Here is a 55,703-nt window from a genome sequence, read left to right on the forward strand (position 1 = left end):
GGAGGGCAGGATCAACGCCGTGATCGCGGCGCTCGGCACGTTCCTCGTGCTCCTCGCCCCGCTCATCTCGACCTCGGTGCCCAGCACGGTCGGCGACCTGGTGCGCGCGTTCTTCTCCCCGCTGATCTACATGATCGTCGCCGTCGTGATCAACGAGATCGCGCACAGGGTGAGGGTGCAACTCGCCGCAGCGAACGAGGCGGCGAAGCTCCGCAAGGAACTGCTCGAGCAGGCGGTGCGCGCCCAGGACGAGCTGGTGCTCAACGAGGCTCGCCTCAAGACGGCCAACCGGCTCATTCAGAGCATCTGGAACGCCGTCACGGAGCAGTCCGTGATCGGCACGGACCTCGACGGGCTGATCGACGTCTGGAACCCCGGCGCGGAGAAGATGCTCGGACTGACCGAGAAGCAGGCGCTCGACGGCCGGCGCCACATCATCGACTTCCACCTGGCCTCCGAGCTGGAGGAGCGCCTGCGCGCGATGGACGCGCGCGTGCAGACCGTGTCCAGCGCAGAGGACTTCTCCGCCCTGGTGGATGCTGTCCGCTCCGGCTACGCGGACGTGCGCGACTGGACCTACGTGCGCCCGGACGGCAAGCAGGTGCCCGTGCAGGTGGCCGCGACCCCGCGCCTGGACGAGAACGGCCACAGGGTCGGCTTCATCTTCGTGGCGACGGACATGACCCAGGCACGCGAGTTCGCGCGCCTCAAGGACGAGTTCGTCGGCCTCATCTCGCACGAGCTGCGCACGCCGCTCAGCTCGATCCTCGGCTATCTGGAACTGATGCGCGACGACGAGGACGACCCGCTCTCGCAGGAGCAGCTGCAGTACCTCGGCGTCGCGGAGCGCAACGCGCACCGCCTGCTGCGGCTGGTCGGCGACCTGCTGTTCACGGCGCAGGTGGAGTCCGGCCGGTTCCCGCTGGAGCACAAGGACGTCGACCTCGGCCCGCTGATCGCGGCCTCCGTCGAGTCGGCCGGCCCCGTGGCGGCCAACGCCGGGATCACCCTGGCCGCCGAGTTCCCGGATGAGCCGGTGACGATGTTCGGCGACCCTGTGCGCATCGGCCAGTCCGTCGACAACCTCGTCTCCAACGCCATCAAGTTCACCCCGTCCGGCGGCACGGTCACCGTGACGCTGTCCAGGGACGGAGGGGATGCGGTGATCGCGGTCAGCGACACCGGCATCGGGATCCCGGCCGTCGAGCTCGGGCAGCTGTCCAACCGGTTCTTCCGCGCATCCACCGCCACCCGCAACGCGGTGCCGGGCGTCGGACTGGGATTGACGATCACGAAGGCCATCGTCACCGCCCACGGCGGGAGCATCGACATCGCCAGCGAGGAGGGCGTCGGCACCACCATCAGCCTGCGCCTGCCGCTCGAGGTCACGACGGATGCGGTGGTCGAGGGAGGCCGATGATGGACGAGGCTCAGACGGTCACCGTCGCCGTGGTGCAGTTCACGCCCACCGACGACAGGGTGCACAACCGGGACGCGGTCGCCGCGTTCGTCGCGGTCGCGGCGGGCCGTGGGGCGCGGCTGGTGGTGTTCCCGGAGTACTCGTCGTACTTCGAGCATCCACTGGGCTCCGGCTTCGCACGCAACGCCGAGCCGCTCGACGGCGCGTTCGTCGGGGCGCTGGTCGAGGCCGCGCGCGAGCACCAGGTGTTCGTGATCGCCGGGCTGGTGGAGAGCACGGAGGACAAGCACCGGTTCTCCAACACGCTCGTCGCCGTCTCCCCGGACGGCGACGTGGTCGCCACCTACCGCAAGCAGCACCTCTACGACGCGTTCGGCGCGAGCGAGTCGGAGTGGGTGGTCCCCGGAGCGCTCGACGCACCACAGACGTTCGACGCCGACGGGATCACGGTCGGGATGCAGACCTGTTACGACCTGCGCTTCCCCGAAGTCACCAGGCGCCTGGCCGACGCGGGGGCCCAGCTGGTGCTCGTGCCGGCCGAGTGGGTGCGGGGGCCGCTGAAGGAGCAGCACTGGCGCACGCTGATCGCCGCGCGCGCCATCGAGAACACGCTGTACGTCGCAGCGGCCGACCACGCGCCGCCGATCGGCGTCGGGTCGAGCACCGTCGTGGACCCGATGGGCGTCGCGCTCGCGACGATCGGGGAGACCACCGGAGTGGCCGTCGCCGAGGTCGACGCCGAACGCGTGCGCTCCGTCCGGGAGCTCAATCCGGCCCTCGCGCTCCGTCGCTACCGGGTGGAGCCGATCGACTGACGCGCGCCGCGGCGCACGCCCCGTTCGGTCAGCGTCGCGGCCCGGTCAGCGTCGCAGCCCGGCGAGCTGGGCGGCCGCCCGCTCGAGCACCTCGGTGCGCTTGCAGAACGCGAACCGGACGAGGGATGCGGTCCGCGCCCGGTACTCGTCCGTGCAGAAGGCGGAGAGCGGCACGGCCACCACCCCGGCGAGGTGCGGCAGTTCGCGGCAGAACCGCACGGCGTCGTCGAAGCCGAGCGGGGCGGCGTCCGCCACCACGAAGTACGTTCCGTCGGAGTTCGCGACACCGAAGCCGGCCTCGCGCAGGCCGGCCGACAGCAGGTCCTTCTTGCTCCGGAGGGTCTCTGCGATGCCGGTGAAGTAGTCGTCGCTCAGCCGGAGCCCGGCCGCGATGGCCGGCTGGAAGGGTGCGCCGTTCACGTAGGTGAGGAACTGCTTCACGGCGAGGATCGCGGTGACGAGCTCGGCCGGGGCGGTGAGCCAGCCGATCTTCCAGCCCGTGGTGTTGAACGTCTTCCCTCCCGACGAGATCGTCACCGTGCGCTCCCGTGCCCCGGGCAGCGTGGCGATGGGGACGTGGGGGAGACCGAAGGTGAGGTGCTCGTACACCTCGTCAGTGACGATGACGGCGTCGTGCTCGTGCGCCAGCTCGACGATCGTGCGCAGCACCTCGGCGCCGAGCACCGTGCCCGTCGGGTTGTGCGGCGTGTTCACGAGGATGATCCTGGTGCGGTCGGTGACCGCATCGCGCAGCTCGTCGAGGTCGGGCTGGAAGTCGGGCAGCCGCAGCGGCACCGTCCGGTGCCTGCCGTCCGCCAGGCCGATGAGGCCGCCGTACGCGTCGTAGTACGGCTCGAAGGTGACGACCTCGTCTCCCGGCTGCAGCAGGGCGAGCAGGGTGGCGGCGATGGCCTCCGTCGCCCCAGCTGTCACCAGCACCTCGCGGTCCGGGTCGACGGTGAGGCCGTAGAAGCGCTGCTGGTGCTCGGCGATGGCGAGCCGCAGCTCGGGGATGCCGATGCCCGGCGGGTACTGGTTCCTGCCGTCCCGGATGGCGGAGACGGCGACGTCGAGGACCTCGGCGGGCCCGTCCTCATCCGGGAAGCCCTGGCCGAGGTTGATCGCGCCGGTGCGCACGGCGAGCGCGCTCATCTCGGCGAACACCGTCGAGGCGATCGTCCCGTCCGCCCCGAGCAGCCCGGCGCCGCTCGCCGCCCGTCTCCACGCGCCTGGCACCGTCATGGTCACGTCCTCTCGCCGTCCTGCCTCCCAACCTACGGGGTGTCGGTCACCGGATGCATTCGGTACGTTGTGCAGAGTCATTGACAGGCAGTAGCTCGTCCACAGGGGCCGCAAATAGAACACCCAGGTTCGCATCCCAAGCTGTCAGTGCTTGGAAGGAGCAACACCATGACTGACACCCCGATCACTCCGGAGCCCGCGAAGGCCCAGCACGACGCCGACACCGAGTCGGTCGTGGGCGCTGCAGCCGAGACTCCCGCCGCAGCAGAGAACCAGGCGCCGGCCGCGCCCGCCGAGTCGGCGGAGACCGCAGCACCGGCGGCCCCCGCGGCGCCCGCCGCCCCCGCCGCTGGCACGCCCGCTTGGGAGGCGCCCGCCGCCGCCGAGACGGCACCCGCAGCACCGGCCGCGGCCGCCGCAGAGCAGCCGACGGGCGCTCAGCCCACCGCGCAGCAGCCGACGGCTCCCGTCGCACCGGCCGCGCACACCACGCAGCCGACGCAGCCCGTCCCGCCGCAGCCGTACGGCCAGCAGCCGACCGCGCAGCAGCCGACGGCGCAGCAGCCCAACTACGGCAACGGCGCATTCGGCCAGCCCGCATACCAGGGCGTGCCGCAGCAGCCGTACGCCCCGCACACCCAGCAGGGCCCGTACGCCACGGCCCCCGGCGTCGCGGCCGCAGACAAGCCGGCCAAGAAGCGCAACACCGGCATGATCATCGCCACCCTCGCGATCGGCGCCCTCATCGGCGGCGTCGCCGGAGCGGGAGCCGGTGTCGGCATCTACGCGGCCACCAGCTCCAACAACGCCACGATCAAGACCGTCTCCGGCCCGCAGAACATCACGGTCAACGACGCGAACAACGCCACGACGGTCACCGCCGTCGCCGCGAAGGCGTCCCCGAGCGTGGTCACCATCTCGGTGACCGGGTCGAGCGAGGGAGGCACGGGCTCCGGCATCGTCCTCACCTCCGACGGCTACGTCCTCACCAACACGCACGTCGTGACCCTCGACGGCCAGGCATCCAACGTGACCGTCAGCGTCCAGGACAACGACGGCAAGATCTACACGGCCAAGATCGTCGGCACGGACCCGACGACTGACCTCGCCGTGATCAAGCTGGACGGCGCATCCGGGATGACCCCGATGAAGTTCGCCGACTCCAGCAAGCTGAACGTCGGGGACACCGCCGTGGCCATCGGCGCGCCGCTCGGCCTGTCCGGCACCGTCACCGACGGCATCGTCAGCGCACTCAACCGCAGCATCAGCATCGCGTCGTCCGCCGCCCCCAAGTCGGGAGACGACTCGTCCGGCGGCAGCGGGGGAGACAACAACGGCAACCCGTGGAACTTCGACTTCCCCGGCCAGGGCGGCTCCGGTCAGCAGCAACAGCAGCAGCAGCAGGCGACCGCGACCATCTCGCTGCCGGTCATCCAGACCGACGCCGCGATCAACCCAGGCAACTCGGGCGGCGCCCTGCTGAACAGCAAGGGCGAGCTGATCGGCGTCAACGTCGCCATTGCCAGCGCGAGCGGTTCGTCGTCCAGCGGCAGCCAGTCGGGCAGCATCGGCGTCGGCTTCGCCATCCCGGCGAACCTCGCAGAGCGCGTCTCGCAGGAGATCATCAAGAACGGTTCGGCGACGCACGGCCTGCTGGGCGCATCCGTCACCGACTCGTCCTCCGACGCCAAGTCGAAGAACGTCGGCGCCATCATCAAGGAGGTCACCTCCGGAGGAGCGGCAGCCGCTGCCGGGCTGAAGGCGGGAGACGAGGTCGTGAACTTCAACGGCCTGCCGATCACGAGCGCGACCGACCTCACGGCTCAGGTCCGCGCCCTCGCGGCCGGTGCCAAGGCGGACGTGACGTACATCCGCGACGGCCAGACCAAGACGACCACGGTCACGCTGGGTTCCCTCCCGGCGAGCTGATCGCCACCAGCGCCACCACGAGGCCGTCCCGCAGCAGCGGGGCGGCCTCGTGCCGTGCGAGGGTGCGGTTCCCAGGCGCGGCGATCCACGGCTGATAAGCTCGATTGACCCGAAAACGACGAATGGAACCGATGCCGGACAACACTGTGCACACCCTTCCCGGTGTCTCGTACGTGATGCCCGTTCTGAACGAAGTCACTCACGTGCGGGCGGCCGTCGACAGCCTCCTCGCGCAGGACTACGCAGGACCGTTCGAGGTGACCGTCGCCCTCGGCCCGAGCATGGACGGCACCACGGAGCTCGTCGAAGAGCTCGCGGCGATCGACAACCGCATCCACATCGTCGAGAACGTCGTCGGCTCCACGCCGGCCGGGCTCAACCTGGCCATCCGGCAGTCGCACTACCCGGTGGTCATCCGGGTGGATGCGCACTCGGTGCTTCCCCCCGACTACGCCCGCATCGCGGTCGAGACCATCCTGGAGACGGGCGCAGACAACGTCGGCGGCCTGATGGATGCGCAGGGCACCACCCCGTTCGAGCGCGCCGTCGCGCGCGCATACGGCAGCCGCATCGGCCTGGGCGGCACCAAGCTGCACGTCGGAGGCGAGGCAGGACCGGCCGAGACCGTCTACCTCGGCGTGTTCCAGCGCGACCGGCTTCTCGAAGTCGGCATGTTCGACGAGGACATCAAGCGCGGGCAGGACTGGGAGCTCAACCGCCGCCTGCGCTCCACCGGGGGGACGGTGTGGTTCACCCCGCGCCTCAAGGTCACGTACCGTCCGCGGCCCAACCTGTACCGGCTGGCCAGGCAGTTCGTCTCCACCGGCGTGTGGCGCGGGGAGCTGGCGCGCCGCTTCCCGGCCGCGAACGGGCTGCGCTACTTCGCGCCACCGCTGATGGTGGTCGCCGTGGCCGTCGGGCTGCTCCTCGGCATCGCCGGCATCGTGCAGGCCATCGTGGGGGCTGCACCGTGGCTGCTCATCGGTTTCGCGATCCCCGCGTTCTACGTGCTCATCGTGCTCGTCTCCGCGCTGGTCTGGGGGCGCTCTCTGCTGGCAGGGCCGGACGGCGGCTTTCGTTCGTTCTTGTGGTTTCTCGTAGTCTTGCCGTGCATCCATTTCTGCTGGGGGAGCGGGTTCATCCTCGGATACCTGTCGCTCACCCGGAACATCACTGCCCACACGGGAAGGTAGCCATGTCAGCCCCAGGAGCCGGCGCGCACGGAGCGCGCCCGACCTCGATCGCCGAACTGCGCGCCGTCGCGCAGCCGCCCGAGGTGCGCGGCCGACGCAACGCCGAGCACTGGACGGCGTCCCTCTACCTGCGCAACCTGTCTCCGTACCTCACCTGGTTCCTGCTCAAGACCTCGATCTCGGCCAACGGCGTCACCGGGCTGATGATCCTCACCGGATGGGCGACGGCCGCAAGCCTGCTCATCCCGGGCATCGGCGGTGCGGCGCTCGCGCTCATCCTCGGTCAGTTGCAGATGCTCGTCGACTGCTGCGACGGCGAGGTGGCGCGCTGGCGCAACACGTCGTCTCCCGCGGGGATCTTCCTCGACAACGTCGGGCACTACTCCACGGAGACGCTGATCGCCATCGCGCTCGGCATCCGCGCCGCCGGATACCCGTTCGAAGCTCCGGCCGATTACCTCTGGACCAACCTGGGCACGCTCCTCGCCCTCATCATCGTGCTCAATAAGGCGCTCAACGACATGGTGCGCGTCGCCAGGGCGAACGCCGGGCTCGGCAAGCTGGCCGACACGCAGGCGGCGTATGCGCCCACCCACGGCGTGATCGCCCGTCTGCGCCGTGCCGCCCGCTTCGTCCCGTTCCACCGCCTGTACCACTCGGTGGAGCTGACGATCATGATCTTCGTGTTCTCGGTCGTCGGGCTGTTCATCGGCGACCAGCTGGCGAACCGCATCCTGCTGTCGGTGCTGGTGCCGCTCGCGCTGCTGGCGCTGATCGGGCACTTCGTGGCCATCATGTCGTCGAAGCGCGTCCGTGGCTGACCGGCAGGTCGCCGTCGTCGTGCTCACCCAGGGCACGCGACCGGAGGAGCTGCGCCGCGGCGTCGACTCGGTGCTGGCGCAGACGGGGGTGACCACCGACATCGTCGTGGTCGGCAACGGCTGGGATCCTGCGACCTCCGACCCCGCGCTGCCGGAGGGCGTCCGCACCCTGCACCTCCCGGAGAACCTGGGCATCCCGGCCGGACGCAACGCCGGCGTGCCGCTCGTAACCGGCGACATCCTGCTCTTCCTGGACGACGACGCGTGCATCCCGTCGCCCCAGTTCCTCAGCGACGCGATCGCCAAACTGGAGGCGGACCCGGGCATCGGGATGATCCAGCCGCGCATCGTCGACCCGTCCGGAACGATGTCGCCCCGGCGGTGGATCCCGCGCATCCGCAAGGGCGACCCGGCGCGCCCGAGCAACGTCTTCTCGGTGTGCGAGGCGGTCATCGTGCTGCCGCGTCGCGTGTTCGACGCCGCGGGCGGCTGGGCGGCCCCGTTCTTCTACGCGCACGAGGGCATCGACCTGGCCTGGAAGGTCTGGGACCAGGGCCTGCGCACCTGGTACGCGGGCGACCTGATCGCCAACCACCCGGCGGTGTCGCCCACCAGGCACGCGTACTACTACCGGCTCAACGCCCGCAACCGGGTGTGGCTGGCGCGCCGCAACCTCCCCGCCGTGCTGGCGCCGCTCTACGTGGGTTCGTGGACGGGCATCCAGCTGCTCCGCTGGTTCAGGAAGCCGGCGGTGCTGAAAGCGTGGTTCGGCGGCTGGCGCGAAGGCTGGCGCACCGACCCCGGTGAGCGCCGCCCGCTCCGCTGGCGCACGGTCTGGCGGATGACGCTGGCCGGCCGCCCGCCGATCGTCTGAGCGCTGCCCCAGCGCTGCGCGCGCTCAGTCGCCTGCGCGCTCGACTGGTGGCCCTTGCCCCGGCTCAGTCGTCGGCGCGCTCGTCGAGGGCGAGCGGGTCGGTGTCCTGTCCCTGTCCGTGCTCCAGCTCGGCCGGGGCGTCGGTCGCTGTCCGGCGGCGGGGGACAGCGCCTCGCAGCACCTTCCCGGCGCGGACGGCCGCACCACCGGCGCTTGCGCCCATCCTGCGCACGCCGTCGGTCGTCGCGGCGAGGGAGCGCCCGGCGATGCCCGGCTTCTTCTCGCCGATCGCGACCGGCCGGATGACCGGGTCGGTCGCCGCCGGGAAGACTTCGGGCGCGCGGCCGAAGGCCAGGCGGGAGTTCTGCACGACGCGCCTGCCCAGGATGTTGTTCCCCGCGCCACCGATGACGGCACCGACGCCGAACGGGATGGCGCGGCCGATGATGCCCGCCCCTCCGCGGATCGCGAATTGCCGGATGAACGCGCTCTTCAGCCTGTCCACCAGCGGCCCGACCATCATCGTCGGCAGGCTGGACGTGACCATCTCGCCCCAGTACGCGCTGCGCCCGGCACCGGATCCTGCGACCTGCCCGGCGAGCTGGCGCACGAGGTCCGAGCCCTCCTTGCCGAGCATCATCGTGAGCACGAGGGCGCGGGCGCGTTCCGGGTCGTCCACGGCGATGCCGTGCAGCTCGCTGAGCGACTGCGCGTAGAGGGCGGTCGCTTCCAGGAAGGCGGCCGTCTCGAGACCGGAGAGTGCGATGGTGACGCCGGTGCCGATCGCCGGGATGACGGCGGTGACACCGACCGCGGCTCCGCCGGTGGTCACGGCGGCCAGGTAGCGGCGTTCGAGGATGGCGGCGAGCTGCGCGGGGGTCGCATCCGGGTTCCTGCGCCGGATGCTCCGCAGGTGGGCCAGGACGGCCGGCCGGTGGATCGCGAGGAAACGGTCGAGCGTCGAGTTGAGCACGCGGGGCGTCTCGGCGCCGGACGGCGCGCCCCCGGTGACCGATACGAGCGGTTTCTGCTGTCTAGCCATCGCCTCCGAGTGTATGCGTACATTCTGCGAGGAACACGGGGGTTGACTCTCCCGTGTTCCTCGCGTGGGCGTCCCGGACTCAGAGCGGCCGGCGCGTGCGCCCGTGCCGTGACCGGAGATAGTCGGACGCGGGGAGCACGCTGTAGACCTCCGGCAGATGCTCACCGGTCAGATCGGTCGTGAGGGCGCCGACGTCGACTCCGAGCACGCTCGCGATGCGCAGGATGGTCACGAGACTCGGGTTGGCGACGCCGCGCTCGATCTTGCCGTAGTTGGTGACGTGCATCTGCGCGAGGTCGGCCACGTTCTCCTGGCTGAGACCGAGCTCGATGCGGACGCCGCGCACCCGACGGCCGAAGATCAGGGCGGCTGGGGACAGGGGTTCTGGGGACATAAACAATAAATACGGCGAGCGTGCGTCCGTGGCCAGAGCCGAAAGACCTCGGACTCTTTCGCCGTGTGCGTAAAAGATGTGAAATACATGCGATGCCCGGCGAGCCTAGAAGCTGACGTTCCAGAGGTATTCCGTGCCGTCCGGATGGAACCACCGGACGACGAGGATCGTGTCTCTGGCGACGTCGCGCCCGATCACCGTGGCGACCACCGACGCATCCGGGGCGATCGTGCTGGGCGAGCTCACGTGGAGCCGGGAGCGGCCGGAGATGCTGACGGTGACCCCGCTGAGCACATCCCGGCTGGTGTTCACCAGCCGGTAGAGCGGGGGAGCGCTGCGGTCGACCACCCACGGAACGGGGCGTGCGACGGCGTGCCCCGCTCCGGATGCCGGTGGCCGGCGCACCACGGGGACGCGGAGCGCGGACGGGCGCCGGAGGGCGGAGGGACGACGGGTCTCGGAGGGACGGTGGGCTTCATGGGGGCGGCGGATCATGGCTACAAACTAATGATGGCGTCTGACGCGGGAGCCGTCTGGTCGGGTGTTCGTGCCCTTTATGTGGACAACGTGCCGTAATTTAAATTGTGGAGGGATTGGCGGGGCTGTGGAAACCGCCGTTGACCGGGAGTTTCGGTCAGCTCCCGTAGTCGCGGTTGTAGAGCTCGAGCACGTCGTCGATGGAGCCGTCGAGCACCAGGGAGCCCTTGTCGAGGTAGAGGCCGCGTTCGCAGAAGCGGCGCAGGTCCTTCTCGTTGTGCGAGACGAAGAAGAGCGTCCTGCCGCCCGCGAGCAGCTCCTCGATGCGCCGGTAGCACTTCTCTCGGAAGCCCCTGTCTCCGACGGCGAGCACCTCGTCCACCAGGATGATCGGCTCTTCGAGCTGCGAGATCACGGAGAAGGCGATGCGCACCTTCATGCCGCTCGACAGGTGCTTGTACGGGGTGTCCACGAAGTCGCGGATCTCCGCGAAGTCGATGATGCTGTCGAACCGCTCGTCGATCTGCGAGCGCGACATCCCGTGCAGCCCGGCGGTCAGGTAGACGTTGTCGCGCACCGTGAGATCGTCGACGAACCCGCCGGTGATCTCGATCAGCGGCGCGACGCCGTCCTCGACCCGCACGAAGCCCTCGTCGGGCAGCATGACGCCGGCCACCAGCTTCAGCAGCGTGGACTTGCCCTGGCCGTTGCGGCCGACGACGCCGATGGCCTCGCCCTCGCCCACGCTGAAGCTGACGTTGCGGAGCGCCCAGAAGTCGTCGGGGCGGGTGCGCCGCTGCCGCGAGCTGAACAGGTCTTTGAACGAGCGCCGTCCTCCGCGGTTCCTGCGGAACCGCACGCCGAGGTCGGCCACGTCGATGATGGGTGCCGTCATCAGATCTCCTTCAGGACGGCGCGCTCGCTCCGCCGGAACACCAGGACGCCGACCACCAGCAGGATGAGCGACACCAGGGCGCTCATCAGCACGAGATACCAGTCCAGCTCCTTCGCGAAGAAGGTGGCCCTGTACAGGCTGAACAGACCGGTGAGCGGGTTGAACGCCGCCAGGTCTTTCAGGATGTGGATGTGTTCGAGATCGCGTGCGCTGTAGATGATCGGGGACGCGTAGAAGAGGAAGCGCAGGAACAGCTTGATCGCGCGCTCCAGGTCGCGGAAGAACACCACGAGCGGCGCGACGATCAGCCCGACGCCCACGGTCAGGATGACCTGGATCAGCACGGCGAGCGGGAACAGCAGGATGTCGACGCTGATCGTCGCCCCACCGATGATCGCGAAGAACGCGAGCACGGGGAGGGACAGCAGGAACTCGATGCCCTTGGATGCGACGATCCTGTTCACCCAGATCGAGCGCGGGATCATGGTCGACCGGATCAGCTTCGACTCGCGCAGGAAGGCCCTGGTGCTGTCCGAGACCGCGCCGTTGAACCACATCCAGGGCAGGAGGGCGGCGAGCAGGAAGACGATGTACGGGTCTTCCCCGACGTTGCGGTGGAAGATCTGGGTGAAGACGAGCCAGTAGATGCCGCTCATCACCAGGGGGTCGAGGATCGACCACAGGTAGCCGAGCACGCTGGTCGAGTACCGGACCCGCAGGTCGCGCTTGGTCAGCAACCAGAGGGAGTGCCGATAGCGGGCGAACTTCGTTCGCTGCGCAGGGCGCACGGCAGTGAATGTACTGGTCACGGAACCCATCGTATTGATCGAAGCTGCGTGCTCGTCACGCAGCCCACATGACTGTACGAAAATACAGCGACGACGCGTGAATTTCGTTTGCGCGGCGGACTACACGAAGAGGTTCGCGCGCTCCAGGTCTTCCTGGAAGTCGACCTCGACGGCGTACAGGTCGGAGATGTCGACAGGCTCGACGAGCATCCCGTCCTGCTCGATCGCGAGCTCGATGCCGCGCTCGAAGTAGTCCTGGTCGCCGACGCGCTGCAGTTGGCGCAGCAGGCCCGCCTTGTCTGCGCTGGAGATGTAGTTGATGCCGACGGCCTCGCCCAGACCGTTCTTGACGGTCTTCGACAGCTCCTGGATGTAGCCCTCTGCTCCGGTGGTGTACTTGACCTCCTCGTCGGCGACCGACGAGGTGTTGACGGTCACGAACGACTGGTCGCGGTTGACGGTGGCTGCTGCACGCACGAGGACGGCCGGGTCGAAGACCACGTCGCCGTTCATCCAGAGCACGCCGCCGTTGCCGGACGCCTGCAGGGCGCGCATGAGGCTCTTGGAGGTGTTGGTCTGGTCGTACTGCTCGTTGTAGACGAAGGAGGCGTCGGGGAACGCCTCGATGATGTGCTCGAGCTTGTAGCCGACGACGATCGTGACCTTGGCGTCCTTGCCGAAGGCAGCGTGGATGTTGTCGAACTGCTGCTGCATGATGGTGCGGCCGTCGCTGAGCTCGGTGAGAGGCTTCGGAAGGCTTCGTCCGAGACGGCTGCCCATGCCGGCTGCCAGAATCACTACCTGGGTCGTCACAATTGTCTCCTTGGGTTCCGTGCGGACGGGTGATGGTGACCGTCTGGCCGCCACGTCACCGAAGTCTGGTTGAGGGTTCGCCCAGGGTTCAGCCGCACTTACGCGTATCGACACCCCTTCATGCCTCCGCCAGAATACCGGCGCACCCATTCGAGGGGCAGGGGTTGACGGATGTCGTTGTTGGGTCGTTATGTACCTCACAGGACTTTCCTAGGCTGCGGGACCGCTCCAGATGGCTGGGTGGGGCTCCGAAGACCCGGGCGTCTTGGTACGTTAGCTGCGTGAGTTCCGAGCAAGCGCCATCCGACAGCACCGAGCCGATCACGGCGCGTACGCCGGGGACGCCGAGACGGAAGACCGCACAGAAGACATCGAGCGCTGGGGAGCGGACGGGGGACGAGATGGCCGCGAATGCAGGTGAGGGAGACGGTGTCTCCTCGCCGCCGACGAAGGCTGCGAAGCCCGCGGCGGTGAAACGCGCTCCGAGCGCGAAGACGGCGGCGGCAGCCGCTGGTTCGAGCACGCGCAGCGCATCGCCGCGCGCACCGCGCACCACGAAGCCGCGTGCGACGAAGGCGACCCTGCCGGTCGAGACGACCGCGACGATCGAGGTCGCCGCGCCCGCCGAAGTGGCTGCGCCTGGTGCGGTGGATGCGCCTGCTGCGGTGGATGCGCCCGCCGAGGTTGCCGTGCCCGCCGCGCCCGCCGCATCCAATGCTGCCAGCACGCAGACGAAGGCGGCGCCCACCTCCACCGAGAGCGTGCTCAGCGTCACAGGGCTCTACAAGCGCTTCGGCGACACGGTCGCCGTCGACGGCGTGTCGCTCGACGTGAAGGAGGGCTCCTTCTACGGCATCGTCGGGCCGAACGGCGCGGGAAAGACCACGACGCTCTCCATGATCACCGGGCTGCTCCGGCCGGACGCCGGACGGGTGCTCGTGCACGGCATCGACGCCTGGACGGACCCCGTCCGCGCCAAGCGCGCGATCGGCGTCCTCCCCGACAAGCTGCGGCTGTTCGACCGGCTCACCGGCGCCCAGCTGCTCCACTACTCCGGCACGCTGCGCGGACTGAGCGCCAAGACCGTGCGGTCGCGCTCCGCCGATCTCGCGACGGCGTTCGGCATCGAGGACGCCCTCGACCGCCTCGTCGCCGACTACTCGGCGGGCATGACCAAGAAGATCGCGCTGGCCGCTGCGATGATCCACTCGCCGCGCCTCCTCGTGCTCGACGAGCCGTTCGAGTCCGTCGACCCCGTGTCCGCGGCGAACGTCATCGAGATCCTGCAGCGCTATGCGGCGGCGGGCGGCACGGTGGTGCTGTCCAGTCACGGCATGGACCTCATCCAGCGGGTGTGCGACAGCGTCGCGATCATCGTGCAGGGCAAGGTGCTCGCGGCCGGGACCATCGACGAGGTGCGCGGTGAGCAGACCCTCGAGGAGCGGTTCGTCGAGCTGGCAGGCGGACGCAAGGCAGCGGAGGGCATGGAGTGGTTGCACAGTTTCTCGGACTGAAGCTGCGCCTCATGGGCAACGCCTTCCGGCGGAGCCCGTGGCAAGTCGTCGGCCTCTCGGTGGGGCTGGTCTACGGTTTCTTCGTCACCTTCGTGGTCGTCGGCAGCCTCATCGCCGCCCGCTTCGTCCCGGACGTCGCCCAGGTGCACCACGTGCTCGTGGTCGTCGGCTCGATCGTCGTGGCCGGGTTCTTCCTCCTTCCGCTGGTGTTCGGGGTCGACGACACGCTCGACCCGCGCGCGTTCTCGCTGTTCGGCATCCCGAACCGGCAGTTGTCGACCGGGCTGCTGCTCGCCGCGCTGATCGGCATCCCGTCCATCGTGCTGACCATCTGCGCCGTCGGGACGGTCGTCACCTGGTCGCGCGATCCCGGCACCACGCTGATCGCGATCGTGTCCGCCGCGCTGCTGGTGCTGACCTGCGTCCTGGCGAGCCGCGTCTCGACGTCGGTGGCGTCGTTCCTGCTCGCCACCCGCCGGTCGCGCGAGTTCGGCGGGGTCATCGGCATCCTGATCATCGTGCTGATCGCACCGGTGATCATCCTGCTGATGACCATCGACTGGGGACGCGACGGCCTCGGCGTGCTGTCCGGGTTCGCGGCCTGGCTCGGCTGGACGCCGCTCGGCGCCGTGTGGTCCGTGCCGGGAGAGGCCGCGGAGGGCGCGTGGGGCATCGCCGTGCTCAAGCTTCTGATCGCCGCGGCGACGGTCGGCCTGCTCTGGCTCGCCTGGACCTCGCTGGTCGCGAAGATGCTCGTCACCCCGCAGCGCGAGGCGCACGCCAAGGCGTATCACGGGCTCGGCTGGTTCGGCCGGCTGAAGGGCGGTCCGACGGCGGCCATCGCTGCCCGGTCGATGACCTACTGGGCACGCGACCCCCGCTACTGGATCTCGCTGGTGATGATCCCCGTCGTGCCCATCTTCGTGATCGTCGCTCTCACCCTCGCCGGCATCCCGGGCCACTACGTGTCTCTCGTGCCGCTGCCGCTGGTGTGCCTGTTCCTCGGCTGGACCATCCACAACGATGTCGCGTACGACAGCACCGCCATCTGGCTGCACGTCGTCTCCGGCACCCGCGGCATCGCCGACAGGGTGGGCAGGATGTTCCCGCCGATCCTGTTCGGCATCCCCGTCGTCATCATCGGGTCGATCATCACGGCCGCGGTGTACGGCGACTGGGCCGTGCTGCCCGCCGTCGGCGCGCTGAGCGGCGCCATCCTGCTGATCGGGCTCGGGCTGTCCAGCCTGTTCTCCGCGCTCTTCCCGTATCCGGCCACCAAGCCGGGCGACAGTGCGTTCGCGCAACCGCAGACCTCTGGCGCCTCTGCGGCGCTGGTGCAGGCCCTGAGCTTCTTCGCGATCCTGATCCTCGCGTCACCGATCATCGTGTTCCTCGTGCTGGGCCTGACGCTCAGCCCGTTCTGGCTGGGCATCGCCCCTGTGGCGGCCATCGTGCTCGGCTTCGGCGCCCTCTTCGGCGGCCTCTACCTCGGTGCGAAGGCCTTCGACCACCGCGGCCCGGAGCTCATGGCGTTCGCCAACCGCAACGACTGAGCCGATTGTGGCGCGACGCGTGGAACGTAGACTGGTGGGCATGTACGACGACAGCATTTCGGAACCCGGCGGCCTGCCGGACGGCGGAGGAACGGCGACGCTCGACCGCGAGCTCGAAGAGCTCCTGCAGAACGAGGCCATCGAACCCGGTGACCACGAGCGCTTCTCGCACTACGTCAAGAAGGAGCAGATCCTCGAGTCCGCCATGACGGGCAAGCCGGTCAAGGCGCTCTGCGGCAAGATGTGGACCCCGGGCCGCGACCCGCAGAAATTCCCGGTGTGCCCCAGCTGCAAAGAGATCTACGAGAAGCTGCGCGACGAGTAGCCGGCGCGCAGCCCGGGTGGATGCGGCGCAGCCGCTTTACACGTAGAGCGTCGGAAGCACGGGGTCGCCCCGCCCGACGCGGAACGCCTGGTCGGGAAGCTCCGCCATCGCGAGCGCCCTGTGCTCCCTGGCCGCGGCCGTCCCCGCTGCGCCCAGGTGCTCGCGGTGCACGACACCGTCGGTGATCAGCGGCACGAGCAGGTCGCGTCCCCGGTCGTCGACCGTCGCGCCCTTCTCGATCACGTGGATGGCCTCTGCCACCGCCACGCCCGTGTCGTCCAGCCGCCGCACCGGATGCTTGCGGCCGCCGACCGTGGCCTTGCCGTCGGACTTCTTGGCCACCGGGATCCACTCGCCTGTGCCGTCGTGCTCGCGGTGCGCGACCAGCTTGTAGACCATGCCGGACGCCGGATGTCCGGAGCCGGTGACCACGGAAGTGCCGACGCCGTACGAGTCGACGGGGGAGGCGGCGAGGGCCGCGATGGTGAACTCGTCGAGGTCGTTGGTGACCGTGATCTTCGTGTTCACGGCTCCGAGCCCGTCGAGCTGGTCGCGCACCCGGCGGACGAGGTTCGGCAGGTCGCCGGAGTCCAGGCGGACGGCGCCGAGCCCGGTGCCGGCGACGCGGACGGCGGTGTCGATCGCCTTCTCGACGTCGAACGTGTCGACCAGGAGCGTGGTGCCGGGGCCGAGCGCATCCACCTGGGCGCGGAAGGCGTCCTCCTCGCTGTCGTGCAGGAGGGTGAAGGCGTGCGCGGCCGTTCCCATCGTCGGCACGCCCCAGGCGCGGCCGGCCTCCAGGTTGGAGGTGGCGCTGAACCCGGCGATGAACGCGGCGCGCGCAGCGGCGACGGCGGCCCGCTCGTTGGCGCGCCGGGAGCCCATCTCGGCGACGGGGCGGCCGCCGGCTGCGGTGACCATCCTGGCCGCGGCGCTCGCGACGGCCGAGTCGTAGTTGAAGACGCTGAGGAGCAGGGTCTCCAGGATCACCCCCTCGGCGAACGGTGCGTCGACGACGAGGAACGGCGACCCGGGGAAGAACACCTCGCCCTCGCGGTAGCCGGAGATGGTGCCGCTGAACCGGTAGTCCGCGAGCCAGTCGATGGTCGCATCCCGCACCACGTTGTTGCTGCGCAGGTAGTCGAGCTCTTCGTCTCCGAACCGGAACTGCTCGATCAGTTCGAGCAGCCGTCCGGTTCCGGCCAGGATGCCGTAGCGGCGCCCGGCGGGCAGGCGGCGGGTGAACGCCTCGAACACGCACTCCCTGTCGTGCGTGCCGCTGAGCAGCGCGGCGTCGAGCATGGTGAGTTCGTAGCGGTCTGTCAGCAACGCGGAGGAGGCCATCACCCGTTCAGCCTAGCGAAGGCCGGGTGCGGCCGGGCCGCGGCAGCGCTCTCGTTGTAGGCTGGCTTCTTGTGACCGATGCACCGATTGGGATTTTCGACTCGGGCGTCGGCGGGCTCACCGTCGCACGCGCCGTCCGCGATCAGCTCCCGAACGAGTCCATCCTCTACGTGGGCGACACGCTGCACTCCCCGTACGGGCCGAAGCCGATCGCCGACGTGCGCCGCTTCTCGCTGGACGTGCTCGACTTCCTGGTCGACCAGGGCGTGAAGATGCTCGTGATCGCCTGCAACACGGCCTCGTCCGCCATGCTCCGGGATGCGCGGGAGCGCTACTCCGTGCCGGTCATCGAGGTCATCCAGCCGGCCGTGCGCCGCGCGGTCGCCGCCACCCGCAGCAACAGGGTGGGTGTGATCGGCACCGTCGGCACCATCAACTCCCGCGCGTACGAGGACGCCTTCGCCGCCGCCCCGTCTCTCGAACTGTTCACCCAGGCCTGCCCGCGCTTCGTGGAGTTCGTCGAGGCCGGTGTCACCAGCGGAGACGAGGTGCTGCAGGTGACCGCCGAATACCTGCAGCCGCTGCGCGACGCCGACGTGGACACGCTCGTGCTCGGTTGCACGCACTACCCGTTCCTCAAGGGCGCGATCTCCTACGTGATGGGGGAGGGCGTCTCGCTCGTATCGAGCGACACCGAGACGGCCAAGGACGTGTACCGCACCATCGTGGGCGGCGGGCTCGAACGCACCTCGCCGCTGCCTCCGACCATCCACTACGAGGCGACGGGGGCGGACACCGAGACGTTCCTGCGCCTCGCGCACCGGTTCATCGGTCCGCAGGTCGCCTCCGTCGACCTCGTGCAGACCGGCGTGATCGAGCTGCCGCGCCCGTGATCGACGCGCCGGCCGCAGCATCCAGAAACGCAGCACCCAGAAACGCTTCATCCAGCATCCCCGCATCCAGCATCACCGAGGAGAAACCGTGACTGACATCATCCGCGCCGACGGGCGCACCACCCACCAGCTGAGGCCGGTCACCATCGAGCGCGGCTGGAGCACGCAGGCCGAGGGCTCTGCGCTCATCTCGTTCGGCAACACCAAGGTGCTCTGCACCGCGTCGTTCACGAACGGCGTGCCGCGCTGGATGGCCGGCAAGGGCAAGGGCTGGGTGACCGCGGAGTACTCGATGCTGCCGCGCTCGACCAACAGCCGGATGGACCGCGAGTCCGTCAAGGGCAAGATCGGCGGCCGCACGCACGAGATCAGCAGGCTGATCGGCCGCAGTCTGCGCGCGGTGGTCGACATGAAGGCGCTCGGCGAGAACACCATCGTGCTCGACTGCGACGTGCTGCAGGCGGACGGCGGCACCCGCACCGCCGCGATCACCGGAGCGTACGTCGCCCTGGCCGACGCGCTGGAGTGGGGTCGGGAGCACCGCTTCATCGGCCAGAAGGCCACCCCGCTGATCGACTCGGTCTCTGCGGTCTCGGTCGGCATCATCGACGGGGAGCCGATGCTCGACCTGGCATACGTCGAGGACGTGCGCGCCGAGACGGACATGAACGTGGTCGTCACCGGCCGGGGCCTCTTCGTCGAGGTGCAGGGCACGGCGGAGGGCGCACCCTTCGACCGCCGCGAACTGGATGCGCTGCTCGACCTCGCCGTCGGCGGAGCGGCCGACCTCGCGCAGATCCAGACCGCAGCGCTGGCCGCGACGCCGGGCGGAGCGCAGGACTGATGGTCCGCGTCGTCCTCGCCACGCACAACCAGCACAAAGCTGCCGAGTTCCAGCAGATCCTCGGGGATGCGGTCCCCGGCCTCGAGATCGTGGCGTACGACGGCCCGGAGCCGGTCGAGGACGGCGTCACCTTCGAGCAGAACGCGCTGATCAAGGCGCGTGCGGCGACGGCGCACACCGGGCTGCCCGCGCTCGCGGACGACTCGGGCATCTGCGTGGATGCGATGGGCGGGGCACCGGGGATCTTCTCCGCCCGCTGGGCAGGCTCGCACGGCGACGCTGAGGCGAACCTGCGGCTGCTGCTCGACCAGCTCGCCGACTTGCCGATCGGCACGCGCGGCGCGCACTTCACGGCGACGCTCGCGCTCGTCACCCCGGACGGAGACGAGACGGTGGTGGAGGGCCAGTGGCCCGGCCGCATCGCGCGGACGGCACGCGGCACGAACGGCCACGGCTACGACCCGATCTTCGTGCCGGCCGGGCACGAGAGCACGGCCGCCGAGCTCGGGCCGGCGGTGAAGAACGCCGAGAGCCACCGCGCGCGGGCGTTCGCGGCGATGGTCCCCGCGCTGACCGCGCTGGTGGAGCGCTCGCGCTGAGCGCTTCGCAGGGAGCGCTCGGCAGTGAGAATGAGAACGGCACTCATTCCTATCTAGGCCGCTGATCTGGCGGGTCGCGCATCCACTGCATACCGTTGATGGTGATGAGACACAACCACGGGCATTCCGCCAATCGCAACCGGCTCCTGATCGCCATCGGGATCGTCGCGACCGTTCTGGTCGTCGAGGTGGTCGGCGCGTGGCTGAGCGGCTCGCTGGCGCTGCTCGCGGACGCCGGGCACATGCTCAGCGACCTGACCGGGCTGATCGTGGCTCTGCTGGCGACCATCGTCGCCGCGCGCCCGGCCAGCGACCGGCAGACGTTCGGCTACCGCAGGGCTGAGGTGTTCGGTGCGCTCATCAACGGGCTGATCCTCCTGGTGGTCGCCGTCGGTGTCACCATCGGAGCGATCGGCAGGCTGGTGGCGGGCGAGTCGGAGGTGCAGAGCATCCCGATGCTGATCGTCGCGGCCATCGGCCTGGTGGCGAACCTCGGCGCCCTGCTGCTGCTGCGCCCGGCCGCCGGACACTCGATCAACATGCGCGGCGCGTACCTGGAGGTGCTCGGCGACCTGATCGGGTCGGTGACGGTGATCGTCGCGGCCGTGGTCATCCTGGCCACCGGGTTCGTGCAGGCGGACGCCATCGCGTCGCTGCTGATCGCGGTGTTCATCGTGCCGCGCGCGTACCTGCTGCTGCGGGATGTGATGCGCGTGCTCAGCGAGGCGGCTCCCGCGGACACCGACGTGGCGGAGATCAGGGACCACATCCGGAAGACGCCCGGGGTGGTCGCGGTGCACGACGTGCACGTCTGGGCGATCACGTCGGGCGCTCCGGTGTTCACGGCGCACGTGGTGGTCGAGCCGTCGGTGTTCAGCTCCGGCAAGACGGGCGACCTGCTGGACGAACTCTCCGGATGCCTGTCGAAGCACTTCGACGTCGAGCACTCCACGTTCCAGCTGGAACCGGCGGAGCACGCCGCCCACGAGGACGAGTTCCACGCCTGACGGCTGCAGCCGTGACGCTGCTCGGTCAGGCGGTCAGGCGTCCGGGTATCAGGCGTCCGGCGTCGTCCGGGGCTCAGGCGCGCTGGTGGGCTCGCCGGCCTCGGCCGCCGCTGCCGCCTTCTTCTTCGCCTTGTGCAGCGACTGGAAGTAGTGGATGAGCGTGGGCACCAGCGTGATCAGCACGGCGCCGATCAGGATGATGTCGATGTAGCTGGAGACGAAGTCGGCGACGGGCGGGATGTAGCCGATGAGGAATCCGAAGTAGGTGAGCCCTGCACCCCAGATGAGCGCGCCGATGGCGTTGTAGAGCGAGTACTTCTTGTAGTTCATGTGCCCGACGCCGGCCGCGACGGGCGCGAAGGTGCGCACGATCGGCACGAAGCGGGCGACGATCACGGCGAGAGCGCCGAAGCGGTCGAAGAACGCGTTGGTGCGGCGCACGTTCTCCATGCTGAACAGACCGCTCTCCTTGCGCTCGAAGACCCGTGGCCCGAACTTGTGGCCGATCAGATAGCCGACCTCGCCTCCGAGGAATGCGCCGAACGCGATCACCAGGCAGACCCACCAGATGTCGACGCCGAACACCAGCGAGGTGTGCGTGAGCAGTCCGGAGATGACGAGGAGCGTGTCACCCGGCAGGAGGAACCCGACGAGCAGGCCCGTCTCCGCGAACACGATCGCGCCGACGACGACGAGCGCCCACGGACCGGCGGCGTCGATGATGGTGTGCGGGTCGAGCCACGGGATGAGTCCGGCGTGATGGATCAAGATTCTCCAGAGGGCGTTCGGTGCGGGATGCTGCCGAGTTTAGTGGCCGCCACCTGCGGAGACCATGCGAATGTGCACGCCGTGAGAAAAGATCATCCTGTGGTCTGACCCTGCGCCGTCCCCCGCTGGGAGACGTCCAGCGTCCGGTGTCTGCAACGGTCTCCGTCGTTCGAGTTCAAGCATCGCTACCTTGATGACAGTGTCTGGGCCGCCGGACACGGCTGAGGCCCATGGCTACCCTTGCAGGCATGAACCAGTCCAACACATTGTTGCAGGGTGAGCCACGACTCGGATGGCTTCATATTGATGGGCAACCACGTACGGCGTATATAGCCGCAGTGCTCCTTGACACAGGGGCATCGATTGAATTGACCCTCCTGCTCGATGACATCGAGGGTGACGACTACTACGAGCGGTGGTGGTCCGGCAATGTTCTTTACCTCGACGACCCTGACCGCACCAGACACAGTTATGAGCCGCCCCGGGTAATGGTCTTCCGAGATACGGCAGGCCAAGTGGTTTTGGTGGGCTGCCGGGCAACGAGTTATCAGAGCAACTCGTCGACCGGCCACGGGAAGATTGTGTGCAACTTCGCGGTGCTCGGTGGCAATCATTTCGGCTACGAAAAGGTCAACGGTTTGCGTACCGAATCGGACGCAATCACTGAGTGGACGGGTCTCAGTGCGATGGCGATCGAACGCCAATCGGACGAAAAGGGACGGACCCGGGCCGTGACGCTCTCCCTGTCGAGTCCACCGGATGTCTCGGTCTCGAAGCGCCTCAACGTTATTCTGCGTGTGACCTGGCGATCAGAGCGACCCAGAAACGGATTTGTGGCTCATCAGGCGGTTCAGCTGCAAACACACACGAGCGACGTAAGGCGATGGAACGAGCATCTCGACGTGCATGATGCTTTGCTCGAGCTCGTTTCGATCTCCGGGTGGAGGCCATTCGGATTCTCGCGTGTCGAAGTGCGGCTCGACGTCGACCAAGTGCGAGTCTCGCCGGACAAGCCTGCGGAGGCCCCGTGGCTACAGGTAGCCCATCATCGGCTCCAGAAGCAGTCGGTTCCGCTTGAACGTTCGAGATTTCTTTTCCCATACAGCGAGATTGGAGCTCGCGGAATCAGACGCTGGTTGAAGCTTCGATCGGAATACGATCGTGTCGTCGGTGCGCTGATGAGTATTCTTCGCTCCGAAGAACCGTGGAGCGTCTCAAGCGTGGTGCAAAGCGGCATTGCGCTTGAAGCTCTCGGGTATGCGATTGACGTCAACAAGAACGACGGCTCTCATCTCGATAGAAGAGGGCAAATGACCTTCAACACGTCGCTTCAAGTGGTATTGGACGACATGAAGGTGAAGCCATTTACCAACACCGACGAGTGGATTGCGCGGTCAAACGCCGCATACATGGGCGCTAAGCACGCGAACCGCGGCGAGTTTCCCGATTCGCTCGACATGGCGAATTCGCTTCGCGAGAATCTGCAAATCCTGCGCTTTTGGGTCGGCCTGGAGATTGGTGTGAAACCGTCGACCTTGGTCAGGGAATTGCAGTTAGATCCCTATCGCGGACCCTTCCGCCTCATGGATTGACTCGCGAATGACCCGTATCTCGCCGCTGCCAGGAAGAGTGGGTCGCTGATACCTGGGCTGGCTGGGAGACGTCCGCTGTCCGGTGCGGGAGAAGGGACTTGAACCCTCACGCTCGAAAGCACAGGAACCTAAATCCTGCGTGTCTGCCAATTTCACCACTCCCGCGGTGCGCTAGGCGCGGCTACGACAATAGCTCATGCACGCGCGGGGCGACCTCGGTGCCGTAGAGCTCGATGGCCTTCATCAGGTGGTCGTGGCCGAGGGTGCCGTTGCTGATCTTGAGGTCGAAGCGCTCGATGCCGAGGCCGTTGGCGATGTACGCGATCTTCTTCGCGACCGTCTCCGGCGAGCCGACGAACAGGGCGCCGTCCTCTCCTGCCTCGTGCTCGAACCGTGCACGCGTCGCGGGCGGCCAGCCGCGCTCGCGGCCGATCCTGTTGGTCATCGCCTCGTAGTGCGGCCAGAGCGTCTCCTTGGCCTCCTCGTCGGTGGCGGCGATGAAGCCGGGGGAGTGCACGCCGATCGGGAGGGTGGTGTCCCCGCCGAACTGTTCGAGCGCGTTGCGGTACAGCTCGGCCAGCGGCTTGAACCGCATCGGGCCTCCGCCGATGATCGCGAGCATCAGCGGCAGGCCGTAGTGGGCGGCGCGGACGACCGACTCGGGGCTTCCTCCCACGCCGATCCAGGTCTTCAGCAGGCCGTTCTCCAGGTGCGGGTACACCGACTGGCCGTCGAGGGATGCGCGGAGAGCGCCCGTCCAGGTCACCGGCTCCTGCTTGCGCACCTCGGTGAACAGATTCAGCTTCTCCTCGAACAGCTCCTCGTACTGGCCGAGGTCGTAGCCGAAGAGCGGGAACGACTCGATGAACGACCCTCTGCCGAGGATGACCTCCGCGCGGCCGCCGGAGACGCCGTCGAGCGTTGCGAAGCGCTGGAACACCCGCACGGGGTCGTCCGAGCTGAGCACGGTGACCGCCGAACCCAGGTGGATGCGCTCGGTCTGCCCGGCGATGGCGGCCAGCACCACCTCGGGCGCCGACACGGCGAAGTCTTTGCGGTGGTGCTCCCCGACGCCGATGAAGTCGAGGCCGACCTGGTCGGCGAGCACGCCCTCCGCCACCACGTTGCGCAGCACCTGCGCCTGGGGGAGCGGCTGGCCGTCCGCGTCGTTGGTGACGTCGCCGAACGTGTCGATCCCGAGTTCGAGCTTCGTGCTCATACTGTCCTCATCCCGTGTCGCAGGTGTATGCGTTTGCATACACCCCAACGCTGTTGCACCGAGACTATTCCGTCGAGTGTGCGAAGGGGGAGGAAGCTATTCGCTCGGCCGGGCGCGGCGCGGGACGTAGCGGGGGATGTACCGGGCGAGCATCGCGGCGCCGACGAAGCCGAGCACCCCGATCGCGCCGCTGGCGAAGGCGAGGGAGACCACGGCCGTCAGCAGGGACACCAGCAGCGGGGCCGCCGCCTGGCCGGCGTCTCCCGCGAACCGCCACGCGCCGAGGAACGGGGCAGGCTGATCCTTCGGGGCGAGGTCGGCACCGAGCGTCATGATGATGCCGGAGCCGATGCCGTTGGCGACAGAGAGGAAGAGCGAGACGCCGATGTACCAGGCGACGCGCGCATCCAGGTCGTGGGTGAAGGCGAGCGTGAGGAAGCCGAGCGCCAGGCCGAGCATCGACGGCAGGGCGCTCCACATCCGGCCGAAGCGGTCCATGATCTGCCCGCTCGCGTAGAACAGGGCGAAGTCGACCGCACCGGCGATGCCGATGATGAGCGCCGTGTTCGCCTCGCTCAGACCGATGCTGATGGCCCACAGCGGCATCAGCACGGTGCGGGCCGACCGGATGGCGCCGATTAGCGCGACGCCGGTGCCCATCCTGGCCAGCACGGCCCTGAACGACCAGATGGTGCGGAACAGGCCGTGCGTGCGCTCCTCCGCCTCCTCTTCCCCGGCGGTCAGCACCTCGCCGCCCTCGACCGCCGCGGCCGGGCTCGGCCCGAACATCTTCTCCGGGTCCGGCAGAACGATCAGCACGACCACCGAGCCGAGGCAGCTGACGATGAAGATCCAGAACACCGACTGCGTCGAGCCGGTGATGCTGATCACGAGCGAGGCGATCAGCGGTCCGACGAACCAGCCGCAGCGGAAGATGCCGCCGAGCGTCGACAGCGCCCTGGCGCGGTAGCGCTGCGGGACGTACGAGGTCATGAACGCGTGGCGCGCGAGGGCGAACACCGCCGTCGCCAGGCCGACCACGAAGATCCCGACCATGAGCACCCAGTAGTTGGGAGCGACCAGGCAGACGCCGACGCCGAGGATCGCGACGACGGCGGCGTAGATCATCGAGGCGCGCTCGCCGATCCGCGACACCACCCAGCCGCTCGGGATGTCCCCGGCCAGCTCGCCGAGCATCACCATCGAGGAGATGAAGCCCGCGATGGCCAGGCTCGCACCGAGATTGCCCGCCGCGATGGGGATGATCGGGATGATCGCGCCCTCGCCGATGGAGAACAGCAGCGTGGGGAGGAAGGCGGCGAGCGCCACGGACCGGAAAGAGAAGGGTCGCTCGTCGGAAGTCATTTCTTTAACACACTACAACTGGATGCGCGGGGCCCCGGCGGCCGGACCTCCCCGGTAGGCTGGTCGGCGACATGATTGAAATCGATCTTTCCCAGCAGATCGCCGAACTGCGCTCGACGTTCGCCGACATCCGTTCCGTGGTGAACGTGGACGCTCTCACCGCCGAGATCGCCTCGCTCAGCGAGCAGGCGGGTGCTCCCGACCTCTGGGACGACACCGAGAACGCCCAGAAGATCACCAGCGCGCTCAGCCACCGGCAGTCCGAGCTCGCCCGCATCACCTCGATCGAGCGCAGGCTCGACGACCTCGAAGTGCTCGTGGAGATGGCCAACGACGGCGAGGGCGACGAAGCCACCGCCGCCGAGGCGCGCACCGAGCTCGAGTCCCTGCAGAAGAGTCTCGGCGACCTCGAGGTGCAGACGCTCCTGAACGGCGAGTACGACCCGCGTCCCGCCGTCGTCACGATCCGCGCGGGCGCCGGTGGCGTCGACGCCGCCGACTTCGCCGAGATGCTGCTGCGCATGTACCTGCGCTGGGCCGAGCAGCACAAATACCCCGTGCAGGTCATGGACACCAGCTACGCGGAGGAGGCCGGCATCAAGTCGGCCACCTTCGAGGTGGACGCCCCGTACGCGTTCGGCACGCTGTCCGTCGAGGCGGGAACGCACCGCCTGGTCAGGATGAGCCCGTTCAACTCGGCGGGCAAGCGCCAGACCTCGTTCGCCGCGGTCGAGGTCATCCCGCTGATCGAGGAGACCGAGTCGATCGAGATCCCGGACAACGACATCCGGGTGGATGTGTTCCGGTCGTCCGGCCCGGGTGGCCAGTCCGTCAACACCACGGACTCGGCCGTCCGCATCACCCACCTCCCCACGGGAACGGTGGTCTCGATGCAGAACGAGAAGAGCCAGATCCAGAACCGCGCCGCCGCTATGCGCGTGCTGCAGAGCCGCCTGCTGCTGTTGCAGCGCGAGGCGGAGGCTGCGGCGAAGAAGGAACTCGCAGGAAACATCACCGCCAGCTGGGGCGACCAGATGCGCAGCTACGTGCTCGCGCCGTACCAGATGGTCAAAGACCTGCGCACCGACTACGAGGTCAACAACCCCGCCAACGTCTTCGACGGAGACCTCGACGGCTTCATCGCCGCGGGCATCCGGTGGCGTGCAGGCGCGAAGGCCGACGCGTGAGCGGCCAGCCGTCCGCGGTGATCGAGGTCGCCTCCGTCGTCGACGACGAGCTGGTGGATGCTGTCGTCACGCTGCTCCCGCAGCTCTCGTCCAGCGCGACCTTCGACAGGGCGCTCCTAGAGCGCGTCGTGGCGAGCGAGGCCGCGACCCTCTTCGTCGCACGCCTCGACGGCGCGATCGTCGGCATGGCGACGCTGGTCGCGTACGCCATCCCGACGGGCCTCCGCGGTCACATCGACGACGTGGTCGTCGACGAGAGCACCCGCGGCCGCGGTGTCGCCAGGAGCCTGCTCGAGGCGATGATCGCCCGCTCGGCCGAACTCGGCATCCGCACCCTCGACCTCACCTCCCGCCCGTCCAGGGTGGCGGCGATCAGGCTCTACGAGTCCGTCGGGTTCGTGCGCAGGGACACCAACACGTTCCGATTCGCCGGATAGCTCGCTGACGGCTGCCGTTCGGGCCGCATCCAGGCTTGTCGCGCAATGGTGAGTCGCTACTGCGGATCGGCCCAGGGTTGCTTAGTCTCTAGAGGTCATGATCCGGTTCGAACACGTATCCAAGCAGTATTCGGGCACCTCGCGCCCGGCACTCAACGCCATCAACCTCGAAGTGCTGCGTGGGGAGTTCGTCTTCCTCGTCGGTGCATCCGGCTCGGGCAAGTCGAGCTGCCTGCGGCTCATCCTCAAAGAGGAGAAGCCCACCACGGGGAAGATCCATGTGCTCGGGCAGGACCTGGGCACGATCTCGTCGCGCAAGGTCCCGTACTTCCGCCGCAACATCGGCGTGGTGTTCCAGGACTTCCGCCTGCTGCCCAACAAGACGGTCTTCGAGAACGTCGCGTTCACGCTGCAGGTGATCGGCAAGTCGCGCGGCTTCATCCAGGAGGCCGTCCCCGACGTGCTGAAGATGGTCGGCCTCGACGGCAAGGCGCAGCGCCTCCCGCACGAGCTGTCCGGTGGTGAGCAGCAGCGCGTCGCCATCGCCCGCGCGGTGGTGAACAAGCCGCAGGTGCTCCTGGCCGACGAGCCGACGGGTAACCTCGACCCCGCAACCAGCGCCGGCATCATGGCCGTGCTCGACCGCATCAACGCGGGCGGCACCACGGTGCTGATGGCCACGCACGAGGCGGCGATCGTCGACCAGATGAAGCGTCGCGTGATCGAGCTCGTCAACGGGCAGATCATCCGCGACGAGCGTCACGGCGGCTACGGCGTCACCGCGGCGATCCCCACCATGCAGGCCGCGGAGCACCTGCAGGATGCGCGGCCGGCGTCCGCGCCGGTGCAGCAATCTGCGCAGCAGCAGCCCGCGTATGCGCCGCAGCAGGCGGCGTACGAGCCTCGGCAGGAGATGGCCAGGCCGCACGTACCCACGTCCGACCCGGCGGCACCCGTCAGCGTTCCGGTACCGGTCCAGGCCGCACCGCAGCAGACGCAACCCGCCCCCGCCGAGCCGCAGCAGCCGGTGGCCGTCCCGCAGGCCGGGGTCACGCATCCGGAGCCTGTGTCGGCGCAGTCGCAGCAGACGCCGTCTCAGCAGCAATACCCCGCGCCGGTGCAGTTCGCGACGGCCGCGACAACGCCGCCGCCACCGCCGTCTCCTCCGGCGAGCGATAACCTCCCCGACCACCTCAACTTCACCGCGAACCTCGACCTCCGGGGTCTGCGGGACGACAGCGACTCCAACGGCGAGCAGAATGTGGGGCCGACCAAATGAGATTCGGCCTGATCTGGTCCGAGGCAGCGAACGGGCTGCGCCGCAACGTGTCGATGGTCGTCTCGGTCATCCTCGTCACCTTCATCTCGCTGACGTTCGTCGGCACCGCCGTGCTGCTGCAGATGCAGATCAACCAGATGAAGACCTACTGGTACGACCGTGCCCAGGTGGCCGTGTACATGTGCACGGAGACCGACAACTGCGTGGGAGGGGCGGCGAACGAACAGACCATCGCCGCCGTGAAGAAGCAGCTCGAGTCTCCTGAGCTGTCCCCGTACATCCAGAAGTTCTACTTCCAGGATCAGAAGCAGGGCTACGAGCAGTTCAAGCAGCAGTTCAAGGGCAACCAGATCGCCGACTTCGTCACGCCGGAGATGATCCCGCAGACGTTCTGGGTCAACCTGAAGGACCCGAGCAACTCGGCCGTGCTGACCGAGACGCTGTCCGGTGCCGCCGGTGTGCAGAGCGTCGTCGACCAGCGCAGTTACCTTGACCAGATCTTCTCGATCCTCCGCGCGGCCAGTTTCACCGCCATCGGCATCGCAGCGCTGATGCTCGTGGCGGCGGCCTTGCTGATCGCCACGACCATCCGGTTGTCGGCGTTCTCGCGAAGACGGGAGCTCGGCATCATGCGGCTGGTGGGTGCGTCCAACCGGTTCATCCAGACGCCGTTCATCCTGGAGGGCGTGTTCGCTGCACTGATCGGTTCGATCCTGGCGGCGGGGGCGGTGTACGGGATCGTGCACTTCTTCGTGCGCGGGTTCCTGTCCGAACGCATCCAGTCGATCAACTTCGTCGGGGAGGGGGATGCGCTCGTCGTGGCGCCCCTGCTGCTCCTCGTGGGGGTGGTTCTGGCGGCGGCGTCGGCGAACTTCGCGATCAGTCGCTACCTGAAGGTCTAGTTCGCCATATACTGGATGGCTGCCTTGCGTACCGCGGGCGGCATCCGATCGAACGCGTCAGGAGTGAGCTGTGCCCAGGGAACGTGGCCAGAAGGTGGTGGCCACCAATCGCAAAGCCCGCCACGACTACACCATCGAAGACACCTATGAGGCCGGTCTGGTCTTGACGGGGACCGAGGTGAAGTCGTTGAGGGCCGGTCGCGCATCCCTCGTCGACGGATACGCGTTCGTCGACGGAGGCGAGGCGTGGCTCGACGCCGTGCACATCCCGGAGTACGCGGACGGCACCTGGAACAATCACGCCCCGCGCCGCAAGCGCAAGCTGCTGCTGCACAAGGCGCAGATCCTCAAGATCCACAACAAGGTGAAAGAGGGCGGGTACACGATCGTCCCGCTGCAGATCTACTTCAGCGACGGGCGCGCGAAGGTCGAGATCGCGGTGGCCAAGGGCAAGCGCGAGTACGACAAACGCCAGGCGCTGCGCGAGCGGCAGGACAAGCGCGAGGCCGACAGGGCCATGTCGAGCAGGAAGCACCTAGGCGAGTAGCCGCGGGCAGCGCCTCTGCGCAACGCACGTCGGGGGAGCGCGGGTGGCGCGTCGGGGCGCGTGGCAGACTGAACGCATGAGTTCGATCGCACCGCGCATCCCCGTGAACGGCACGTACAACTTCCGCGATGTCGGCGGGTATCGGGCCGACGGCGGAACGATCCGATCGGGCAAGCTGTTCCGTTCGGACGGCCTGCACTCGCTGGGCGAGACGGGCAAGGACGCGCTGCGCGAACTGGGCGTGCGGGTGATCATCGACCTGCGCGACGACTTCGAGGTGAAGACGCTGCCGGACGACCTCGACGGGCTGGACGTGGAGGTGCTGCACCTGCCGGTGTTCGAGGGTTCCGGCGCCTCCCAGGCCACGATCGGTGCGACCCTGGCCGACCTCTACGCGAAGATCGTGCTGCAGCACACGGATGTGGTGATCACCGCCCTGCGCGAGATCGCGGACACCGGGGACGAGGGCGTGGTGGTGCACTGCACGGCGGGCAAAGACCGCACGGGCATCGTGATCGCGCTCGCCCTGCTCGCGGTCGGCGTCGACCGCCAGACGGTGGTCGACGACTACGCGCGCACGCAGGCGAACCTCGCCGGCCCCTGGCTCGAAGGCATGCTGAAGCTGGTGCAGAGCCACGGCGTCGAGGTGACTCCCGATCTGCGCGTGATCATGGGAGGCAGCCCGCCGGAAGCGCTCGAGTCGGCGCTCGACCTGATCGACCGCGAGCGCGGAGGCGTCCACGCCTACCTGAAGGACGCCGGGCTGGACGACCTGGAACTGGCCAAGCTGCGCTCGGTGTTGGTCGAGGAGAGCTGAGGCGCGTCGCGGCTCAGGATGCGGCGAAGCGAGCGTGCACCTGGACCGCGATGGTGATGTCCTCCGGCTTCAACGCCAGCGTCCCTCCGCCGACGTCTGCGGACGCCGCCCTTGCGAACATCGGCTGCGACTGCTGCTGTGCGGAGGTGTGGTCGCCGAGCATTCCCGGATCGCTGAGCGCGAGCGGCTTGACGGAGCCGAGCCCGAGGCTGGTGGCGTAGACGGTCGCCTTCGCGACCGCGTTCTCGACCGCCCGGCGTCGCGCCTCCTGCACCAGGGTCTGCTTGCGCGCCTCCGTCAGCGCCCAGGTCACGCCGGACACGGTGACGCCGTCGAGCAGCGACACCACGCCGACCCAGTCGGACAGCGCGCCGAGGTCGCTGAACTTCGCCTCGATGCCGACCTGGGCGTGGTACACGATCGGCAGCTGCTTGCCGTTCTGGTTCCACGGCCGCTCTCCCCACACCCGCAACTGGTCGGACGACCACCAGGTGACGGGCCCCGACTGCGGATTGTGGATGTCCCGCAGCTCGCTGGTGAGGGAGAGGTGGCGTTGCGTCGTGAGCGCGAGCACCTCGTCCCGGCTCGGTCCGTCGTACGCGACGGTGAGGCGGACGGTGCCGCGTTCGGCAGGCTGATGCAGTTCGTATTCGCCCTGGACGGTGATGATCGTGTCGGCCATCTTCCGATCGTGGCATAGAACGGGGCCTCGGGATGTTGTAGGATGAGAAGCTCGCCGCAAGCGGTGAGAACAGTATCTGGACAACTCAACAGCGCGTGACAGCGACCCAGCCTCACCGGCTGCGCACGGGGATGATCGGTTTCGACATTGTCTGCGAGAGTGTGAGAAGCGGGTCGAGGATGCATGCTTATCTCGTAAACGATGCATGCAAAAAACAAGTGCCAATTCAAAGAGCACTGTCTCTGCCAAGGCAGACTTCGCCCTCGCGGCGTAAGTTCTTCCAAAGCAACTTATGAGACCGTCAAGCCGGGAATAGCTCTCTACCCGGATTCTGGCGTCATCTAGAGAGCTTGCCTCCATGTTGAGTATCAGGGCGTGGAGGGACGTGCACTGATGCTGGGCTCGTCGGTTTAGGTGCCAGTGGCAAATTCCGGAGCCGAGTAGAACGTCAACACTGGCTACACCCGTAGAAGGCATATGACCACAGCAGTGGACGGGGGTTCAATTCCCCCCATCTCCACCATTGGTCGCTGTCACGCGTTGTTCGAGTGCGAGCCGCCCTGTTGGGCGGCTTTTCTGGTCTCCGCCCGCCAGAATGGTGTGCGATGAGCGCATACTTCGAACGTCTCGACGACAGCCGTTTCCGTCCGCTGCCCGACGCCGGCGGGGCGTGGAACGATGCGGAGATCCACTTCAGTCCGCTCGGCGGCCTGATCGCGCACGCGATGGATGTGCACCGGGCGGCGCACGGTGCGGCCGGCATGTCTCTCGCCCGGCTCAGCTTCGACATCCTGGGGTTTCTCGCCGCCGATGTGTGCGAGATCGCGGTGGAGACGCTGCGTCCGGGGCGGACGATCGAGCTGGTGCAGGCGACCGTCGTCATCGCGGGGAGGGCCGTCGTGCTGGCGCGCGGCTGGTACACGATCGACAGCGACACCCGCGAGGTCGCCGGTGGCCAGTCGGCGACGTTCTCCGTGCCGGAGGAGGGGCACGAGTGGGGGATCGCGGACACCTGGCCGGGCGGGTACGTCGCGTCGCTCGAGATGCGCGCCGAGGAGCCGCCGCGGCCCGGACGCGGGATGGCGTGGCTCCGCACCGATCGCGAGCTCGTGGCCGGGGAGGCCGTCAGCGCGCACGCCGCATTCATCGCCCTGGTCGACACCGCCAACGGGATCGCCGTTCGCCAGCAGCCCGGCGAGTGGATGTTCCCCAACCTCGACCTCACGATCCACCTGCACACGCAGCCCACCGGACGCTGGGTCGGGCTCGACACGACCGTCACGTTCGGGCCGACCGGGCAGGGGCTGACCAGTTCCGGACTCCACGACGAACGGGGACCGGTGGGGAGGGCGGAGCAGACGCTGACCGTCCGGCGGCCGCCGGCGCCCGGCTCCCGTTAAGGCCCGCGCCACCTCCCGGTCTCCCGGCCGCCGTACGCTCCTGGGGTGCCGCAGCAGAGTGAGAGCCCCCGCACCGTCGCGTCGCAGGACATCGCCGCCGACCTGCGGAGGCGCATCCAGTCGGGGGAGTTCGTGGCGGGGATGCGGTTGCCGAGCGAGGCGTCGCTGGCGGAGGAGTACCGGGTGACCAGGAGCCTCGTGCGCGGGGCGATGGCGAAGCTGGCGCGGCAGTCGCTGGTGCTTGCGCGGCCGAGGGACGGCTGGATGGTGCAGGCTCGGCACCACACCCAGGTGTTCGACAGGATGCTGTCGTTCGCCCAGTGGGCGGAGGCCGGCGGACGGGTCGCCGGCGGGCTGATCTCGGCGCGGGTGTGGCGTGGGGCGGATGCGCGGGAGGCGCAGCAGCTGGGGGTGCGGCCGGGGGAGCGCATCCTGTGCTTCACCAGGGTGCGGACGCTGGACGGGCTGGTGGTGATGGTGGAGCGGTCGGCGTGGGCGCCGTGGGTGGCGGACGTGGTCGACGCGATGCCGAACGACGTGGCGTCGACCACGGCGGCGCTGGCGCTGGAGGGGATCAGGGTGACGTCGGGCAGCCACCGGATCGAGGCGGTCGCGGCGTCCACTCAGGATGCGGCGCTGCTGGGGGTCCGGCGGTCCAGCCCGCTGCTGCAGGTGTCGCGCACCACGGCCACCAGGGAGGGCAGGGTCGTGGAGCTCGGGGTCGACCGGTATCTGGCGGGCACGATCGCGTTCGACGTGAACGCGGGGGAGAGCACCCGCGCGGTGGTGTGACAGTCGCTCCGCGACGCCGTCCCGCGACGCCCAGTGTGAACACTCGGCGCGCGAATTCGGCCGTGCACGCGCATCCGGGGCCTTCGGTCGCCTGGCGTTCACCGGCGGTTTCCTTCGGTTTGGTCGGCTGTCCGCGGCCTTGAACGAATCAGACACCAGGAGAGCCATGTCCAGCGAGCCGGAAGACTTCATCCCTGACCCGTACGAGCGCGCGGAGACCGTTCCTCCGGAGGTGCTGCGGTCCGGGCTGTCCCGGCGCGGGATGCTCAAAGCGCTCGGGCTGCTCGGCGGCGCCGCGGTGCTGGGTGGCACGACCGGTGCGGCGTGGGCGGGGCAGGCCGGGCAGGCGGCGGGCGCGGCGCGGCGCGCGCCCGCGTACGTGCTGCCCGACGGTTTCGCCGGGGACATCAGCGACCTGAAGCACGTCGTCGTGCTCGTGCAGGAGAACCGTGCATTCGACCACTACTACGGCGCCCTACCCGGCGTGCGCGGGTTCGAGGACAAGCAGGCGCTGCGGTTCCAGAACGGCACCGACGTGTTCTCGCAGCCGAGCGGGGCGTCGTTCGTGAAGCCGAGCAGGGTCACCACCGTCGCCGGCACGACGACCGGGCTCGACCACTCGTACTCCGGCGGGCTCGGCGCGTGGGCGGGCGGCCGGTACAACAACTGGATCGGGGCCAAAGGGCCGTCCACGATGAACTACGTCACCGGCGAGGAGATCCCGTGGCAGTGGTCGCTCGCCAGCGCGTACACGATCTGCGACGCCTGGCACTGCTCCGTGATGGGCCCGACCACCCCGAACCGGCTCTACCACTGGACGGGCACCTCCAACGGCGTCACGGACAACGGAGGGGAGTCCAACGGCACCCGCACCTGGCAGACCTACCCGGAGGCGCTGCAGAAGGCGGGCGTCTCGTGGCGCATCTACGTCGACAACAGCAACAACGGCAGCAGCTGGGTCGGCGACTACACCGACAACCCGATCCGCGGGTTCGCGGCGTTCACCACCTCCGGCAGCACGGCGACCGACGCGGCCAACCGGGTGGATGCGGTCAAGAACGCCCCGGGGACCGGCCTCGTCTGGCGGGCGGGGTCGGCGCCGTACGCCCCGACCGGCGCCCCCAACAACGACAGCGACGCCAACCTGAACGCCGTGCTCAAGGACTTCATCGCCGCCTGCCAGCCCGGTGCGGCCCAGCCCCTCCCGCAGGTGTCGTGGGTGGTCGCCCCGTACGGCTGGACCGAGCACCCGTCGGCGAACCCGGAGCACGGCGCGCACTTCAGCAACCGGGTGATCCAGACGCTGCAGAGCAATCCAGAGCTGTGGAAGAGCACCCTGCTGATCATGACGTTCGACGAGAACGACGGATACTACGACCACGTCCTCCCACCGTTCGCCGAGCCGGGCACGCCCGGCGAGTACTCCGGCAGCACGCCCATCGGCTACGGCGCCCGCGTCCCGGCGATCCTGGTGTCGCCGTGGACCCGCGGCGGCTGGGTCAACAGCGAGACGTTCGACCACACCTCGATTCTCCAGTTCCTGGAGACCTGGACCACGGCGCTCGGCACCCCGGCGCTCAGCACCACCATCACGCAGTGGCGGCGCGGGATCAGCGGCGACCTGACGAGTGCGCTGGACTTCGCACATCCGGTGGTGGACATCCCGTCGCTGCCGGACACCGAGGCGCTGGTGCAGATCGCGCGCGCAGGAGGAACGATCAGCACGCAGGTGCCGCCGGCGGACAAGTGGGACGGCGGCGCGCTGCGCCCCCGCCCGCTGTCGTTCCACCCGCACGGCACGTTCGAGGAGGACAGGGAGACCGGCACCGTGACCGCGCGGCTGAGCCTCGTCGGAGGCGCGGCGGGGAAAGCGGTCAGCCTGCAGGCGTTCCCCGACAAGTACCTGCCGTTCAGCAACACGCCGCACACGGTGACGGCAGCGTCGCCCGCGGCGTACAGCTGGGACGCGGCGGCGCACGACGGTCGATACGCGTTCACCGTGTACGGACCGGACGGGTTCGTGCGATCGCACGCGGGCACCGTGCTGCCGGCCGGGCAGGACAACGCCGGCGTGCCCCGGGTGGACGTCGCACTGGTCGCGGGGAGCGAGCCCACCCTGACGATCGCGCTGCACGACGACGGCCTGCAGCCGGTGCACTACACGCTCACCGCCAACGACTTCGCGGGTGGCACGCGCAGCGTGTGGGTGCACCCCGGCGCGACGGAGACGATCACCTGGCCGACCACGGACGGGTACTACGACGTGGTCGTCACGGCGGCGACCGGCACCGGGTGGCAGCACCGGTATGCGGGGCGCGTGGCGCAGCTGACCGCGTGACCTGACCGCCGCACCGCACCGCACCTCGCCGCACCACCACCGCCGATCCCGCCCGACCCGACTCCGGAGAACCCCCATGACCGTGCAGAGCGTCATCAACCGCCTCGTCCCGCGCACCGTGGCGCACCGCATCCTGGCCTCCGTCGCAGCGCTGGCGGTGGCCGCAGCGGGCGCCGGGGTGATCGTCGGCGTGGCGAACGCGGCGGCCGCGAGCCCCGCCTTCGATCCGCAGGATGCGATCACACCGGTCGCGTCGTACACGTTCGACGGCGACACGGGCTCCGTCGTCACCGACAGCTCCGGCAATGGGAACGACGCGAGCTGGAAGGGCACGCCGTCCTACGTCGGCGGGGTCTCGGGCAAAGCGGCGGTGGTCGGCGGTGGTTCCAACTACATCAAGCTCCCGAGGGTGGCAGGGAAGACGGATGCGTCGTCCAGCTTCTCCTACGAGTTCTGGATCTCCGAGCAGTCGCGCACCAGCTACGGCCCCATCATCAGCAACCAGGACTTCGACTCATGCAACAACGCGGGCATCACCCTCTACAACCAGGCGACGGCCGGGGTGCTCGAAGCCTGCTGGGGGAAGACGGCCGGCGGGACGAAGCAGTACGTGCACGGCATCTCCGGCAGCATCCTCAACGCCTGGCACCACGTCGCCGTGGTGATCGACCGCACCGCGAACACCGGGACGTTCTACGTCGACGGCGTGCAGAAGGCGACGGCACCCGCCGGGTCGATCACCGCATCCACGGCGTTCGACAGCGGGCTGGCGTTCAACATCGGCGGACTGAGCGGCAGTGAGAGCGACACCGGAGACGGGTACGTCAACGCGTCCGTCGACAACGTCAACTTCTTCGACGCCGCCATCCCCGGCAGCCAGGTCGCCGCGGACTTCGCGGTGAGCAAGCCGACCGTGGTCGCGTACACGGTGGCGTTCGACGGCAACGGCGCCGGGGGAGGGTCGACGGCGTCGCAGACGCTCACCACCGGTCAGACCGCAGCGCTGACCGCGAACGGGTACACCCGCGCCGGGTACCAGTTCCGCGGCTGGGCGACCAGCGCATCCGGAGCGGTCGTGTACGCCGATAAGCAGAGCGTCACGGATCTGGCGTCTGCGGCGGGAGCCACGGTGACCCTGTATGCGGTGTGGAACCGCTACCGCGCTCCGGGGGACTCGGTCGCGCCGATCGTGTCGTACGACTTCGACGACGACACCGGCACGACGGTGGCCGACAGCTCCGGCAGCGGCAACGCGGGCGCCTGGTCAGGCACGCCATCGTACGGAGCCGGCATCTCCGGCAAGGCGGCGTACGTGAACTCGCCGGCGGGAAGCGTCCAGGGCGTCAACTTCTTCAGCCTGCCGCTGATCGCGGGGCGCACGGATGCGTCGTCCAGCTTCTCCTACGTGTTCTGGATGAATGAGGCGGCCACCAGCTCCGACTCGCCGATCGTGTCCAACCAGGACTTCACCCACTGCTACAACAAGGGCACGACGCTCTACAACACCGCGGGCCAGCCGGGTGTGCTGCGCGCCTGCTTCGGCAGGAACGGCACCTCCACCGCGCAGAACTACCTTCCGCAGGTCAGCGGCAGTTCGGTGATCGGGGCGTGGCACCAGGTGGCCGTGGTCGCCGACCGCGCCGCCGGCACCATGACCACCTACCTGGACGGCCAGCAGACGGCGCAGAACGCCGGGCTGACGAGCGCGTTCTCCCTGGTGAGCGGCAACCCGTTCCGGGTCGGCGCCGAAGGCTCAGGAGCGGACACCGGGGACGGGTTCGTCAACGCATCCATCGACGACTTCGACTTCTACGACACCGCGATCGGCGCCGCCCAGATCCTCAACGAGTACACGGCCGCACTGCCCGCCACGACGCCGTCGGACAGCGGAGCCACCCTCGCCGCCGGATTCGTGACGGACACCTTCCGCGCGCCGGCGGTGCGCGCGGGCGGCGCTGTCGCCCAGCGCGTCGGCGGGCTCTGGAACGGCGCCGCGGTCACCGGATACTCGAAGGTCGCGGGCGACGACTGGCTCAGCGTCGCGGCAGACGGCACGGTCACCGGGACGGCACCCTCCGCAGCACCCGCCGACCCGGCGACCATCACCGTACAGGCGGCAGACGGCAGCACCACCTCCCGCATCACCGTTGAGGTGCCGGTGCTCGGCGCCACCGACCCCGTGCAGCTCGCCGCGACGACCTGGAACCTGTGGGATGCGGGCAGCCACGTCAGCGACGCGACGTTCAAGGAGCTCGCGGTGATCGCCTCCAACGGGCTGGACGTGATCGGGGTGCAGCAGGACGACGGCACGGTCGCCACCCGCCTCGCCAAGGCCCTCGGCTGGTACGCGGTCGCGGGCGGCGACGGCGCGTCCATCGTCTCGGCGTACCCGGTGGATGCGGCCACCGGCCGACGCGCGGCGGTCGCGGCAGCGCTCCCCGCCGTCGGCGCCACCGCCCACGTGCTCGGACGCGACGTGCGCCTATGGAGCGCCGGACTCGACGGAGCGGGCTACGGGCCGAACGCGGCCTGCCAGGGCGGAGTGACCGACCCGGCAGCGCTCGTCGCCGCGGAGAAGACGACGGCGCGCTACGACCAGGCGACGGCGCTCGCCGCGGCGCTGCGCGGCGACGCGTCGGCTGCGGAGAAGACCCCCGTCATCCTGCTCGCCGACCTGGAGTCCCCGTCGTCGGACGACTGGACGGCCGCGACGGCCGCAGCGCACTGCGGTGTCGGCGCTGTGGCCTGGCCGGTCCCGGCCGCGTTGACGAAGGCCGGGCTGACGGACACCTACCGCGCCGCACATCCGGACCCGTCGGCCGCCGCGGGGAACTCGTGGTCGCCGATCGTGGCCACCGACCCGTCGACGGGCACGCCGGAGCCGCAGGACCGCATCGACTACGTCTACGCGGCGGGCGCCGACCTCGCCGTGCTCGGCTCGAACACGCTGGTGGCGGGGTGGCCGTCCGCGAGGAACGTCGCGGGCAACGCGTGGCCGAGCAACCACCGTGCGGTCGTGACGACCTTCCGGCTCGACCCGGCCGCGGTGAGCACGCCGACGCCCACGCCGACACCGACTCCCACCGCGACGCCGACGCCCACCGCGACGCCGACGCCGACCGGCACTCCGACCGCGCCCGGCACGCCGGGGACCACCCCKACCCCCACCGCGACTCCCACCGACCCGTCCGTGCCGTCGCCGACCGGCTCGCCCGACCCCGGAGCGGCCCCCGCAGGCACGAAGCCCCCGCGCGGAGGCGACGACGCGCTGGCGTGGACGGGCTCGCAGCTCCCGATCGCGCTGATCGTGGCGGCCGTCGCGGCCATCCTGGTCGGGGTGATCGTGCGACGCCGGAGGTACGGGGCGAAGTCGGATCGCGGCTAGACGTCAGGTTTCGCTGGGGGTGACTGCCGTGTTATGCGGAGCTACGACGCAGATTTGCGGCCTCGCGCCGCGAGCTGTGCGCTGTCTGCCAGCTTGAGCCAGATGACACCGCCGATGATCACCGCGAGCCAGAACGCTTTGACGAGCGTCAGCGTCTCATCGAAGAAGACCGGCCCGAGAAGGGCCGCGCCGACAGCGCCGATGCCTGCCCAGACCGCGTACCCGATTCCGACGTCGATCCGCTTGAGTGCGACGCTCAGAAAGTACAGGGTGAAGAGGAAGAAGACGACGGCTACGAGCGACCAGGTGAGGTTGCTGAAACCATCACTACCGTTCACGCTGAGTGCGTAGCCGACTTCGAAGCCTCCTGCGAGCAGGAGGGCGAGCCACGATCGTGCACTCTTCTGGGGGGACATGGGTGCTGGCGTTGACGGGGTCATTGCGCGGTTCCTTTCGATCTGGATGAATGATGTCGCCGGGGCTCAGGCGGGCCCGGCGAGGTTGAGGCCGACAACCCCGGCGATGACGATGCCGATGCCGATGAGCTTCTTCCAGGTCAGCTTTTGCGACAGGAAGAGCGCGCCGAGGATGACGATTCCCACGCCGGCGAGAGATGTCCAGAGCGCGTAGCCGACGCCGACATCGAAGGTCAGCAGCGCGAGGCTGAGAAAGAAGGTGGCGATCCCGCCATTGATGAGAGTTGCTATCGTCCACCACAGTTTGGTGAAGCCTTGTGCCTTGCCAGCTGATATGCCGACCGCGATCTCGAAGATGACGGCAATGCCGAGGTAGAGCCAGCTCATGATGGGTCCTTTCAGGGGTGGGGAGCGCGGATCAGCGCCCCTGATTTGTGTGTGATTGCAGGTATCGATCGAACGGCTCGGTGCCACGGTGGACCGGAAGCGGGCGGAGGACGGCAGACCGGCGTTCGTCGGTGATCCCCAGCGCGGTGTAACTGGAGCGGTAGTCGAATCCCCAGGCCGCGGCGTCGTCACGGTCGACCGCGACGTAAATGGCGTCGATGCCGTGATCGAGCGCGAAGCGATAGCATAGGCCGCACGGTTCCCCTGTGGCCAGCAACGTTGTGCCAGCGAGATTCTTGCGGCCTGAGGCGGCCAGGACCTCGCGCATCGCGATGATTTCGGCGTGCGCGCTCGCATCGCGTGTCTCACGAACCCTGTTGACCCCGAAGCTGGAGATGAGGCCGGATTCGTCGACGACAGCACCCACGAACGGAAGACCACCAGCGTCGACGTGCGCGACGCAGGCCGCGACAGCTTGGTCCATGAAATCGACGAGCTTCTCGCGTGGCATGGAATTCATGGCCGCTCGCCGGGGTGTGAAATGTCCTCGGACGACGCGTCGATGATCGCTTTCAGCCTGGCGGCGTCCGGCACCCCCCGTACAAGCTCTCCGGCAACCATCATGGCTGGGACAGAATTGACGCCGACAGCCCGTGTTGCGTAGTCCTGATCGAGGAGTTGGCGCTCCCGGCGTTCGTTGCTCCAAAAAGCGGAAACGGCATCGGCGGCGTTGAGCCCGACCGAGGTGGCGACATCAACGATCACATCGAGTTCGCCGATATTGCGATCTTCTTGGAAGAACGCACTGAACATGGCCCGTGAGAATTCTTCTAGCTTGTCGTTCTCCCGCGCCAGCTGCATGACCATGAACGCCCGCTCGGTGCGAGGCTGTGGCGACGTCGAAGGGAGGGAGATCGGAATGCCCACCCTCTGCGCGGCGGGGTAAACGGCATTCCTCCAGATTCGGGGAAGGTAATCATCTTCCGGGCGGAGTGTGGGAATCGGGTGTGGTCGAAGCTCAAACGGGCGAAGGTTCACAACCACATCCCGGTCGCGCTTAACCTCCGCGAGCGTTTTCTCGAAGAGAAAGCAGAAGGGGCAAACGAAGTCGATGAAGACATCGAGTCGTGTGGTCATATTTGGTTCCGTTCGAGAGGGGGCGTGCAATTACCTGCATGTACATGCAAGTAGTTGGGTGCGTCTGGTCATGGCGAGTTCCACAAGGAAACGAGTTGCGCGATTGTTCGAAGGGAGCGGTCGATGCAGACCAGGTCCAGTTGGGGGAACTCCTTCGATGCATTGCCGAGGATTTCCGTCACCTTGGCTTCGAATGGTTTGCGTATCCGCGTTACAGCATCGAGGCCGGCGCTGGTGATGACGGCGTAGACACCGCGGCCATCGTCTGGGCACGTGTCCCTCGTGACGAGCCCCTTCGCTTCCATGCGGCCGACCAAGCGCGTCACCGAACTCTGGTTGAGTCCCACGCGGTTGGCCAGCTCGGAGATTCGCAGTTCCTGCTGGGGGGACATGCTGAGATGCAGCGCTGCGCGATACTCCGTCAGGCCGATTCCGTGCATGTCGACCAGCCATCTTCCGAGCGTGGCATCTACCGCTGCGGCGAGTGCTGCCACCTGCGCCCAGGCGGCAGCACTGTCCTGGGTCGGAGACCCGTTGCCTGCGCTAGAAGAATTCATGTACATGCAGTGAAAGATATCATGTCTCAACGCCCGAAGGGTTCTGTGCGAAAAGTCGCCCGTATCCGGATATCCGGGGCCTGAGATTGGTCTCGCTCAGCGATGCCCAGAGGAGTACTTGGTTTGCTGTGAGCACGGTGATTTTCAAAGTACGTTCGAGGTAGTCGATCGCCCCAACTGCACGCTGGCCGTTTCCGGCGATGAACACTGCGCGCGCATTCGTCGTCGCTACGAGTGATTCAACCGCCGCCGCGGTAGCGGCCGGGGTGATGTGTCGCGGACCTCCGCTCGGACCGCTCGGGGTCGCGGAGACGATATTGATGCCCTGGTCGCGAAAGTATGCTTCGCCGGCACGACACAGGTCGTCGTCGAACCAGGACGGCGCCATGATCGCAACCCTGTCGAGCTGCAACTCTCGTATTGCGGCGGTGGCAGCGAATCCAGTCGTCGTCAGTTTCACGCCGTGGCTGAGCGCAGTCAACCGTGCGAGCAGGTCTCGCTCGCGTTGCGCACCGACAAGGAAGGACGAACTCGTGAACGCCAATCCGATCGCGTCAAGCGGGGAACTCGAAAGGCTCTCGACGGCCTTGTCTATCATCTCGGGGGCAATGAACTGCCGCACGGGGTCGTGAGCGATCTTCTCGTCGATCGTCCCGCCTGGGTGCATCGGACTGAATTCGACTCGGGCTCCGTGGACCGTGATGCGAGTTCCCGACGACATGGCCTGAGCCTCCGCTTCTGGGCCGATATCGGCGTGGGGCGAAACCAAGCCGAGCTTGAAGTCGGACTCCCAGCCGTCGTATTTCCACACTGTCGTATTCCTCTCCGTCGTCACAGCGATATTCCGGCCAAGCTCAGGGAGGTCGGAGTCCGCCCAGCCGAAGTCACCATTCGAGGATGTTTGTTTCGGATCAGGGTCAAGAGATCGTGCATATCGGGATTCGAGTGCGTGCGTTGGTCGCCACTGAAAAGCATCTTCGTCGTCGCGCTATTGCGTTGCTCAATCGCATCGGCATGGGGGTTGAAGCGAAGGACATCGATCCCAGAGAGCGCACAGAGCAACGTGTTGAATATCGGTGCCGCTTTGATCCAGCGGCCATTGAGATAGATCTGGGCGTACCAGTGGAGGAATGCGTCTCCACCCACCAGCGTGAGCATTGCCGCGTCGGCGACGTGGTTCACGACCACATCCGAACAGAGGACGGCAGGTACACCGAGGCGACGGCAACCGGCGACGAACAGGATGCTCTTGTGCAGGCAGAAGCCCGCACCCTCTCGAACCACCTCCGATGCGCTGAGTTCAGTTCCGAGGGAAACATTGAACACGTTGTAGTCGATGGTGTCTCGTACGGCATCGTGGAGACGTTCGATTGCTTGAGCGATGTTCGGTTCTGCATAGCATCCGGCACCATCGACGAACTGGGCAACGGCGGTGTTTTCATGGTCGAACACACGTGTCGGGTTTGTCAGCCGTTCGTAGTTTGCGATCATGAGGCGATCCCCATCAGTGAGGCGATTTTGGTTCGCAAGACGTCGTTCGACCCTGAATAGATCGCACCGGGAACGGCATCAAGCAGGTGGGTGGCCAACGGCGACGAGCTCAGGTATGCATTGCCTCCGTGAACCCGGAACGCGTTGATGGCCGATTTGACATTGGCCTCGCTGATAAAGACCTTTGCTGCGGCAACCGGTATCGTGACGTCCTCGAAGCCATCCAGCCGATCGGCGATCGAGTACAGGAGGGCGGCGCCCAGTTCGATGTCGATCTGCGTATCCACGACACGATCCGCGACGATCTGATTGCTGCCGATACTTTTCCCGAACTGCTTCCTGTCGTTCACATGGTGCACCGAGCGAGAAACGAGCTGCTCCATCTCTCCGATGTTCCCCGCGAACGCGATCAAGATCTCGCGCTTCATGACTTGATCGAGAATCAGCAGCCCGGCTCCGGTGTGTCCGATCCGGTTCGCAGCGGGCACGGCGACCTCGTTGAAGGACACTTGGCCGATCGGTGACGTTTTCAACCCAACGGTCGGCATGGTCTCGGAGGTGTCCACCCCGGGCCACGCCGTCTCCACAAGGAACGCTGAGAGGCCCCTGTCGGTGCCATCTTCCACCGTCTTCGCGTAGACGACGAGAGTGGAGGCAACCGGTGCGTTCGTTATGAATCGTTTGGTCCCGTTCAGCACGTAACGTCCGTTTTCGAGAATTGCCGTGCTTGTCATTCCCATGACATCGGAACCCGCATCGGCTTCGGTGATGGCGTGGCCACCGATGGCCGTGCCGGACTCAGCGGCCGGCAGGTAGCGTTCCTGCAGGTCTGTGCCGGCGAATGCACGAAGGCAATAGATGGTGCTCGCCAGCTGGGTCACAGCCGAAAACGTCAGACCGCGATCCGGATGCGATCGCCCCAGGTCACGGATTCGGCTGATTGCAGCTCGCATGCCGTCGGCACCGGTGCCGTGCTCGCGCAACGTGGAGAACAGGCCGCTTGCTGCTAAGGCACCCCACCGATCGCCGGAGAAGCCCTCTTCGAGCTCAAGCGAAGTCGAGTGCGTTTCCGCGCTGCGAAGGGTTTCGATGTACTGGGGCCACAAACTATTCGGCGGAATGGATGTCATCCTGGTCGCCTAGTAGGTGCTGAAGCCATCGCGGTTGAGAGTGTGGGTCTCGTCTCCGCGAATGGGTGGGTTGAAGATGCTGACGAGTTCGAGGTCCTCGTGACCCGCCGCGCGAAGGTAATGCGGTTCATGGCCGTTCAGCACATAGACAACACCAGGAGAGATTTCGAACAGGTTGCCGTCCGTGTCTTCGACGTTGCCCGAGCCACTGATGCAATAGCACGCCTCAAGGTTCTTCCTGTACTCGAGCTTCGACTCGGTTCCTGCGCGGACGACGGTGTGGGCCACGGCGAAGCCCATATTGTCAGCGGCGACGAGGAGTCGATGGCTGGTGCCGTTGCCCCACTCAACAGCAGGAACGTCATTCCTTGACCTGGTGAACATGCTGGTTTTTCTGCTTTCTTGTTGCGATTGTGCCGATGGAGGGAAAGAAGCACGCTCAGGGCGTGTCGGTGCGGTGGGCCTCGATGAAGTTGGCGATTCCCTCCGGAGTGCGTAGATCATCTGGATTGATGGGGATCGAGTTGATGGGGATCTTGTAGGTTCTGGCGGACCAGCCGAGAAGCTGCACGGTCGTTACGCTGGTCAGGATTCCCGTCGAGACGAGGTCGACGTCCGAAGCGAGCTGCTCTGGGGTGACGTCGGGGGCGAAGGTATCTGCGATGTAGTGCTTGACGTCGTTGATGGTCGTCATGATCTGGCGCTTTCTAGTTGTGACTTGATGGAGTGAAGGTCTGGTTTGCCGTTCCCGTTCACGGGGAATGGGCCTGAGAAGGCGTGAAGGTGGTTGGGCATCGCGTACGCAGGAAGATGAGCGCTCATGGCGACCCGAAGTTCGAGTCCGGTCACCGCCGCATCGGCCTCCCCGGGGGCCGTGTATGCGAGATGTAAGCTTTCGCCCGACGTCGATGTTTCGAGCCACGCGCACGACATCCCGACCAGCGCCGTCCGCAGGGCCGAGTGCTCGACGTCTTCCAAGTTCACCCGCTGCCCGCGAATCTTGATCGTCCGGTCTCGACGGCCCACGTACATCAACTGCCCGCAGCGCAACGACACCCGATCCTTGGTGGGAAACAGGTTCTCCGAGGTCGCTGGTAAGGGTGAGTGCCGTCCCTCCCTGATGTATCCGACAGCTTGCCACGGCGTCCGAACGAGTAGCTCGCCATCGGCGCGGCCTGAGGTGTTGTCCATCTGGTGCAGCACGCCGCTAGCATCCACGTAGACAGAGCAGCCGGGGATCGGTGATCCGAGCGGAAGGGTCTCCATGGTCGAGAACTGCTGTGCGTCGAAGGTCTCGATGAGGCAATCATTGACCTCGGTCGATCCGTACACATTGTGAAACGATGCCGCGGGAAACATCTGCGCGGCAGCGGCACGCCTGCTCCGTGCAACGGCGCCGCCGGTGAGCACCACATCGCGTACGGAGGGGAACGCCGCGCTACCGCTTCCTGCAGTGACGAGTGCATCGAGGGTGGACGGCACGACTTGGATGAAGGTGGGCTCGTGCCGGGTGAGTATCCCAGCGAGATAAACCGCGTCATACAGTCGGGCCTCGTCGGCGGCCACGACGGTGCCTCCTGAGGCGAGCACTGCCCAGGTGTCCAGGAGAGAGACATCGAAGTTCCACGGGCTGAGGCTCAGGGACACGGTGTCTGGGCCGAAGCCGAATCGGTCGCCGCCCCATCCCACGAATTGGGCGATGCCCGCCGCGGGAAGCGCGACCAGTTTGGGAAGTCCGGTCGATCCCGACGTGGGGAGTGCAAGGATCCCACCGGGTGGCACGGCACTGCTATCAGAACGTGTCGCGGCAAAGCCCTCCACCTGCTCGGCAATCGAATGGAAGTACGCGTCGGATGCTCCGGATGGCACCAGCGCGGCCACCCCTCCGCGATTGAGAATCGCACTGCACGTGTCGAGCAGAACGCGGCTCTTTGTCGAGCGAAATGTTCCGTGCGCAGAGCCGCCGACCTCGACGGATTCGTCCAGCGATGCGCTTTCGGAAACCTTGCCGCGTGACAGGGAGAGCCTTGTCATCGGGCGGCTGACAGACGTTGTCGGCAGTGTCACGGTTGCTCCCTCTGGGGCCGGTCGGCGGTTGACGATCGAGTCATGGTGTGACGAAAGTTCTTTGATGTACATGCATCAATCTAGGCTATGTGATGTGCACATTTCAAGTGTTAAGGGTCAACCAATAGTATTTCTAACGTCAAATTGGTCAAAGATTGAGCTTTGGATCGCGCGGAACAACGCAAACTGTGACGTGGCCGCGTGGCTTGTTGACGCGATTCTGGGCACGCGGGCACGGCAGCATTTCCGGAGCTCGGCTAGGACTTTTCCCCTGCACGCCGCCGAGAACTACTACTCCGTGTCTCACAGCACCGTCGCGACGGTGCTGGCCATCTCGCGTGCCCCGATCGGTGTCGACATCGAGCAACGAATCGTCAACGAGTGCCTTCCGGACATGGTTTGGGCACTGTCCGCGGGTGAACGCGAGGAGATCCGAGCGGAGGGCGGCGGCAACGTCCTCACAGAAATATGGACCGCGAAGGAGGCGGCAGGCAAGGCACTCGGGGTGGGGCTCCTAGCCATGCCCTCGGGCTTCGTATCTCGCGCTGTTCCCGGCATGCCGAGCGTACGAACCGTATCGGTCCCAGCTACTGTCGCAGACCGGACCTCTGTCGAGACGTGCGGCGTCTGGATCGGTGACCATCACCTTCGTGTCGCGTGGGGTGCGGTTCCGGAGGGCGGATGATTGCTCGCCCCTCGTCACACCGGCGCAGCCGCCCACGCGAACACCAGCGGCAGCGTCGCCAGCACAGACACGTGCCCGTCGCGCGGGCGCAGCAGCAGGTCGGCGTTCGGGATGCGCTCCAGCAGGGCGAGCGTGTGGGCGACGGGGACGACGCGGTCGGCCTTGCCGTGCACGAGGAGGGCTGGCGCGGTGATGTCGGCCGGGTCGAAGCCCCAGTCGGACACGTAGGCGACGTCGTCGTCGGATTCGCCGGCCGGTCCCTCTGCGGCTCCGGCCTGCGCGTCTGCGCCGAGCGGCGCCCAGTCGGCGGAGAGTGCCGCCCAGTCGCGGTCGGTGAAGGAGGACTCGTCGAACTCGGCGTGCTCCGCGTGGCGGAGGCGCGCATCCCGGCCGAGCACAGCGGTGAGGAGCGCGTCGGGGGAGGCCATCCCGGCGAACCAGTCGTCGGACTCCCAGCGCGGGGCGAGCGAGGCGATCGTGGCCACGGCGCTGACCCTGTCCGGTGCCAGGGCCGCGCAGGCGAGCGCGTGCGGGCCGCCGCCGGATGCGCCGACCGTCGCGAACCGGTCGATGCCCAGTTCGTCGAGCACCAGGAGGGCGTCTGCCGCAGCGTCGGCGACGCTGCGGTCCGGCCGTTCGGTCGAGCCCGGGTAGCCGGGCCGGGCGACGGAGACGACGCGGAGACCGGCGGCTTCCGCGGCGGCGGCGATGGGCGCGATGATCGCGCCGGTCTGCGGGGTGCCGTGATGCCAGAGCACCGTCGCGCCCGCCCCGGATGCTCCCGAATCGAAGAAGCGGACGGTGCGGCCGTCCGGTGTGGTGAGTTCGCGCGCGCCGTCCGGCACGGACCCCTCGCGCTCGTCGGCCTCGTCGCCGGCGGTGCCTTCCTCCTGCATGGTCATAGCCGGATCGTACGCCTGGTCGGCCGCGGAGCAGAAGTTTGGCCGGACTCAGTGGATGACGGCCTTCAGCACGATCATCGCGATGCCGAACAGGGCTGTGGTGATGGAGCCGATGATCCGCACCGGCCAGGAGTCGCCGCGGAGGGCGAACACGATGTAGCCGAGCACCGCGAGGATCGCGACGCCGAGCCAGAGCGCTGTCCACAGCGCGACCGTGTCGTCCACCACGCGCAGCCCGCCGAGCAGGAGCACGAACGACGGAGGGACAGCGGATGTCAGGAACCCGACCGACCGCCGCAGCGAGCGCTGGAACGACGCGGACAGCCCTCCGCCGCCCTCCTCCTCCACACCGTGGCCCGCGATGGTCCCGGCGTAGACGTGCGCCGCCCAGAAGACGATCACCGTGGTGAGCACCGTCAGGAAGACCTGCATCGAGGTGGCGTGGTACGAGCCCGCTGCGACGATCATCCCGCTGACGAGCACGGTCCCGTACACCGACTCCTCGGTGATGTAGTCCACCCGCGCGCGGCGGAGCGCGGCGTTCGCGGTGCGCGGCCGCGGTGTCACGTCGCCTCCCGGATGCCCGGTGCGGGATGCCGAGCGCTCGCATCCCTGGGCAGCAGCAGCGCGGCGACGAGTCCGCCGAGTCCGAGGACGGCGAGCACCGCCATCGCCGAGCCGTATGCCGCAGAGCCCGCGGCGACGTTGGCGATCAGGATGGTGCCGGCGATGGCCGTGCCGAGAGTGGAACCGAGGTTCGAGACGCTGCGGGACAGTCCGGAGATCTCGCCCTGCGCCTCCTCCGGGAAGGCGGACTGGACCACGTTCACCGACGGTGTCAGCATCAGGCCGAGGCCGGCCCCGATGAGGAAGAGACCGGGCACGAACGCCCAGTCGGTCGTCGTGACCGCGACGAGCCAGATCAGCAGCACGATGCCGGGGACGCAGAGCACGAAGCCGGTCAGGATGAGGCTCCGCTGCGAGAACCGCCGAGCCAGCCTGCCCGCGACCAGGGAGGTGAGGAGCAGCCCGACCGTCGCGGCGGTGAACAGCACCCCGGTCGCAATGGCGCTGTAGCCGCGGACCACCTGCAGGTACGCCGACACCGTGAAGGACGTGCCCATCAGCAGCACCCACTGCACGTTCTGGGTGACGAGGGCGATGTTCGACAGGCGGTTGCGGAACAGCGAGGTCGACAGCAGCGCTTCCTTCCCTGCGTGCTCGCGGCGCCGCACCCACCAGAAGAACAGCACCAGGATCACGATCCCGGCGACGATGAGCGTCACCATCAGCGGCACGCTGTTGTCGGCAGCGAGGATGCCGAGCACGAGCACGAACAGGCCGAGCGCGGAGAGCACGGCCCCGACCACGTCGAACGGCCGCTTCGGATCGGCCGGGATGGGGTCGGTCAGTCTCCTGCTCAGCAGCAGGATGACCACGATGATGAGCGCCTGGAAGAGGAAGGCGGCACGCCAGCTGATCGCGGTGGTGATCAGCCCGCCGATCAGCGGACCTGCCGCGGCCCCGATGCCGCCCAAGCCGCTGATCACGCCGAACGCCCACGCCCGCGTCGGGATGTCGGACAGGTAGACCGTGGTGAGGATGTAGACGGGAGGGATCAGCAGGGCGGTGCCGACGCCCTCCAGGATGCTGTTGCCGAGGATCAGCGCCCACAGCCCCGGCGATGCGGCACTGACGAGGGCGCCGGCGCCGTAGACGATCAGGCCGAGCGTGAAGCAGCGCTTCCTGCCGATCTTGTCCGTGAGCTTCCCGGCGGGGATCATCAACGCCGCCATCGTCAGCAGGAACAGCGTGATGCTGATCTGAACGCCCTGCACCGTCGTGTCCAGATCGCGGGAGATGTCGCTGATCATCACGTTCATGTTCGACCCGGCGAAGCTGCAGATGAACTGCGCGAGAGCCAGGGGCGCGATTAGCCGTCGCACGTCGGAACGGGACGTGCCGGTGAAGGATGCGGTCATGACGACCTCCTGCCGGAAAGGTGGACCTTCCGCTGGCACCGGATCATAGTCCTCGCCCGCTGTCCCGGATATCCCCCCACTGGCCACTGTCGCCCTGCCGGGTCTATAGTGAGCGCCATCGTCCGAGGAGGGCTCCCATGACGGAGACACCGAGACATGCATTCCCCGATATCGCAGAGCACGGACTGATCGGCGACCTGCAATCCGTGGCACTGGTGTGCACGGACGGGACCATCGACTGGTTCTGCGCCCCGCGCTTCGACTCTCCAGCGGTGTTCGCATCGCTGCTGGACAGGGAAAAGGGCGGATACTTCCGCATCCACGCCGTCGACGACGACGTGCGGGTGAAGCAGATGTACTTCCCGCAGACGGCGGTGCTGATCACCCGGTTCATGAGCTCATCCGGTGTCGCCGAGGTGATCGACTTCATGCCACTGGCCGACGACCCCACCGTCGCCACCGACGAGCGCCGCATCCTGCGCGGCATCCGCGTGGTCAGGGGCGAGGTGAGCTTCCGGCTCGAGTGCCGCCCGCGGTTCGACTTCGGGCGGAGGACGCACACCGCATCCACCAGTCCCGGGCGAGTGGACTTCGACGACGGGCAGGCGGGGGCCGCCCTGCTCGGGCTCGGCGACGACACCCCGGATGCTGCGGCGCTCGCCGCGGGGGACGTCGAGCTGGAGTTCACGATGTCGGCGGGGCAGCTGCGGCTGTTCGCGTTCCACACCGCACCGGGCGACGACGCGGACGGACTCACCACGCAGCACGGGCAGGAACTGTTCCGGCAGACCGTGGAGTTCTGGCGCGACTGGCTGCGGGTGAGCACGTACACCGGCAGGTGGCGGGAGGCGGTGGAGCGCTCTGCGATGGTGCTCAAGCTGTTGCAGTACGCGCCGAGCGGCGGCCTGGTCGCCGCCCCGACCGCCGCGCTTCCCGAGCAGCTCGGCGGCGTGCGCAACTGGGACTACCGGTACACCTGGATCCGCGACGGTTCGTTCTCGGTCTACTCGCTGCTCGCGCTCGGGTACACCGACGAGGCCGTCGCGTTCGCGCTGTGGGTCGCGGACCGCGTCGCCGAGCAGGCGGGGGAGGCCTCCGGCCCGCTCAAGATCATGTACAGGATCGACGGCTCCTCCGACCTGGAGGAGCTGGAGCTCGACGGCTTCGAGGGCTACGAGGGCTCCCGGCCGGTCAACGTCGGCAACGGCGCGGCCGACCAGTTGCAGCTCGACATCTACGGCGAGGCGTTCGACGCTCTGTTCGTCACCGAGAAGTACCGCAGGATCGGGCATCCTGGCTGGGCCAAGCTGCGCACGGTGCTCGACTGGCTCGCCGAGAACTGGGACCAGCCGGACGAGGGCGTCTGGGAGACCAGGGGAGGCCGCAAGGACTTCACCTACGGGCGGATCATGTGCTGGGTGGCGTTCGACCGGGCCATCAGCATCGCCAGAGAGCGCGGCCTTCCCGCTCCGCTGGAGACCTGGATCGGCGCTCGCGACGCCATCTACGAGCAGGTCTTCACCCACTGCTGGAACCCGGATCGGAAGGCGTTCGTGCAGTATCCGGGCACGGACGTGGTGGACGCGATCACCCTGCTGATGCCGCTGGTCGGCATGATCTCCCCGCACGACCCGATGTGGCTCTCCACCCTCGACGCGATCGGCGACGAGCTGGTCACCGACAGCCTGGTCTACCGCTACAACCCAGCGGCGTCGCCGGACGGGCTGCCCGGGGAGGAGGGAACGTTCTCGCTCTGCTCGTTCTTCTACGTGATCGCCCTGGCGGACGCCGACCGCATCGAGGAGGCCCAGTACGCGTTCGAGAAGATGCTCACCTACGGCAACCACGTCGGGCTGTTCGCGGAGGAGATCGACCCGGCCGGGAGGCAGCTGGGCAACTTCCCGCAGGCGTTCACCCACCTGGCCCTGATCCGCGCGGCCATCGTGCTGGATGCGGCACTCACCCGGCAGGAGTCGCGGCGCCAGCGCCCGTGACGGGCTCCGCCCTCGGCGCACCGGTCGCGGCCCCGCTCACCCGCAGGTACACGATGAGCCAGCTGAACACCACCACCCCGGCCACCAGCTCCGTCGCCGTGAGCACGTAGTACCCGACGACGTAGAACAGCAGCATCACCACGATGGTGGCGAAGAACACGTAGCCGAGCACGAAGAACGACGCCGGCGCCTGGGGGAGCGCCGCGCGCACCCAGAACACGACCAGCGAGAACGTCAGCACCATCCCGACGGCGGACACGTTGTGCAGCACGGCGGAGACGTTGAGCGGGAACAGCCCGACCCCGGCGAGCAGCACGCCGATCAGGATGAGCGCCACCCGCACCCGGATGAGCGCCGCCCTGCTCCTGCGCGCCTCCGGCCGGTCGTCGGCGGGTGCCACCAGCTCGCGCGTGTCCGTCGCGTAGCGGGCCAGGGCGGTGACGATCACCCCGGCGATGATCAGGGTCAGGTTGAACGACAGCGACGACACGCTGCTCGACATGCCGAGGGCGCTGAGGTGCAGCATCCACCAGTGCGGGTCCGGCGCGCTGAGCATCGCGGTGAGGATGCCCACGATGACGAAGACGGCGAGCACCGTCGACAGGCGCATCAGGTCCATCTGCACGGACGACAGGAAGACGATGTACGCGGTACCGGCACAGGCGACCGCGGCGAGGGCGGCGGCGGAGAGGAAGTAGACCGTCGCATCCTGGAACCCGTTGTCGAGCACGGCGCTGAGCGCGAGCCAGCCGAGGAGGGCGATCACGCCGTGCGCGAGCGCGATGACGATGGTGTCGAACACGTCGGCGGCGGTGGCCCGGCCTGCCCGGTCGCCCTCGGTGCTCGCGGCGGCGGGCGCGCGGAACGGCCGCGGTCCCTCCCGCGTCCACAGGCGTCCAGCGACGTAGGCGAGCGCCGCGATCACCCCGGCGGCGATGGCGACGAATTGGCCGAGGGAGTCCGGCCCCGCGATCGCGAGGCTCGCTCCCCAGAACAGCGGCAGGGCGACGACGAGCGCGAGGACGAACGCCCCTCCACCCGCGACGATGGCGGCGCCTTCCGCGCTCAGCAGAGGTGCACGTCGTGTTCCAACTCCGGTGCTCGCCATCGCATCACCCCGTCAGCAGTGCGCTCACTGTACCGCCGCGGACGGGCGCTGGGCTAGAGCACTGTTCCCGGCGGTCAGCCGCGCCAGGCGTCCACCTCGTCGAGCAGCTCCTGCTTGCGGTCGTCCGACGCGAACGACGCCTCGATGGAGGTGCGCGCGAAGCGCTCGGCCTGCTCGCTCGTGACGCCGAGCGCATCCCGGACGGCCACGAAGTTGTCTCCGATGTATCCGCCGAAGTATGCCGGGTCGTCCGAGTTGATCGTGACGGGCACCCCTGCCGCATCCAGCCGGAGCAGTGGATGCTCGTCCAGCGTCGCGACCGTGCGCAACCGCAGGTTGGACAGCGGGCACATGGTCAGTGCGATCCGCTCCTCGGCGAGGCGTGCGACCAGCTCCGGGTCGTCGACGGCCCGGATGCCGTGGTCGATGCGCTCGGCGCCGAGCAGGTCGAGCGCTTCGCGGATGTACGACGCCGGACCCTCCTCCCCGGCGTGCGCGACGACGTGCAGGCCGGCATCCCGCGCTGCGGAGAAGACGTCCTGGAACAGCGACGGCGGATAGCCGACCTCGGCGGAGTCGAGGCCGACGCCGATCAGGTTCTCGCGGCGGCTGAGGCCGGCGTTGAGGATCTGGTCGGCGGACTCGACCGGCTGGTCGCGCAGGAAGCTGAGGATGATGCCGCCGGTGATCCCGAGGTCGCGCTCCGCCTCCTCCAACGCGCCGGAGATGCCGTCGATGACGGTCTCGATGCGCACGTCGCGCGCGGTGTGCGCCTGCGGGTCGAAGAACAGCTCGACGTGGCGGACGCCCTGCGCTGCGGCGGTGGTCAGATAGCGCCTGGTGAGCTCGGCGAAGTCGTTCTCGGTGCGGAGCACATCCATCGTCGCGTAGTAGAGGTTGAGGAACGACTGCAGGTCGTCGAACTCGTAGAGCGCTGCCAGCTCGTCCACCGACGAGTACGGGAGCGAGACGCCGTTCTTGCCGGCCAGCTCGAAGACGAGGTCGGGTTCGAGCGTGCCCTCGATGTGGAGGTGCAACTCGGCCTTCGGCAGGGCGAACAGAGCGGAGTCGGAGGCAAGATCGGTCATCCTCCGATTTTGTCATCCCGGGGAGGGACGTGCCGACCGGATGCGCACCCGTAGCCTCGGAGGATGAGCACGAGTAGCCTGTCCCGCCGCAGCAGACTGCCCCGCCGCGGCCGCCTGGCCGTCGCCGCCGCGTGCATCCTGGTCGCCGGGCTCGCCGTGCACGCTTTCGCGGACGGTCCGGTCGGCGGGTTCGCCGGGGACGCCCTCTACGCCGCCCTCATCGCGGTGATCGTGGCGTTCGCCGTTCCGCGGGCGGCCCGGTGGGTGGCTCCGGTCGTGGCGCTGGCGTTCTGCTGGGCGATCGAGGTGCTCCAGCTCACGCCGCTGCCGCGCGCCATCGAGGTGGTCGTGCCCGGCAGCTACTTCGTCTTCGGGTCGACCTTTCAGTGGATCGACCTCGTCGCGTACGCGGTGGGCGTCGCCGTGGTCGCCGCGGTCAGCCGACCTGCAGCAGGATCTTCCCGAGATGCGCGGACGACTCCATCCGGCGGTGCGCCTGAGCGGCGTCCTCCAGCGGGAACACCGAGTCGATGACCGGATGGATGCGGCCGGCCGCCAGGTGCGGCCAGACGTGTTCGCGCACCCCGGCGATGATCGCCACCCGTTCGGCGAGCGGCCGTGCCCGGAGCGTCGTGCCCCAGATGCGTGCGCGCTTGCTCATCAGCAGGCCGGTGTCGATGGATGCCGGGGTGCGGTCGCGCGTCGCGATCGACATGATGCGCCCTCCGACGGCGAGGGCGTCCAGGTCGCGGGCGATGTACGCGCCGCCGACGATGTCGAGCACCACGTCGACGCCGCGTCCGTCCGTCACGTCGCGCACCACCTCGACGAAGTCGCTCTCGCGGTAGTCGATCGCGGCCTCGGCGCCGAGCGAGCGGCAGAACTCCACCTTCACCGGGCTGCCGGCGGTCGCGATCACCGTCGCCCCGAACACCCGGCCCAGCTGGATCGCCATCGAGCCGATCCCGCTGGACCCTCCGTGCACGAGCAGGGTCTCGCCCTCCGCGAGCCGGCCGAGCTGGAACACGTTCGACCAGACGGTGGCAGCGACCTCCGGGAGTCCTGCAGCCTCCACGAGGTCGACGCCCGGAGGTACTGGGAGCACGAGGCCGGCGTCCACGGTCACGTATTCGGCGTATCCGCCTCCCGGCAGCAGCGCGCACACCCGGTCGCCGACGGCCCAGCCGTGCACGGACGAGCCGACCTGGTCGATCTCGCCCGACACCTCGAGCCCCGGCCACTCCGGTGCTCCTGCCGGCGACGGGTA

General features: G+C 68.0%; 56 protein-coding genes, 1 tRNA gene and 1 other RNA gene (2 of these 58 running past the window's edge). 28 read left to right on the top strand and 30 right to left on the bottom strand.

The genetic code is table 11. The features are described from left to right. Together B7438_RS10240 and B7438_RS10245 are read left to right on the top strand one after the other, a co-directional pair. On the top strand, positions 1-1,420 hold the 3' portion of the coding sequence (locus tag B7438_RS10240; RefSeq protein WP_085369454.1) for a cell wall metabolism sensor histidine kinase WalK. The gene continues 344 nt to the left of window position 1, outside the view; the window shows 1,420 of its 1,764 coding nt (coding positions 345-1,764); the start codon falls outside the window, past its left edge; its stop codon occupies positions 1,418-1,420. Beyond that, positions 1,420-2,235, top strand: coding sequence for a carbon-nitrogen hydrolase family protein (locus B7438_RS10245; RefSeq protein WP_143465783.1), 816 nt, complete (start codon positions 1,420-1,422; stop codon positions 2,233-2,235). Before B7438_RS10240 ends, B7438_RS10245 begins: the two co-directional genes overlap by 1 nt. Before the next feature lie 45 nt (positions 2,236-2,280). Here the strand turns inward: B7438_RS10245 and B7438_RS10250 are convergent, their stop codons facing one another. Next, entirely contained in the window at positions 2,281-3,477 is a 1,197-nt protein-coding gene (locus tag B7438_RS10250) for a pyridoxal phosphate-dependent aminotransferase (RefSeq protein ID WP_085369456.1), read from the bottom strand. 168 nt (positions 3,478-3,645) lie between these two features. Between B7438_RS10250 and B7438_RS10255 the strand changes: the two genes are divergently transcribed. From B7438_RS10255 to B7438_RS10270, 4 genes are all read left to right on the top strand, one after another. Beyond that, the gene (locus tag B7438_RS10255; protein WP_085369457.1) at positions 3,646-5,406 is read left to right on the top strand and encodes a S1C family serine protease; all 1,761 of its coding nucleotides are present in this window, start codon (positions 3,646-3,648) and stop codon (positions 5,404-5,406) included. A gap of 131 nt (positions 5,407-5,537) precedes the next feature. Next, positions 5,538-6,599 carry a glycosyltransferase family 2 protein gene (locus tag B7438_RS10260; RefSeq protein ID WP_085369458.1) on the top strand — a complete coding sequence of 354 codons (1,062 nt, stop codon included), beginning with the start codon at positions 5,538-5,540 and terminating at the stop codon, positions 6,597-6,599. Between the two features lie 2 nt (positions 6,600-6,601). Next, on the top strand, positions 6,602-7,420 hold the full coding sequence (locus tag B7438_RS10265) for a CDP-alcohol phosphatidyltransferase family protein (protein ID WP_085369459.1): 819 nt from the start codon (positions 6,602-6,604) through the stop codon (positions 7,418-7,420). Beyond that, the gene (locus tag B7438_RS10270) at positions 7,413-8,294 is read left to right on the top strand and encodes a glycosyltransferase family 2 protein (protein ID WP_085369460.1); all 882 of its coding nucleotides are present in this window, start codon (positions 7,413-7,415) and stop codon (positions 8,292-8,294) included. Before B7438_RS10265 ends, B7438_RS10270 begins: the two co-directional genes overlap by 8 nt. Before the next feature lie 64 nt (positions 8,295-8,358). Here the strand turns inward: B7438_RS10270 and B7438_RS10275 are convergent, their stop codons facing one another. The 6 genes from B7438_RS10275 to B7438_RS10300 all read right to left on the bottom strand — a co-directional run bounded on the left by B7438_RS10275 (position 8,359) and on the right by B7438_RS10300 (position 12,703). Next, positions 8,359-9,336 (bottom strand): hypothetical protein, encoded by a 978-nt coding sequence (locus B7438_RS10275; RefSeq protein ID WP_256921968.1) that lies wholly within the window; start codon positions 9,334-9,336, stop codon positions 8,359-8,361. 79 nt (positions 9,337-9,415) lie between these two features. Beyond that, positions 9,416-9,730 carry a helix-turn-helix domain-containing protein gene (locus tag B7438_RS10280; RefSeq protein WP_085369461.1) on the bottom strand — a complete coding sequence of 105 codons (315 nt, stop codon included), beginning with the start codon at positions 9,728-9,730 and terminating at the stop codon, positions 9,416-9,418. Between the two features lie 105 nt (positions 9,731-9,835). Continuing rightward, positions 9,836-10,225 (bottom strand): hypothetical protein, encoded by a 390-nt coding sequence (locus B7438_RS20835; RefSeq protein WP_256921969.1) that lies wholly within the window; start codon positions 10,223-10,225, stop codon positions 9,836-9,838. A gap of 139 nt (positions 10,226-10,364) precedes the next feature. Then, positions 10,365-11,102: an ABC transporter ATP-binding protein gene (locus tag B7438_RS10290; RefSeq protein ID WP_085369462.1), complete on the bottom strand. Its 738-nt coding sequence runs from the start codon at positions 11,100-11,102 to the stop codon at positions 10,365-10,367. Continuing rightward, the gene (locus B7438_RS10295) at positions 11,102-11,911 is read right to left on the bottom strand and encodes an ABC transporter permease (RefSeq protein ID WP_373270193.1); all 810 of its coding nucleotides are present in this window, start codon (positions 11,909-11,911) and stop codon (positions 11,102-11,104) included. Before B7438_RS10295 ends, B7438_RS10290 begins: the two co-directional genes overlap by 1 nt. 99 nt (positions 11,912-12,010) lie before the next feature. Then, a complete protein-coding gene (locus B7438_RS10300) occupies positions 12,011-12,703 on the bottom strand; it encodes an NTP transferase domain-containing protein (RefSeq protein WP_085369463.1) in 693 nt (230 codons plus the stop codon). A 401-nt stretch (positions 12,704-13,104) separates the two neighbouring features. On the opposite strand from B7438_RS10300, the gene B7438_RS10305 reads away from it, so the two are divergent. From B7438_RS10305 to B7438_RS10315, 3 genes are read left to right on the top strand one after another with little or no spacing between them, the layout of a single operon-like run. Continuing rightward, on the top strand, positions 13,105-14,217 hold the full coding sequence (locus tag B7438_RS10305) for an ABC transporter ATP-binding protein (RefSeq protein WP_085369464.1): 1,113 nt from the start codon (positions 13,105-13,107) through the stop codon (positions 14,215-14,217). Continuing rightward, entirely contained in the window at positions 14,193-15,770 is a 1,578-nt protein-coding gene (locus B7438_RS10310) for a hypothetical protein (protein WP_256921970.1), read from the top strand. The genes B7438_RS10305 and B7438_RS10310 overlap by 25 nt, the downstream gene beginning before the upstream one ends. A 40-nt stretch (positions 15,771-15,810) precedes the next feature. After that, on the top strand, positions 15,811-16,095 hold the full coding sequence (locus B7438_RS10315) for a DUF3039 domain-containing protein (RefSeq protein ID WP_085369466.1): 285 nt from the start codon (positions 15,811-15,813) through the stop codon (positions 16,093-16,095). Positions 16,096-16,131: 36 nt separating this feature from the next. Here B7438_RS10315 and B7438_RS10320 read toward each other — a convergent pair whose 3' ends face one another. Then, complete coding sequence (locus B7438_RS10320; protein ID WP_085369467.1) at positions 16,132-17,439, bottom strand: nicotinate phosphoribosyltransferase; 1,308 nt, start codon at positions 17,437-17,439, stop codon at positions 16,132-16,134. A gap of 71 nt (positions 17,440-17,510) precedes the next feature. Between B7438_RS10320 and murI the strand changes: the two genes are divergently transcribed. The 4 genes from murI (at position 17,511) to B7438_RS10340 (ending at position 20,782) form a co-directional block, all read left to right on the top strand. After that, a complete protein-coding gene (murI, locus tag B7438_RS10325) occupies positions 17,511-18,332 on the top strand; it encodes a glutamate racemase (protein ID WP_085369468.1) in 822 nt (273 codons plus the stop codon). Between the two features lie 88 nt (positions 18,333-18,420). After that, a complete protein-coding gene (rph, locus tag B7438_RS10330; RefSeq protein WP_085369469.1) occupies positions 18,421-19,176 on the top strand; it encodes a ribonuclease PH in 756 nt (251 codons plus the stop codon). Beyond that, positions 19,176-19,775 carry an RdgB/HAM1 family non-canonical purine NTP pyrophosphatase gene (gene rdgB, locus B7438_RS10335; RefSeq protein WP_085369470.1) on the top strand — a complete coding sequence of 200 codons (600 nt, stop codon included), beginning with the start codon at positions 19,176-19,178 and terminating at the stop codon, positions 19,773-19,775. Before rph ends, rdgB begins: the two co-directional genes overlap by 1 nt. 104 nt (positions 19,776-19,879) lie before the next feature. After that, positions 19,880-20,782, top strand: coding sequence for a cation diffusion facilitator family transporter (locus B7438_RS10340; RefSeq protein ID WP_085369471.1), 903 nt, complete (start codon positions 19,880-19,882; stop codon positions 20,780-20,782). Between the two features lie 48 nt (positions 20,783-20,830). Here the strand turns inward: B7438_RS10340 and B7438_RS10345 are convergent, their stop codons facing one another. Further along, entirely contained in the window at positions 20,831-21,550 is a 720-nt protein-coding gene (locus B7438_RS10345) for a DedA family protein (protein ID WP_085369472.1), read from the bottom strand. Between the two features lie 248 nt (positions 21,551-21,798). Between B7438_RS10345 and B7438_RS20230 the strand changes: the two genes are divergently transcribed. Beyond that, complete coding sequence (locus B7438_RS20230; RefSeq protein WP_143465767.1) at positions 21,799-23,142, top strand: hypothetical protein; 1,344 nt, start codon at positions 21,799-21,801, stop codon at positions 23,140-23,142. Positions 23,143-23,225: 83 nt separating this feature from the next. Here the strand turns inward: B7438_RS20230 and B7438_RS10355 are convergent. The 3 genes from B7438_RS10355 to B7438_RS10365 form a co-directional block, all read right to left on the bottom strand. Beyond that, positions 23,226-23,307: transfer RNA gene (locus tag B7438_RS10355), tRNA-Leu, on the bottom strand. A 16-nt stretch (positions 23,308-23,323) separates the two neighbouring features. Then, positions 23,324-24,361, bottom strand: coding sequence for an LLM class flavin-dependent oxidoreductase (locus tag B7438_RS10360; protein ID WP_085369474.1), 1,038 nt, complete (start codon positions 24,359-24,361; stop codon positions 23,324-23,326). A gap of 96 nt (positions 24,362-24,457) precedes the next feature. Beyond that, a complete protein-coding gene (locus B7438_RS10365; RefSeq protein ID WP_085369475.1) occupies positions 24,458-25,726 on the bottom strand; it encodes an MFS transporter in 1,269 nt (422 codons plus the stop codon). A gap of 71 nt (positions 25,727-25,797) precedes the next feature. Between B7438_RS10365 and prfB the strand changes: the two genes are divergently transcribed. The 6 genes from prfB to B7438_RS10395 all read left to right on the top strand — a co-directional run bounded on the left by prfB (position 25,798) and on the right by B7438_RS10395 (position 30,895). Beyond that, positions 25,798-26,913: a peptide chain release factor 2 gene (prfB, locus tag B7438_RS10370; RefSeq protein ID WP_085369476.1), complete on the top strand. Its 1,116-nt coding sequence runs from the start codon at positions 25,798-25,800 to the stop codon at positions 26,911-26,913. After that, complete coding sequence (locus B7438_RS10375) at positions 26,883-27,350, top strand: GNAT family N-acetyltransferase (RefSeq protein WP_256921972.1); 468 nt, start codon at positions 26,883-26,885, stop codon at positions 27,348-27,350. The genes prfB and B7438_RS10375 overlap by 31 nt, the downstream gene beginning before the upstream one ends. A gap of 97 nt (positions 27,351-27,447) precedes the next feature. Further along, on the top strand, positions 27,448-28,629 hold the full coding sequence (gene ftsE, locus B7438_RS10380; RefSeq protein WP_085369478.1) for a cell division ATP-binding protein FtsE: 1,182 nt from the start codon (positions 27,448-27,450) through the stop codon (positions 28,627-28,629). After that, entirely contained in the window at positions 28,626-29,531 is a 906-nt protein-coding gene (gene ftsX / locus B7438_RS10385; RefSeq protein WP_085369479.1) for a permease-like cell division protein FtsX, read from the top strand. Before ftsE ends, ftsX begins: the two co-directional genes overlap by 4 nt. A 70-nt stretch (positions 29,532-29,601) precedes the next feature. Continuing rightward, a complete protein-coding gene (gene smpB, locus B7438_RS10390; RefSeq protein ID WP_055892644.1) occupies positions 29,602-30,078 on the top strand; it encodes an SsrA-binding protein SmpB in 477 nt (158 codons plus the stop codon). A 76-nt stretch (positions 30,079-30,154) separates the two neighbouring features. Then, positions 30,155-30,895, top strand: a complete 741-nt coding sequence (locus B7438_RS10395) for a tyrosine-protein phosphatase (protein ID WP_085369480.1) — start codon at positions 30,155-30,157, stop codon at positions 30,893-30,895. A 13-nt stretch (positions 30,896-30,908) separates the two neighbouring features. Here B7438_RS10395 and B7438_RS10400 read toward each other — a convergent pair whose 3' ends face one another. Next, positions 30,909-31,577, bottom strand: coding sequence for an SIMPL domain-containing protein (locus B7438_RS10400; RefSeq protein WP_085369481.1), 669 nt, complete (start codon positions 31,575-31,577; stop codon positions 30,909-30,911). 127 nt (positions 31,578-31,704) lie between these two features. Between B7438_RS10400 and ssrA the strand changes: the two genes are divergently transcribed. From ssrA to B7438_RS10425, 5 genes are all read left to right on the top strand, one after another. Beyond that, positions 31,705-32,100, top strand: a transfer-messenger RNA (tmRNA) gene (gene ssrA / locus B7438_RS10405). 82 nt (positions 32,101-32,182) lie between these two features. Continuing rightward, positions 32,183-32,977 carry a thioesterase family protein gene (locus B7438_RS10410; protein WP_085369482.1) on the top strand — a complete coding sequence of 265 codons (795 nt, stop codon included), beginning with the start codon at positions 32,183-32,185 and terminating at the stop codon, positions 32,975-32,977. A 45-nt stretch (positions 32,978-33,022) separates the two neighbouring features. Next, complete coding sequence (locus B7438_RS10415) at positions 33,023-33,769, top strand: GntR family transcriptional regulator (protein WP_085369483.1); 747 nt, start codon at positions 33,023-33,025, stop codon at positions 33,767-33,769. Positions 33,770-33,935: 166 nt separating this feature from the next. Further along, a complete protein-coding gene (locus B7438_RS10420) occupies positions 33,936-36,107 on the top strand; it encodes an alkaline phosphatase family protein (protein ID WP_085369484.1) in 2,172 nt (723 codons plus the stop codon). 76 nt (positions 36,108-36,183) lie between these two features. After that, positions 36,184-39,492, top strand: a complete 3,309-nt coding sequence (locus B7438_RS10425) for an InlB B-repeat-containing protein (RefSeq protein ID WP_085369485.1) — start codon at positions 36,184-36,186, stop codon at positions 39,490-39,492. A 41-nt stretch (positions 39,493-39,533) separates the two neighbouring features. On the opposite strand, the gene B7438_RS10430 is transcribed toward B7438_RS10425, so the two are convergent. From B7438_RS10430 to B7438_RS10480, 11 genes are all read right to left on the bottom strand, one after another. Further along, positions 39,534-39,908 (bottom strand): multidrug efflux SMR transporter, encoded by a 375-nt coding sequence (locus tag B7438_RS10430; RefSeq protein WP_085369486.1) that lies wholly within the window; start codon positions 39,906-39,908, stop codon positions 39,534-39,536. Positions 39,909-39,974: 66 nt separating this feature from the next. Further along, positions 39,975-40,295, bottom strand: a complete 321-nt coding sequence (locus B7438_RS10435; protein ID WP_085369487.1) for a multidrug efflux SMR transporter — start codon at positions 40,293-40,295, stop codon at positions 39,975-39,977. 31 nt (positions 40,296-40,326) lie between these two features. Next, positions 40,327-40,806: a nucleoside deaminase gene (locus tag B7438_RS10440; protein WP_218775158.1), complete on the bottom strand. Its 480-nt coding sequence runs from the start codon at positions 40,804-40,806 to the stop codon at positions 40,327-40,329. A gap of 5 nt (positions 40,807-40,811) precedes the next feature. After that, the gene (locus tag B7438_RS10445) at positions 40,812-41,432 is read right to left on the bottom strand and encodes a DsbA family protein (RefSeq protein WP_085369489.1); all 621 of its coding nucleotides are present in this window, start codon (positions 41,430-41,432) and stop codon (positions 40,812-40,814) included. A gap of 68 nt (positions 41,433-41,500) precedes the next feature. Then, a complete protein-coding gene (locus B7438_RS10450; protein WP_085369490.1) occupies positions 41,501-41,995 on the bottom strand; it encodes a MarR family winged helix-turn-helix transcriptional regulator in 495 nt (164 codons plus the stop codon). 13 nt (positions 41,996-42,008) lie between these two features. Next, positions 42,009-42,800, bottom strand: coding sequence for a maleate cis-trans isomerase (locus B7438_RS10455; protein ID WP_143465771.1), 792 nt, complete (start codon positions 42,798-42,800; stop codon positions 42,009-42,011). Between the two features lie 20 nt (positions 42,801-42,820). Further along, complete coding sequence (locus tag B7438_RS10460) at positions 42,821-43,480, bottom strand: transglutaminase family protein (protein ID WP_085369492.1); 660 nt, start codon at positions 43,478-43,480, stop codon at positions 42,821-42,823. Continuing rightward, positions 43,477-44,610 carry an acyl-CoA dehydrogenase family protein gene (locus B7438_RS10465; RefSeq protein ID WP_085369493.1) on the bottom strand — a complete coding sequence of 378 codons (1,134 nt, stop codon included), beginning with the start codon at positions 44,608-44,610 and terminating at the stop codon, positions 43,477-43,479. Before B7438_RS10465 ends, B7438_RS10460 begins: the two co-directional genes overlap by 4 nt. 9 nt (positions 44,611-44,619) lie before the next feature. Further along, positions 44,620-44,994 carry an ectoine synthase gene (locus B7438_RS10470; RefSeq protein ID WP_085369494.1) on the bottom strand — a complete coding sequence of 125 codons (375 nt, stop codon included), beginning with the start codon at positions 44,992-44,994 and terminating at the stop codon, positions 44,620-44,622. Positions 44,995-45,049: 55 nt separating this feature from the next. Continuing rightward, positions 45,050-45,304 carry a hypothetical protein gene (locus B7438_RS10475; protein ID WP_085369495.1) on the bottom strand — a complete coding sequence of 85 codons (255 nt, stop codon included), beginning with the start codon at positions 45,302-45,304 and terminating at the stop codon, positions 45,050-45,052. Continuing rightward, positions 45,301-46,749 carry an AMP-binding protein gene (locus B7438_RS10480; protein ID WP_085369496.1) on the bottom strand — a complete coding sequence of 483 codons (1,449 nt, stop codon included), beginning with the start codon at positions 46,747-46,749 and terminating at the stop codon, positions 45,301-45,303. The genes B7438_RS10475 and B7438_RS10480 overlap by 4 nt, the downstream gene beginning before the upstream one ends. Before the next feature lie 22 nt (positions 46,750-46,771). On the opposite strand from B7438_RS10480, the gene B7438_RS20535 reads away from it, so the two are divergent. After that, on the top strand, positions 46,772-47,362 hold the full coding sequence (locus B7438_RS20535) for a 4'-phosphopantetheinyl transferase superfamily protein (protein WP_179150783.1): 591 nt from the start codon (positions 46,772-46,774) through the stop codon (positions 47,360-47,362). A gap of 14 nt (positions 47,363-47,376) precedes the next feature. Here the strand turns inward: B7438_RS20535 and B7438_RS10490 are convergent, their stop codons facing one another. The 3 genes from B7438_RS10490 to B7438_RS10500 are packed head-to-tail and all read right to left on the bottom strand — an operon-like array spanning position 47,377 to position 50,246. Then, complete coding sequence (locus tag B7438_RS10490) at positions 47,377-48,264, bottom strand: alpha/beta fold hydrolase (RefSeq protein ID WP_256921973.1); 888 nt, start codon at positions 48,262-48,264, stop codon at positions 47,377-47,379. A gap of 48 nt (positions 48,265-48,312) precedes the next feature. Further along, a complete protein-coding gene (locus B7438_RS10495; protein WP_085369497.1) occupies positions 48,313-48,831 on the bottom strand; it encodes a hypothetical protein in 519 nt (172 codons plus the stop codon). Continuing rightward, positions 48,828-50,246, bottom strand: coding sequence for an MFS transporter (locus tag B7438_RS10500; RefSeq protein WP_085369498.1), 1,419 nt, complete (start codon positions 50,244-50,246; stop codon positions 48,828-48,830). Before B7438_RS10500 ends, B7438_RS10495 begins: the two co-directional genes overlap by 4 nt. 137 nt (positions 50,247-50,383) lie before the next feature. Between B7438_RS10500 and B7438_RS10505 the strand changes: the two genes are divergently transcribed. Beyond that, on the top strand, positions 50,384-52,240 hold the full coding sequence (locus tag B7438_RS10505; RefSeq protein ID WP_085369499.1) for a glycoside hydrolase family 15 protein: 1,857 nt from the start codon (positions 50,384-50,386) through the stop codon (positions 52,238-52,240). Here the strand turns inward: B7438_RS10505 and B7438_RS10510 are convergent. Continuing rightward, positions 52,206-53,348 (bottom strand): hypothetical protein, encoded by a 1,143-nt coding sequence (locus tag B7438_RS10510; protein WP_256921974.1) that lies wholly within the window; start codon positions 53,346-53,348, stop codon positions 52,206-52,208. The two genes, B7438_RS10505 and B7438_RS10510, sit on opposite strands and share 35 nt — an antisense overlap. Before the next feature lie 74 nt (positions 53,349-53,422). Then, on the bottom strand, positions 53,423-54,436 hold the full coding sequence (locus B7438_RS10515; protein WP_085369500.1) for an adenosine deaminase: 1,014 nt from the start codon (positions 54,434-54,436) through the stop codon (positions 53,423-53,425). 63 nt (positions 54,437-54,499) lie between these two features. Between B7438_RS10515 and B7438_RS10520 the strand changes: the two genes are divergently transcribed. Then, positions 54,500-54,970 carry a DUF2809 domain-containing protein gene (locus B7438_RS10520; protein ID WP_085369501.1) on the top strand — a complete coding sequence of 157 codons (471 nt, stop codon included), beginning with the start codon at positions 54,500-54,502 and terminating at the stop codon, positions 54,968-54,970. Here the strand turns inward: B7438_RS10520 and B7438_RS10525 are convergent. Further along, positions 54,873-55,703, bottom strand: the 3' portion of a protein-coding gene (locus B7438_RS10525; protein WP_085369502.1) for an NAD(P)H-quinone oxidoreductase. Its footprint extends 150 nt past the window's final position; only the last 831 of its 981 coding nucleotides appear in the window; its start codon lies off the right edge, out of view; it ends in the stop codon at positions 54,873-54,875. The two genes, B7438_RS10520 and B7438_RS10525, sit on opposite strands and share 98 nt — an antisense overlap.

It is taken from the genome of Leifsonia sp. NCR5 (genome assembly GCF_002105485.1).
Lineage (GTDB): Bacteria > Actinomycetota > Actinomycetes > Actinomycetales > Microbacteriaceae > Leifsonia.

Excerpts from the sequence above, each read along its gene's own strand:
- B7438_RS10515 (WP_085369500.1), bottom strand. The coding sequence starts at position 54,436 with ATGACCGATCTTGCCTCCGACTCCGCTCTGTTCGCCCTGCCGAAGGCC.
- B7438_RS10365 (WP_085369475.1), bottom strand. The coding sequence starts at position 25,726 with ATGACTTCCGACGAGCGACCCTTCTCTTTCCGGTCCGTGGCGCTCGCC.
- B7438_RS10490 (WP_256921973.1), bottom strand. The coding sequence starts at position 48,264 with ATGACCATGCAGGAGGAAGGCACCGCCGGCGACGAGGCCGACGAGCGC.
- B7438_RS10505 (WP_085369499.1), top strand. The coding sequence starts at position 50,384 with ATGACGGAGACACCGAGACATGCATTCCCCGATATCGCAGAGCACGGA.
- B7438_RS10265 (WP_085369459.1), top strand. The coding sequence starts at position 6,602 with ATGTCAGCCCCAGGAGCCGGCGCGCACGGAGCGCGCCCGACCTCGATC.
- B7438_RS10255 (WP_085369457.1), top strand. The coding sequence starts at position 3,646 with ATGACTGACACCCCGATCACTCCGGAGCCCGCGAAGGCCCAGCACGAC.
- B7438_RS10520 (WP_085369501.1), top strand. The coding sequence starts at position 54,500 with ATGAGCACGAGTAGCCTGTCCCGCCGCAGCAGACTGCCCCGCCGCGGC.
- B7438_RS10480 (WP_085369496.1), bottom strand. The coding sequence starts at position 46,749 with ATGTACATCAAAGAACTTTCGTCACACCATGACTCGATCGTCAACCGC.
- B7438_RS10280 (WP_085369461.1), bottom strand. The coding sequence starts at position 9,730 with ATGTCCCCAGAACCCCTGTCCCCAGCCGCCCTGATCTTCGGCCGTCGG.
- B7438_RS10275 (WP_256921968.1), bottom strand. The coding sequence starts at position 9,336 with ATGGCTAGACAGCAGAAACCGCTCGTATCGGTCACCGGGGGCGCGCCG.
- B7438_RS10435 (WP_085369487.1), bottom strand. The coding sequence starts at position 40,295 with ATGAGCTGGCTCTACCTCGGCATTGCCGTCATCTTCGAGATCGCGGTC.
- B7438_RS10260 (WP_085369458.1), top strand. The coding sequence starts at position 5,538 with ATGCCGGACAACACTGTGCACACCCTTCCCGGTGTCTCGTACGTGATG.
- B7438_RS10290 (WP_085369462.1), bottom strand. The coding sequence starts at position 11,102 with ATGACGGCACCCATCATCGACGTGGCCGACCTCGGCGTGCGGTTCCGC.
- B7438_RS10340 (WP_085369471.1), top strand. The coding sequence starts at position 19,880 with ATGAGACACAACCACGGGCATTCCGCCAATCGCAACCGGCTCCTGATC.
- rdgB (WP_085369470.1), top strand. The coding sequence starts at position 19,176 with ATGGTCCGCGTCGTCCTCGCCACGCACAACCAGCACAAAGCTGCCGAG.
- B7438_RS10450 (WP_085369490.1), bottom strand. The coding sequence starts at position 41,995 with ATGTACATGAATTCTTCTAGCGCAGGCAACGGGTCTCCGACCCAGGAC.
- prfB (WP_085369476.1), top strand. The coding sequence starts at position 25,798 with ATGATTGAAATCGATCTTTCCCAGCAGATCGCCGAACTGCGCTCGACG.
- B7438_RS10395 (WP_085369480.1), top strand. The coding sequence starts at position 30,155 with ATGAGTTCGATCGCACCGCGCATCCCCGTGAACGGCACGTACAACTTC.
- B7438_RS10460 (WP_085369492.1), bottom strand. The coding sequence starts at position 43,480 with ATGATCGCAAACTACGAACGGCTGACAAACCCGACACGTGTGTTCGAC.
- B7438_RS10510 (WP_256921974.1), bottom strand. The coding sequence starts at position 53,348 with ATGGCGAGCACCGGAGTTGGAACACGACGTGCACCTCTGCTGAGCGCG.
- B7438_RS10475 (WP_085369495.1), bottom strand. The coding sequence starts at position 45,304 with ATGACGACCATCAACGACGTCAAGCACTACATCGCAGATACCTTCGCC.
- B7438_RS10245 (WP_143465783.1), top strand. The coding sequence starts at position 1,420 with ATGGACGAGGCTCAGACGGTCACCGTCGCCGTGGTGCAGTTCACGCCC.
- ftsE (WP_085369478.1), top strand. The coding sequence starts at position 27,448 with ATGATCCGGTTCGAACACGTATCCAAGCAGTATTCGGGCACCTCGCGC.
- B7438_RS10420 (WP_085369484.1), top strand. The coding sequence starts at position 33,936 with ATGTCCAGCGAGCCGGAAGACTTCATCCCTGACCCGTACGAGCGCGCG.
- B7438_RS10470 (WP_085369494.1), bottom strand. The coding sequence starts at position 44,994 with ATGTTCACCAGGTCAAGGAATGACGTTCCTGCTGTTGAGTGGGGCAAC.
- B7438_RS10500 (WP_085369498.1), bottom strand. The coding sequence starts at position 50,246 with ATGACCGCATCCTTCACCGGCACGTCCCGTTCCGACGTGCGACGGCTA.
- B7438_RS10305 (WP_085369464.1), top strand. The coding sequence starts at position 13,105 with ATGGCCGCGAATGCAGGTGAGGGAGACGGTGTCTCCTCGCCGCCGACG.
- B7438_RS10360 (WP_085369474.1), bottom strand. The coding sequence starts at position 24,361 with ATGAGCACGAAGCTCGAACTCGGGATCGACACGTTCGGCGACGTCACC.
- B7438_RS20230 (WP_143465767.1), top strand. The coding sequence starts at position 21,799 with ATGAACCAGTCCAACACATTGTTGCAGGGTGAGCCACGACTCGGATGG.
- B7438_RS10410 (WP_085369482.1), top strand. The coding sequence starts at position 32,183 with ATGAGCGCATACTTCGAACGTCTCGACGACAGCCGTTTCCGTCCGCTG.
- B7438_RS10445 (WP_085369489.1), bottom strand. The coding sequence starts at position 41,432 with ATGACCACACGACTCGATGTCTTCATCGACTTCGTTTGCCCCTTCTGC.
- B7438_RS10400 (WP_085369481.1), bottom strand. The coding sequence starts at position 31,577 with ATGGCCGACACGATCATCACCGTCCAGGGCGAATACGAACTGCATCAG.
- ftsX (WP_085369479.1), top strand. The coding sequence starts at position 28,626 with ATGAGATTCGGCCTGATCTGGTCCGAGGCAGCGAACGGGCTGCGCCGC.
- B7438_RS10430 (WP_085369486.1), bottom strand. The coding sequence starts at position 39,908 with ATGTCCCCCCAGAAGAGTGCACGATCGTGGCTCGCCCTCCTGCTCGCA.
- B7438_RS10315 (WP_085369466.1), top strand. The coding sequence starts at position 15,811 with ATGTACGACGACAGCATTTCGGAACCCGGCGGCCTGCCGGACGGCGGA.
- B7438_RS20835 (WP_256921969.1), bottom strand. The coding sequence starts at position 10,225 with ATGATCCGCCGCCCCCATGAAGCCCACCGTCCCTCCGAGACCCGTCGT.
- B7438_RS10440 (WP_218775158.1), bottom strand. The coding sequence starts at position 40,806 with ATGCCACGCGAGAAGCTCGTCGATTTCATGGACCAAGCTGTCGCGGCC.
- B7438_RS10320 (WP_085369467.1), bottom strand. The coding sequence starts at position 17,439 with ATGGCCTCCTCCGCGTTGCTGACAGACCGCTACGAACTCACCATGCTC.
- B7438_RS10250 (WP_085369456.1), bottom strand. The coding sequence starts at position 3,477 with ATGACGGTGCCAGGCGCGTGGAGACGGGCGGCGAGCGGCGCCGGGCTG.
- B7438_RS10465 (WP_085369493.1), bottom strand. The coding sequence starts at position 44,610 with ATGACATCCATTCCGCCGAATAGTTTGTGGCCCCAGTACATCGAAACC.